Raw genomic sequence first — 57,671 nt, forward strand, 5'->3', positions numbered from 1 at the left:
GTGTGAACGGACGGCGAATGCAAAAACGCTCCGTAAGGATCGCACTGCGTCGGAAAGGAAGGATGTCGCTTTCGCGACCCGACGGTGCGTATTGTTTTCTGCACAGGGCCGTACCTTTTTCTTTACAGTGTGCATTCAGAATGATAAAATATAAGGAAAGAGATTATAGCAGAGAGGTATTTTATATGAACAAGAGATATTTGTCTATGACTGCAGTTTTTACTGCTGCAGCACTGTTGCTTGCCCCGATTTCTGGGATCGAGGCACAGGCAGCTCCGGCCGCTGCAGCGCAGGCAGCCTATGTATCTGAACTGACGGGTCTTCCGACGAGCATAGCGCTGCAGACACAGCGTCCGGTTGCGGTTATGATCGATAATGATACGAAAGCACTGCCGCATTACGGGCTTTCGGAAGCGGATGTCGTTTATGAGATGATGAACTCGACTGCAAATAAGCGAGTTACCAGACTGATGGCGATTTATAAGGATTGGCAGAATGTTGGTCAGATCGGCAATGTCCGTTCCACAAGACCGACGAATATTTTGCTTGCTTCGGAATGGAATGCAATTCTGATTCATGATGGCGGACCGTTTTATAATAATCCGTATTTCAAGTCCACAGGGATTAGCCATTTATCCGGTGGCTTTAGCAGAGTGAAAAATGGCAAGGCGCAGGAGTTTACCGAATATGTCCTTAAAAATGACATCGCAAAGCAGGTGACAACAGCTGCCATTCCTTCTACTTACACAAATCCGGCAGCGATGAACCACTGGAAGATTGGAGCGACGAATCTTTCTGCAAAGGCTGGCAACATTCCGGCAAACCTGGTGCAGTTAAACTGTTTCAGACTGACAAAACCGTATCTGTCCTACAATGCAAAAACAGGTACCTATGATTATTACGAAAATAAAAAGCTTGCCAAAGATGGAGAGGATAAAAAAGCGCCTTCTTTTGCAAATGTTATTTTACAGAACTGCACCTTTACCCAATATGATAAAAATGGCTATTTGATTTATAACGTGATCGGGCAGGGCGCAGGCTGGTATATTACCGGTGGAAAAGCGATCCCGATTATGTGGGCAAAAGCAAGTGAGACCGGAATTACGCATTATTATGATTTATCCGGAGCAGAGATAACCTTAAATCCTGGTAAAACCTATATTGGCATCTGTCCTTCGGATGACTGGACAAGCGTAACAGTTTCCTGAGTACAAACAACAGAACACGCGTTCCGCTGAGGGATAAAAAAGAGCGCGGATTTTACGGATGCAGAAATGTTCGTAAAATTTGCGCTTTTTTGTGCTAAACAATAGAATGCACGCTCTGCGAGCATTCTATTGTCATGAACTAAAAAAAGCGCGAGATGCGGTTTGTGAAAAAGACGAGGAGGATCACTGGTTCGTAGATTATGTACGGATACGGTTTCGGGCAGTGCGGGTGAAATAGCGAAAACTTAACGTAACGCATATGGCGCAGATGGAACTGACAGGAAAAAAGAGAGGCAAAAGCAGGGAAATGGCGATCAAATATATTTTTGCGGATGTCGATGGGACCCTTGGAATCGGCGGCATTGGAATACCGGAGAAAAACCGACTGGCGATTCGGAAATATGTTGAAGAGGGCGGAAGTTTCGGTGTATGCACAGGACGTTCACCGGACAGTGTGAAGGGCTTTATTGGTGACCTTCCGATCAATACATTGAGTGTGGTAAATGGCGGCTGTGCACTTTACGATTTTCAGAAGGGCGAATACTTAGATGAGCTTTGCGTGGAAGAAGATGCGCTGCAGTTTGCATTTTCTATGAAAAAAGAGTTGGAGCAGTTCACAGAGTGCAGAATCGTCATTGTGAATCGTACGAACTATTGGCAGGTGAAGACAAAAGAGGATCAGACTGCCTGCCAGCAGCAATATAGCTACCCGATCGCTTTGCTGGAGCAGATCGAGAAGCCCTGGTATCGGATCATTTTATGCGTATCGGCGCAGGATGGAATAAAATGCGCAGAATTTGTCAGAAGTCATAAGCCGGATGGCGTCAGAATCGAGCATACGGAGGATACTCTGGTAGAGATTATGAACGAGGCATCCGGAAAGGGGGATGCGCTCAGACGTGCCTGCAGGTATCTTGGAGGAACTGCAGAGGAAGCCGCGTTTATCGGAGATTTTTTTAACGATATAGGAGCACTGAAGGCAGCAGGGCTTTCTGCCTGCGTAAAAAATGCACCCCAGGAGGTAAAGGATTGTTGTGATATGGTCTTGTCGGACTGCATGGATGGAGCAGTGGCGGAATTTATCGAACGGGTGCAGAAAATAATATAGAAAACGAACATATTCAACGAATCAGACCCGAGTGCATAACAGATTTGCACCCGGGTCTTTTTTGTATGCACCGAATAGAAGTTGACATTTTGTCTTTTTTTGTAAATTGTATTCCAATTCCGTTTTGGGTAAGATAGGGGACGAAACGAAAACAGAAAGGACATTCCGTCATTGCTGTTGCAGCTTGGACGGGATAAAAGAGACAATGGCAGTCGAGATCAGAGGAACCGGTTCATACATACCGGAGAAAATTATGGAAAACCGGGAGCTGGAGCAGATGGTTGAGACGACAGATGTATGGATTCGGGAGCGAACCGGAATTTGCAGAAGGCATATTGCGGAGAAAGAAACTGTGGTCGATATGGGCGTCCAGGCAGCTATGCAGGCTCTGGAGCATTCCGGGATTTCAGCAAAGGAAATCGATCTGCTGATTGTTTCGACGCTTTCTGCGGAAACAGTAATGCCATCGGTATCCTGTCGGATTCAGGAACGTATCGGAGCGGTACGGGCAGTCTGCTTTGATTTAAATGCAGCATGCAGTGGATTTTTACTAGCATATCAGAGTGCAGAAGCATATCTGGAAAGTGGAGCTTACAAAACAGCCTTGATCATTGGCAGTGAGCGTCTGTCCAATATCATTGACTGGAAAGATCGAAACAGCTGTATTTTATTTGGAGACGGAGCCGGAGCGGTTGTTCTGACCTGCACAGAAAAAAAAGGGTATCGGTTTATATCCCATTCGGATGGAAGCATGGGAAATGCATTGATGCTGGAGCATCACTATGACAGAAATCTGGAGACAGAGCAGCATAGACTCAGCATAGAGCAGAGTGCTTCATCAAAGGTCAGTATGGATGGGCAGGCAGTATTTCGGTTTGCAGTGCGCAGGGTACCGCAGGTGATTGAGGAGGTGCTTTGTATCAATGGACTTTCCAGAGAAGAAATTGACTGCTATGTTTTGCATCAGGCAAATCAAAGGATTGTGGAGGCCGTGGCAAAGCGTCTGAAGGAGCCTCTGGGAAAATTCCCCATGAATCTGCAGAATTACGGAAATACGTCATCTGCAAGTATTCCGATTCTTTTAAACGAACTGGATCAGTCGAAAAGACTGAAAACAGGAGACAGAATTGTAATGGCAGGCTTTGGCGGTGGACTGACCTGGGGTGCATCTATCGCAGAATGGATTTAAAAAAGTAAAAAGGAGATTTTTCATTATGTTTGAAGAAATTAAAGCAATTGTAGCAGAAAACCTTGGAGCAGATAAAGCTTCCATTACACCGGAAACCTCTTTTTCAGAGGATCTGAAGGCAGATTCCCTGGATCTGTTTGAAATGGTAATGGCATTTGAAGAGCATTTTGGAGTTGATATTCCGGCAGAGGATCTGGAACAGCTGAAAACAGTCGGTGATGTCATGAGCTATGTAGAAAGCCATAAAGCATAAGCGGAGGACAAAAACAGGATGCAGACAAGAGTCACCGGATTGCTGAAAACAGAATATCCCATTATTCAGGGTGGAATGGCCTGGGTGGCGGATTATCATCTTGCAGCAGCGGTATCAAATGGCGGAGGACTGGGAATGATCGGTGCAGCGAATGCACCGGCAGAATGGGTTGCAGAGCAGATCAGAGAGGTCAGAAAACGGACGGACAGACCCTTTGGTGTCAATATCATGCTGATGAGCCCTCACGCAGATGAAGTAGCGCGGACAGTGGCGCGGGAACGTGTGCCGGTTGTCACAACAGGTGCGGGAAATCCGGAACAATATATGACGCTTTGGAAAGAAAAGGATATTCGGGTCATTCCGGTTATTGCATCTGTTGCAATGGCAAAAAGGATGGAAAAGTGCGGAGCAGATGCAGTTGTGGCAGAGGGCTATGAGTCTGGCGGGCATGTCGGAGAAAGTACGACAATGACCCTTGTCCCGCAGGTTTGTGATGCGGTGAATATTCCTGTGATCGCGGCAGGAGGCATTGCAGACGGAAGAGGAATTGCAGCAGCCCTTATGCTTGGTGCGGAAGGCGTTCAGATGGGAACGCGTTTTGTAGTGACAAAGGAATGTCATATTCATCCGGCCTACAAAGAACGGATTTTAAAAGCAAAAGATATTGATACAAAGGTAACAGGAAGAAGCACGGGACATCCGGTCCGGGCTCTGCGCAATGATATGACGAAACGGTATCTGGAGCTGGAACAGGCGGGAGCTTCCATGGAAGAACTGGAATATCTTACACTCGGTGCATTAAGAAGAGCGGTAACGGAAGGCGATGTGTTAAACGGAAGCGTAATGGCTGGACAGATTGCAGGCATGATCCATGAAGAAACAGATTGCAGGACCTTGATCAGACAGCTGATAGAGGATGCAGAAAAAAGGATGAAGGTATGGCGATAAAAAAGAAAAAGGTAGCTTTTTTATATCCGGGGCAGGGAGCACAAATGCCTGGAATGGGACTGGATTTTTATGAACAGAACAGTGCAGCTGCAGCAGTAGTGGATACAGCCCAAAGCGTACTGGATTTCGATGTGAAGTCCCTTTGTTTTGCAAAAAATGACCTGTTGAACAGAACGGAATATACACAGCCGTGTCTGGTCACATGTTGCCTGGCAATGACAGCGGCGATTCTGGAAACTGGGATTGCTCCGAATATGACAGCCGGATTGAGTCTTGGAGAATATGCAGCAATTGCAACAGCTGGTGCTATGGATATAAAAACGGCACTTCTCTTAGTCAGAAGGCGGGGGCTGTTGATGCAAAATGCAACAAAGGACGGATTTGGAGGGATGGCTGCGGTGCTCGGTCTGGAACCGGATGTATTGGAGGCACTCTTAAAAAATACCGATGCCGTTACGGTTGCAAATTATAACTGCCCGGGTCAGCAGGTGATAACCGGGGAGACACAGGCACTTTTGGAAGTGATACCAAGACTGAAAAAAAACGGTGCCAAAGTCATCCCTTTGAAGGTCAGCGGACCCTTCCATTCTCCGTTTATGAAGCCGGCAGGAGAAAAACTGGAACGGGAGCTGGAACAGGTGAGACTGTCAGAGCTTCAGATTCCGTACGTATCGAATGTATCGGCTCAGCCAATCACAAAAACAGAGCAGATTCGGTCCCTGCTTTCCCAGGGGGTTTATTCTCCTGTAAAGTGGGAACAGAGCATGAGGACGATGCTTGCAGAAGGTGTAGAGTATTTTGTAGAGATCGGTCCGGGGCATACCCTGAGCACCTTGTTGAAAAAAATAAATGCAGAGGCAAAGATCTGTACGGTTTCTACCATGGAGGATCTTGTAAGAATGCAGGATTTTCTGAACGAAACGGTATAAAAGGAGAAAAGATTGAAAAATAAAATTTTTCAATCGCGAGATTTGTGTCTGCGCGCACTCGACACAAACTCGGAACGTGCAAAAAACGTGCGCGGAAATGAGGGGAAACATGCTGACAGGAAAAGTTGCAGTAATAACCGGAGCATCCAGAGGAATCGGAAGAGCAACGGCGATTGAACTTGCCAAAAGAGGTACCTTTGTGATCGTCAATTACAGGGGATCGGAGGCGGCAGCACTTGAAACGGTTGCAGAAATAAAGTCTGCAGGCGGGGATGCAGTGTGCATGGCATGGGATGTTTCTGATTATGCAGAATGTGAAAAAAATATCAAACAGATCATAGATACATTTGGAAGAATCGATATCCTGGTCAATAATGCAGGCATAACAAGGGATGATCTCTTGATGAAACTGTCGGAGGAGGATTTTGATGCTGTGATTGCTGCAAATTTGAAAGGAACTTTTTGCATGCTGCATTTTGTTTCCCGTCAGATGCTTCGCCAAAGAAGCGGAAAGATCATCAATCTTGCATCTGTAGTCGGAATTTGCGGGAATGCAGGACAGGTAAATTATGCGGCGTCCAAGGCTGGTGTGATCGGTATGACAAAGAGTGCGGCAAAAGAGCTGGCTTCACGTAATATTACAGTGAATGCAGTTGCACCGGGATGGATTGAGACCGATATGACAAAAAATTTAAGCAATGCAGCCAGAGAACGAATGCTTTCTGCAATCCCATTGAAAAAACCTGGAACAGCAAAACAGGTGGCGGGGGTGATCGCGTTTCTGGCATCCGAAGACGCAGATTATATTACCGGTCAGGTATTACAGGTAGATGGCGGCATGCTGATGTAGCAAAAAAAGCAGAAGCAAATCTGGCGCAAGACAGCTTTGAGATAGCAGCACAGGGAATTTTCAGGACATGAGGAGCCTTATGAAAAAAAATACAGAGGAAAAAATGGTGCAGAAAAGAAGAGTTGTGATTACCGGATTAGGCGCGGTTACGCCAATCGGGAATACGGTTCCGGAATTTTGGACAAACGTCAGAAAAGGAACCGTAGGAATTGGAGAAATTACCGGATTTGATACGAAGGACTTTAAAGTAAAGCTTGCAGCTCAGGTAAAAGATTTCCATGGGGAAGAGAAAATGGATGCAAAAGCGGCAAGGCGGATGGAATTGTTTTCTCAGTATGCAGTCGCAGCTGCAAAGGAGGCTCTGGAGGATGCCGGACTCGATCTGACAAAAGAAGATCTGTTTCGTGCCGGTGTGATCGTGGGATCCGGAATTGGCAGCCTTTCGACCATTGAAAAGGAATACACAAAAATTCTGGAAGGAAGGGCAAATCGGGTAGATCCTTTGATGGTTCCGAGAATGATTTCCAATATGGCAGCAGGAAATATTTCCATTCAACTGGGTATACGTGGAAAATGCACCAATGTTGTAACGGCATGTGCTTCCGGAACAAACTGCATCGGAGACGCATTCCGCGCCATTCAGTATGGGGATGCGGAGATCATGTTTGCCGGCGGAGCAGAAAGCTGTATTTGTCCGACAGGTATTGCAGGATTTCAGGCTCTTACGGCGCTTTCTCAGGAAACAGATCCGCTGCGGGCATCCATTCCCTTTGATGTAGACAGAAAAGGCTTTGTTCTTGGGGAAGGTGCCGGAATCCTTGTTCTGGAAGAGCTGGAGCATGCCCGGAAAAGAAGCGCAAGGATTTACGCAGAGCTGGTTGGATATGGTGCGACCGGAGATGCATTTCATATTACATCGCCATGTGAGGATGGAAGCGGTGCAGCAAGGGCGATGGAGCTTGCTATGCAGGAGGCAGAAACAGAGCCGGATCAGATCGGATATATCAATGCACATGGAACAGGGACGCATCATAATGATCTGTTTGAAACACGGGCGATCAAACGGGCATTTGGAGAAGCAGCAAAACAGGTGACTGTTAATTCCACCAAATCCATGATCGGGCATTTACTTGGTGCGGCTGGTGCAGTAGAGGCAATTGTATGTGTGAAAACCTTGCAGGAGGGCTTTATTCATCAGACTGTCGGTACGAAGGAGACGGATGCAGAATGTGACCTCGATTATACCATTGGTGCACCGAAGCAGAAAAAACTGGATTATGCAATGAGCAATTCCCTTGGCTTTGGCGGACACAATGCCACTATTTTAATGAAACGCTATGAGGAAGGAAACAGGGAGTAACAGATATGGAATTGGAACAGATCGTAGAGCTGATCGACCGGGTATCGGCATCAGAGCTTGACAGTTTTTGCCTGGAACAAAACGGTATGCGTTTAAGCCTAAAAAAGAAGCAGCCTCGTAAGCAAACAGATCCAGAAACACAAAGCACTTTGGTGCAGCTGCAAAAACAGTCGGAAAGTCCACAAGAACAGTCAAAACAGATGTCACCGGTGGAGCTTACAGGAACAGAGCTCACAAAAACAGAGCATACAAAAACGGTAGTCTCCCCGCTGGTTGGTATTTTTTATGCAGCGCCAGCAGAGGATGCCGAACCCTTTGTACAGGAAGGCGACGGGATAGAAAAGGGTCAGACCCTTGGAATTGTGGAAGCCATGAAGCTGATGAATGAGCTGGAAAGTGATTACTGCGGGACCGTGAAGCAGATTCTTGTGTCAAACGGGGAGATGGTGGAATACGGGCAGCCGCTTTTTATTGTGGAAGAACAGAACTAAAACGGATATGGAGAACCCTATGAAGCAGTTGAATATTATGCAGATCCAGGAACTGATTCCGCACAGACATCCCTTTTTGCTGATTGACGGAATTGAGGATTATGAGCCGGGAGAATATGCAGTTGGCTATAAATGTGTTACATACCGGGAAGATTTTTTTGCCGGACATTTTCCGGAGGAGCCTGTAATGCCGGGAGTGCTGATCCTGGAGGCATTGGCGCAGACAGGAGCAGTAGCGATTTTATCGCTTCCGGAAAACAAAGGGAAAATTGCATATTTTGGTGCAGTGGATAAATGCCGCTTTAAAGGAAAAGTGATTCCGGGTGACAGACTTTGTCTGGAAACACGCATTATCCGAAAAAAAGGACCGATGGGAATCGGAGAGGCAACTGCCAGTGTAGGCGGAAAGATTGTTGCAAGGGCAGAGCTGACATTTATGATAGGAGCTTGATAACAGACATGATCAGAAAGGTACTTGTTGCAAACAGAGGTGAAATTGCGGTTCGGATCATCCGGGCGTGTCGGGAGATGGAAATTGAGACGGTTGCTGTGTACTCCGAAGCAGACCGGGATGCATTGCATGCAAAGCTGGCGGATGAGGCTGTTTGCATTGGACCTGCGCGTCCGACAGATAGCTATCTGGCAATGGAACAGATTCTGAGCGCCGCTGTTGTAACAGGGGCGGATGCGATTCATCCGGGATTTGGATTTCTGTCAGAGAACAGCCGGTTTGCAGAGCTGTGTGAAAAATGTGGGATTATTTTTATCGGTCCTCCTGCAGAGGTGATCGCACGAATGGGGAATAAGCAGGAAGCCAGAAATACGATGCAGAAAGCAGGAATCCCGATTATTCCGGGCAGCAGGGATGCTGTTTATGAGGAAGAAGATGGACTGGAGCAGGCAAAAGCGATCGGATATCCTGTCATGATCAAGGCTGCCCTTGGAGGCGGCGGAAAGGGTATGCGTGTGGCACAAAGCCCGGAGGAGTTCAGAAAAAATTTCCGGATAGCGCAGACAGAAGCAAAACAATCCTTTGGAGATGGAGCAATGTATTTGGAGCATTTTCTGACCGGACCAAAGCATGTGGAGGTACAGATTCTGGCAGATTGTGCAGGAAATACGATCTATCTGGGAGAACGGGACTGTTCTATGCAGCGACGGCATCAGAAGGTGCTGGAGGAAGCACCCTGTGCAAGCCTTTCCCAAAGTCAGCGTCAAAAAATGGGGGAATGTGCTGTGGACGCGGCAAAGGCAGCTGGATATGTGAACGCAGGTACGATAGAGTTTTTACTGGAGCCGGATGGAAATTTTTATTTTATGGAAATGAATACCAGAATTCAGGTAGAGCATCCGGTTACGGAATGGGTTACGGGTGTGGACCTGATCAAGGAGCAGATTCGAATTGCGGATGGACAGCTGCTTTTACTGCGGCAGCAAGATGTGTCTGTAAATGGTCATTCCATAGAAGTCAGGATAAACGCTCAAAATCCGGACGCGGGATTTGCACCATGCCCGGGAACGGTTACAGGGCTGCATTTGCCGGGAGGAAAGGGTGTCCGTGTTGACTCTGCCATTTACAGTGGCTATACGATTCCGCCGTTTTATGATGCGATGATCGCAAAGATCAGTGTATGGGCGAAAAGCCGCCGGGAGGCAATTGAAAAGCTTCACAGTGCCCTGGGAGAAGTGATCATAGAGGGCGTAGATACAAATGTAGATTTTTTGTATGAGCTTCTGGAGAATGAAGAGTTCCGGCAGGGAAAAACGGACATTGAATTTCTGGAACGCAGGAATGGAGAAAGCAAGTGAATCTGGATCATGTTTTTAAAAAAACAAAAAAGCCTCTGAAAAAAAGAGAAAGCACCACAACTGTTCCGGATGGCTTATTATGCCGCTGCAGCAGATGCAAAAAACCGATTCTCGTACAGGAAGTGCGGGATGCATATTATATTTGTCCAAAGTGCGGAGGTTATTTTAAGGTACGTGCTTATGAGAGAATCCGCAGAGTGGCAGATGAGGGAACCTTTCAGGAATCAGACAGAGAGCTGGTCGGAGAAAATCCGCTGGGGTTTGAGGGATATGAAGAAAAACTGGCAGCGGAAAGGCTGAAGACCAGAATGAAGGAAGCCATCGTTACGGGAACAGGTTCCATAGATGGTATACCGGCAGCCCTTGGTGTAATGGACAGCCGTTTCATGATGGCGAGCATGGGATGGGCTGTCGGGGAAAAGCTGACTCGTCTGATCGAGAAAGCAACGACGGAAAACTTACCGTTAATTCTGTTTACCTGCTCCGGTGGTGCGCGTATGCAGGAAGGGATTCATTCTTTAATGCAGATGGCAAAGGTATCTGCTGCAATGGCAAAGCACCACGCGGCAGGGCTTTTGTCTGTTTGTGTATTGACAGATCCGACTACTGGCGGTGTGACCGCGAGCTTTGCGATGGAAGGAGATGTGATACTGGCAGAGCCCAATGCGCTGATCGGGTTTGCCGGACCTCGGGTAATTGAACAGACGATCGGACAACGTTTGCCCAAGGGCTTTCAACGCTCAGAATTTTTAATGGAGCACGGATTCGTAGATCGGATCACAGAACGTTCTGAGTTAAAAAAGGTACTGGCGGATCTCTGCAGAATGCACGACCGGGAAGGCTGTAAAAAGGCGCTTTGTCAGCTGGTGGATACAGAAATGCCGGAAGGAGCAAAAAAGAACCCGGCAGCCCGTCTGGTCCTGGAGCAAAAAGAATCGGAATCGGCATGGGAGCATGTGCTTGCTGCACGACGGGCGGACAGACCTGTGGGCAGTGATTATATCCGGGCACTTTTTTCTGAATTTTATGAATTTCATGGGGACAGGAGGTTTGGAGATGATCCGGCGCTGATTGGAGGAATTGGGCTGTTTGAAGGAGTTCCGGTTACTGTGATCGCCCAGGAAAAGGGAACCTCCGCCAAAGATCGGGTAAAGCATAATTTTGGAATGTGTCAGCCGGAAGGATATCGGAAAGCTCTTCGTTTGATGAAGGAAGCGGAGAAATTTCATCGGCCGGTGATTTGTTTCGTAGATACCCCCGGAGCTTTTTGCGGGATTGGAGCTGAGGAGCGCGGTCAGGGATCCGCAATTGCGGAAAATCTGTTGGAGATAAGCAGGCTGAAAACACCGGTGGTATCCATCTTTATCGGGGAAGGGGGAAGCGGCGGAGCGCTGGCCCTCGCCTGTGGAGATGAAGTGTGGATGATGGAGAATGCGGTGTATTCTGTTTTATCACCGGAAGGTTTTGCAAGTATACTCTGGAAAGATAAAAAGTGTGCGCCTGAGGCTGCAGATAAAATGAAGCTGACTGCAGAGGATGTTGTGGCCGCACAGGCAGCAGAGCGGATGATCAAAGAACCGGAAAAGCTGACCACACAGAATATGGGATCAGTGTTGGAACAGCTTCGGGAAGAATTAAGAAGGTTTTTAAAACAATATGCTGTGCTGGAGCCTGAAAAACTTTGTGACAGACGGTATGAAAGATTCCGGAAGCTTTGAACCCGGCATCCTCTTTAGAAGAAATTAGTACGAAGGAGAACTACCATGAAAAGCCAGGTATGGATTGGGAAAAAAAGATTGAAAAAACCGCTGATTCAGGGAGGAATGGGGATTGGAGTCAGCCTGTCCGGACTGGCGGGGGCAGTGGCGAAGGAAGGGGGAGCCGGAACCATTTCGGCCGCGCAGATCGGCTTTTTACAGCCTGAATTTGAACAAAACCCGGTTTTGGCAAATCTGAAGGCAATGGAGGAAGAACTGCAAAAGGCGAGAAAGATTGCACCGGATGGCATCCTCGGGTTTAATATCATGGTGGCAATGAATCATTATGAGACCTATGTAAGAAAGGCCGTTGAGACCGGCGCAGATTTTATTGTGTCCGGCGCCGGGCTGCCGCTGGAGCTTCCGGCAATGGTTTCGGATACCGACATTGCAATTGCACCGATCGTCTCCAGTGCCCGTGCGACGGCACTGATCTTGAAATACTGGGAGAAAAAATATCATCGATATCCGGATTTTATAGTGATCGAAGGTCCGGAGGCTGGCGGACATCTTGGATTTTCCAGAAAACAGCTGGAAGAGAAAATGGATTATGATATGGAAATCTCTGAAATACTGAAACTGGTACGAGTCTATGAAAAGAAGGCGGAAAGGAAAATACCCGTTGCAGTCGGCGGCGGGATCTGTGATAAGGCGCGGGCAGAGCATGAGTTTATGCTTGGAGCGGATCTGATTCAGGTTGCAAGCAGGTTTATTACAACCAAAGAATGCGACGCAGACAGTGCATATAAAGATGCGTATTTGAAGGCACAAAAAGAGGATATTGTACTGGTGTCAAGTCCGGTTGGAATGCCGGGGCGCGCAATCAGAAATCCTTTTCTGGAACATGTAGAGAAGGGGGAGGTCCAAAGACCGCAAAAATGCTTTGGCTGTCTAAAGCACTGTAATCCGGCGGAAATACCCTATTGTATTACAGAAGCGTTGATCCATGCCGTAAAGGGAGATACAGAAAATGGCTTGCTTTTTTGCGGAGCGCAGGGTTTTTTGGCAAATCAGATAGAGACAGTACAGGATGTTATGGAAGATTTACTGGGAGGATTGTAAATAAACCGAAAGCTGTGCTATGATGCTACAATGCAGGGCAAAGGAGAAGGATATGGCGGAATTATTTGGGAAAAAATATACAAACAGAACCCGTTTTACGCGGATGTGCATCGGAGAAGCCGTTTTTTCCCTGATGGATAAAAAATCATATGAAGAGATCCGGGTATCCGATATTGTAAAACGTGCCGGTGTTTCCCGAATGACGTTTTATCATTATTATGAACAAAAAGAAGATGCGCTTGCAGATTACTTTCATGAGATTGTAAACGGGTATGTCCGGGAACGCAGCGAGATCCTAAAAAAAGGCGGAAAATTTCATGATCCAGGGAGTATAGAACATGCACTGAAGTATTTTGATCAGTATGCAGCCTTTATCCTGAAGCTTGTAGATGCGCATTTGTATCATATCATATTGGAAGCTATGAACTCTTTTATGATGGAACGGATTCAACCGGTTTATAAGATCCAGCCCTACGAGCTGTATTTTTATGGCGGTGCGTTGATGAATGTGTTTGTTATGTGGGAAAAAAACGGAAAACAGGAAACTCCGGAGGCCATTGCAAAAACGCTGGCGTCCGGAGCTGTTTTTACCGCAGATACGTTTCCAGCTTCGTGTGACGGTAATAGGTAAACAGACAGATACTGCACAACACCCAGCCCAGCGGATAGCCGAGTGCGACGGCGATGACAGAGTCTGTAAATTGTGTGATCGTGTAAAGATAAATCTGTCGAAACACGATAAAGCAGCTCATCATGATGACCATGGGGGCTTTCGTATTGCCGATACCGCGCAGCGTGCCCGCGTGTACCTGATTGACACAAAGGGCGAGGTAAAACGGCATTTCCAGACGGATGAAAAGTGTGCCGTAGTCTAAAACCTCCGGCGTGCGGTTGAACATGGAGACGAGAGGACGGGCAAAAATCAAGACAGGAATCGTAATGAGGATCGCGACGGCAAAGCAGAGCAGTGTGCCGACCTTAGTGCTTTGCCGGACACGGTCTATTTTGCGTGCACCAAGGTTCTGACCGACAAAGGTGGTCACGCCAAGGGAAAGACTCTGGATCGGAAGTACGCAGAATTTGTCAATTTTTCCATAGGAAGACCAGCCTGCCATAGCAGCAGAACCAAAACGATTGATGTATGCCTGTACAAAAACATTGGAAAAGGAAGTGACTGCCATCTGAATTGCGGCGGGAAGTCCGAGAAAGAAAATCTTTTTCGTCATGTTCGGATCCAGACGGACCTTACTCCAAATGATGCGGTAACAGGCTTTTTCGCGGGTCAGGACAAAGAGTGTCAGGAGGGCAGAAATTCCCTGGGAAAGGATCGTTGCCCAGGCAGCACCCGCGATACCGAACCGCAAAACTGCGACGAATAAAAGATCCAGCAGCGTGTTCAAAACCGCACAGAAAATCAGAAAATAGAGCGGACGTCTGGAATCTCCGACCGCGCGAAGAATGCCGGCACCCATGTTATAGAACAAAAGTCCGGTGACACCGATAAAGTAAATGCGAAGATAGGTTGCAGCCTCAGGAAAGACATCATCCGGAGTGCCCATGAGGCGCAGCAGGGATGGAACAAGCAAAAGGGCGAGCACCGTGCAGAGAATGCTCATGCAAAGTGTCAGCGCGATGGTTGTCTGGACGGCGATGGAAACCTTTTCTTCTTTTTTGCCGCCGTAATATTGGGAAATGATGACGCCTGCACCGGTTGACATGCCGGAAAAAAAACCAATAAAGGTATTGATAACGCTATCCGTGGAGCCGACTGCGGCGAGTGCTTCTTTTCCAACGAAATTACCGACGACGATGCTGTCTACCGTATTGTAAAGCTGCTGAAACAGGTTGCCGGCCATCAGCGGAAGTGCAAATAATAAAAGGCACCGCCAGATCGGTCCCTCTGTCATCAGAACTGCTTTTTGCTTGTGTTGTCTCTTTTCCATAACTTCTGTCTCTCCCCTAAAATAATGTCAGTACCTTAATCTTAATCGAAAAAGTTCAAGTACACAATTGGCAGAGTGGATATAATTTTTTGGACAGATTGGGGAAATTGACGGGAAAATTTACTTGTAAAGAATAAGGAGTGATTTTATAATATAGAATGAAATTTCTTGTTGAAAAGCAGAGGTCAAGGAGTGAATCGAATGGAAGAAAAAAAGGAAAAAGGGAATTTTTGGCTGACAGTAGCAACCTTTATTGTCAACAAAAGAAAAGCTTTTCTGGTATTGTTTGCCATTGCGTGTATTTACTGTGCAGCATGCATGAATAAAGTATCGGTAAATCAGGATATTACCAAATATCTGCCGGCAGACAGTGAGACGAGAATTGGTCTGACCCTGATGGATGAACAGTTTATGACATATGGCAGCGCCAGGATCATGGTGTCGAATATTACCTGGCAGGACGCAGATGCGCTGGTGGAAAAGCTGGAGGCGGTAGAGGGTGTGAAGGAAGTTGCCTTTGATGATTCTGCGGATCATTACAACAAAACGAACGCCCTGTTTGATGTGACCTTTGACGGCGCAGAAGACGATGAGATCAGCAAGGATGCCAAGCAGGCGATAAAGGAACTGCTTTCGGATTATGATACCTATATATCTACCTCAGTCGGCTCTGAAGAAGAACAGACAGAATCCCTGAATAATGACATGAATCTGATTCTGGTTCTTGCAGTTGTGATTATTGTAGTAGTACTGCTGATTTCCACGAAGGCATATATGGAAATCCCGGTACTGTTGATTACGTTTGGTGTGGCTGCACTCCTGAATAAGGGAACAAACTACCTGATGGGAACGATTTCCAGCGTAACGGATTCGATTTCTGTCGTTCTGCAGCTGGCGCTGGCAATTGACTATGCGATTATTTTTTGTGATCGTTTTATGGAAGAGCATGAGACGATGGATGCGGAATCTGCGATTAAGGTTGCGCTGTCAAAGGCAATACCGGAGATCAGTTCTTCTTCCCTGACGACCATCTCCGGCATGGTGGCGATGATGTTCATGCATTTTCGTCTGGGCTATGACATGGGTATCGTACTGGTAAAGGCAATTATTTTCAGTTTGATCTCCGTATTCTTCCTGATGCCTGCGATTCTGATGATCTTTGCAAAGGGAATTGACAACACGCATCACAAGAGCTTTGTTCCGAATATTTCGTTTGCAGGTAAATGGGCGAACCTGACAAGATTTATCGTTCCGCCTGTATTTGTGATACTGCTTTGCTTTGCAGCATGGATGGCAAATAACTGCAGTTATCTGTATGATGTCAATTCCGTTCCGGCCGCAAGGGAAAGTGAGACGAGAATTGCCAGGCATAAAATTGAAGACGAGTTTGGCGTTTCGAATCAGATTGCAATTCTGGTGCCGAAGGGCGATTATGAATCCGAGAAAAAGGTTCTGAAGGAATTTGAAACGCTCGATTATGTCAACACCGTGACAGGGCTTGCAAACGTTTCGATCAACGATGATTATGTCCTGACGGATAAAATCGCGCCTCGTGCATTTTCTGAATTGACAGATCTGGATATTGAGATCGTACGGGTTTTGTATATGGCATATGCCTATGAACAGGGACAGAACGGTCCGATTTTTACAGGCATCGACGAGTACAAAGTGCCGATTATAGATATGTTTTTATTCCTGTATGATCAGTATGAGGAAGGCTACGTCACATTGGATGCGGATATGGATGAAAAGCTGACGGACCTTTATAATACGCTGCATGATGCACAGCTGCAGCTGCAGGGAGAGGATTATTCCAGACTGGTTCTGACTGTCAGTGTGCCGACGGAAGGGGACGAAGCGTATACGGCAATGGATGACATCCGCAATATTTGCGCGAAGTATTATAATAAATCAGACATGATACTGGTTGGTGACTGCACAAGCAATCATGACCTGATGTCTTCGTTTGCAACAGATAATATTATTATCAGTGTACTGACAGCGTTGTTTGTTATGATTATTCTGCTGTTTACATTCCAGTCCGCCGGACTCCCGATTTTGCTGGTATTGACCATTCAGGGAAGTATCTGGATCAATTTCTCTGTGCCTACGCTGACAGGAGGAAGTGTATTTTTCATTGCGTACCTGATTGTATCCGCAATCCAGATGGGTGCGACGATCGACTATGCGATCGTTATATCCAGTCGTTATATGGTATTGAAAAAACAGATGCCGATTCATGAGGCAATTATTGAAACAATCAATCAGGCATTTCCGACAATCTTTACCTCTGGTACGATTCTGACCGGAGCAGGTTTTCTGATCGGACAGATCGCATCGGATGCGACAGTTGCTTCAATCGGTATTGCACTGGGAAGAGGAACCTTGATTTCCATTATACTGGTACTGTTTGTCCTGCCGCAGATTCTGCTGCTGGGCGATATCATTATCGAAAAGACTGCTTTGACAATTAATCTGCCCCAGGCGACCAGAAGAGATGTTTCCGGACGGATGATTGTAAATGGCCGTGTCAAGGGTTATATACAGGGTGAAATCGACGCGGAGATCAAGGGAAGCTTTAGCGGTTCCATGCAGGCTTCTTTTGAATCCAGACTGCCGATTGGCGGAAAAGAGACAGAGCTTGTAATGGAACAGGAAGGATTGACACAGCCGGATGATGCAGCAAAACCGGACACAGCAGCACAGCCGGACGACGTGTCACAACCGAACACAGCAGCACAGCCGGGCGAACAGGATGCGAAAAAGGAGGACAGCGATGAAGAACAGAACGAACAGCTGTAAAAAATGGCTGGCGGTGTTATTGAGCGTTTCCATGCTGCCAACAGCGATTTTACAGAACGGTTCTATGGCGTATGCGGAGGAAAAGAAGCAGGAAGAGGCAGTTACCGCAGAAGAAGCGCTGGAAGACCGGGAAGCCGATATCGTCGTAGAAGAGATTTCGATTTCCAATAAAGAAGAGTTTTTAAAATATGTTCAGAAGTGCCAGGACGATTATTACAGCTATGGCAGGATTTTCAACTTACAGAACGATATCGACCTGTCCGGCAGCTCGTTTGATGGCATTCCGTATTTTGCGGGAACCTTCAACGGAAACGGGCATACGGTAAGCGGACTGAAGATTTCCAGGGAGGGCTCTGATTACGGATTCTTCCGTTATGTCGGCAAAACCGGCAGGGTAAAGGATTTGAACGTTTCCGGCAGTGTGAAGGTGACTGGCAGCGCAGAAAATGTCGGTGGAGTCGTCGGAACGAACTACGGCATTTTGGAAAACTGCAGTTTTGAAGGAATTGTGACCGGCAACACAAACGTCGGCGGCATTGTCGGGGAAAACAGGGCGGACGGCATCGTGCTGACCTGTTATAATAAAGGCACGATTGTCGGCACGAATGAGGTCGGCGGTATCTGCGGCATGAACCGCGGTATCCTTCAGAACTGCGAAAATGAAGGAAAAATCAACGACGAGGACTTAAAGACAACGCTGGATTTAAACGGAATCGATATCGGAACGCTGAATCTGACGCAGAACGTCGTGACGAGAAATGACGCAGGCGGCATCGCCGGAAGATCGTCCGGTACGGTGGCAGGCTGCACCAACAAAGGTGAAATCGGCTATGCACATATCGGCTACAATGTCGGCGGTGTGATCGGGCGCCAGAGCGGTACGGTTATCAACTGTAAAAATATGGGTCATGTCATGGGGCGCAAGGACGTTGGCGGTATTATCGGTCAGGCGGAGCCTTACCGGGAGTCGGAATATCTTTCCGATCATCTGGAAAAGGTGAGGGACGATTTTTCAGAGATCAATCACCTGATGGGACAGATGTCCGATGCGATGCGCAGCGTATCCTCTGACACCAGAGGCTATGTCCAGACGCTGCAGCAGCAGTATGAGGATACGATGGGCAATCTGGACAGTGAGATCAATTCCATGAAGAGCACCGTTACCGGCAATAATGCAGCGATGACGGCCTATATGGATAGCTTGAGCAGCGCACTGAATAATCTGGGCGAGATCGGAAACGATACAATTTCGAGAATGATGGAGAGCATCCGACAAAATACGGAGAATGCTGCCAATAATATCAATGGAAAGTTAAACGACATGAAGGATATATTGACAGAAAGTTCCTCCGAGAGCAGCAGCGCGTCGGAAAGTGATGGGGAAAGCGCGTCGGAAAGCAGCAGCCCGGAAGAAAGCTCTTCTCAGGAGAGCAGTTCTTTGCAGGAAAGCCCTGCAGAGAGCGAACAGCCTTCTTCCAGTGAAAACGGCGACACCCAAAACCAGCCGTCCAACAATGAAGAAGCTGCGGCAATCCCTGCAGACGACGCGGCAGAATATCTGGCAGCAGGGGACGATGAGGCAGGCGATTATGCGTGGTTTGCCAGGGACAGTGTATCCAGGGAATCTTCGGAAGAAAGCAGCTCCGGATGGGAATTGCCTTCGGAATGGCCGAGTGAACTGCCCTCCACACTTCCTTCTGAACTGCCATCGGAATCTATTTCCATTCCGAGTCAGAGTGAAGTAGAGAGCAAGGCGGACGCAATTACGGATATCCTCAAAAAAGATCCGATTAAAGTAAACCACGACGAAAAGATCGACGATAACCTAAATCAGATGAAGGGAGAGATTTCGTCCGCATCTGACAATATCAAAAACCTGCAGAGTACGCTTACAGGTACGGGAGATTCCCTGACGAACACGATGAGCAATATTTCCGGGGAGCTGACCGATCAGAGCAAAGCATCTGGCGATACGATCGACAGCATGACTGACAGTGTCGATGGCGGAATCCAGTCGATTACCAGCGATCTGGACAGGATTTTAAATACGTCCTCCAGAATTACAGATATTATCAGCGACGATGTCAACGTCCTGCTCGGAAACGGCAGTGCGATTGACGATGTTTCGGGGAAAGCACTTACAGAGCGGACGCTCGGTGTCGTTTCGGGCTGTAGCAATCACGGAAAAATTGAGGGCGACATCAATGCAGGCGGTATCGCCGGAATTATGAATACGGAGTATGATGTGGATCCTGAGGTTGATATGGATCTGACAGAGCTGACCGATGTGGAGGTGCGTTCCACTACAAACGACGTGCTGATTCACTGTATCAACTACGGAACGGTAGCGGGCAAAAAGAGAAACAGCGGAGGTATTGCCGGAAGCGAAGAGCTGGGGTTGATCCATACATGCGAAAACTATGGAACGGTTCAGCTGGAATCCGGCAACGGTCTCGGTGGTATCGCAGGATATTCTGCCAGCCGGGTCAATCAGAGCTACGCTCTGTGTAATTTAAAGGGCGATAACAAAATCGGCGGCATTACCGGGGAAGGCTATGACATCAGCAACTGCCTCGCGATGGTGACAATTTCCGGCAATCGTACCGAAAAGATCGGCAGCATTGCGGGCTGTATCAACGAAGACGGTACATTAGAGAACAATTATTTCGTCTCTGATCTGTGGGGTGGTGTCGATCAGATCAATTATATTGGAAAGGCGCAGCGCTGTACCTACGAAGAACTGATGCAAATGGAAACAGTGCCGGCTGGCTTTACGCAGGTGACAGTGACCTTTGAACAGGATGACGAGGTGCTTGCGACGCTGCAGATTCCCTACGACGGTACGGTGACGGAAGAAGAAGTGCCGGATATTGAGCCGGATGAGGACTGCTACATCAGCTGGGACAGAAAATTCCCCCTGACCCATGTGACTGCTAACGTAACAGTGACGGCAGAGAGCAAACGTTTTACCAAGAGCCTTGCGTGGTTTTCAGCAACAAACCAGTTAAAACCGGATTTCCTGGTTGAAGGCGATTTTTATGACACGAGTGTGTTGTCTGCGGAAAGCGTGCAGGCGGATAGGATTTCGGATGGTGATCCTGCCTATGCCTATATCTGGAATATCGACAACATGCCGGAGCAAAAGGAAGAATATGTCCTGCATCTTCGGATCCCGGACGGTGCAGACAGCGCTGCGGTAAGGATTCAGACGGAAAATAAATGGGAAAAAGCGGATACAGAAGAGGACGGCAGCTATGTGACTGTATCGGTTCCTTATGGAACAGCGTTTGCGGTCTACAGCGTGCAGGATAACAGCGTGCCGATCTGGCTGATCCTTGCGCTCGCCATCGCAGCCGTTTTAGCGGCAGTCCTTATCATAAAGGCGATAAGGCGCGGCAAAAAGCGGGTGGAAAAACGACGGGAAAAACGTAAGAAAAAGAAACAGCAACAGACGGATTCCCAGTAATACCTTGCGGATATTTTATTTTTGGACTTGTAAGAGACGAAAAGATTTACTATAATAAGACAGGTTTGCAAAAATAAGATACCCAAAGGAGCGGGAAAAATGAGAGAGTATGTAGTTACCTGCTGTTCGACAGCAGATATGAGCCGAACCTTCATGGAAACAAATGAAGTTCCCTTTGCCATGTTCCATTATCAGCTGGATGGAAAAGAATATGCAGATGACCTGTACTCGTCCATCTCGCCGGAAGTATTTTATAAAATGATCGGAGACGGCGCGCAGCCTGTGACCTCTCAGGTGAATGTAGAGGCATACTGCGCGTTGTTTGAGCCTGTTTTAAAGAGCGGAAAAGATGTGCTTCATCTGACGCTTTCCAGTGGAATTTCTGGATCCATCAACTCGGCGAATGTTGCAAAGACCCAGATGGAAGAAAAATATCCGGACCGCAGGGTGATGGTTGTGGATTCCCTTGCGGCTTCTTCTGGTTACGGTATGCTGGTGGAACAGACACTGGAAAATCAGCGTGCCGGAATGTCTCTGGAGGAAAATGCAGCATGGATCGTGGCACATCGCAATACCCTGCATCACTGGTTTTTCTCAACAGATTTAACCAGCTATATCCGTGGCGGAAGAGTTTCCAAAACCGCAGGATTTTTCGGAAAGATGCTCAATATCTGTCCGCTGCTGAATGTGAATTCCGAGGGCAGGTTGATTCCGCGCAGCAAATACCGTGGGAAAAAACAGGTGATTCGCGAGATCGTTAAGCGGATGGAAGAGCATGCGCAGAACGGACGGGAATATTCCGGAAAGTGTTATATCAGTCAGTCAGCCTGCATGGAAGATGCAAAAGCGGTTGCACAACTGGTTGAGGAAACGTTTCCTAAACTGGACGGAAAAGTACAGATCAACAATATCGGAACTGTAATTGGCTCCCATACCGGTCCGGGTACAGTGGCTCTGTATTTCTGGGGCGATGAAAGAACGTTGTAAGAAACAACGAAGGAGGAAGAAACGTGAAAGCATATGGTGTGAACGAATTGAGAAGGATGTTCCTTGAGTTTTTCGAAAGTAAGGGACATCTGGCGATGAAGAGCTTTTCTCTGGTGCCGCATAACGACAACAGTCTGCTTTTGATCAACTCCGGCATGGCGCCGTTAAAGCCTTATTTTACAGGACAGGAGATTCCGCCCAGAAGACGTGTGACTACCTGTCAGAAATGTATCCGTACCGGTGATATCGAAAATATCGGTAAAACCGCACGTCACGGTACCTTTTTTGAAATGCTCGGAAACTTTTCTTTCGGCGACTATTTCAAGCATGAAGCGATTGCATGGAGCTGGGAGTTTTTAACACAGGTCGTTGGACTGGATCCCGACAGACTTTATCCGTCTGTTTATGAAAATGACGACGAAGCTTTTGCAATCTGGCAGAACGAGATCGGCATTGCACCGGAACGGATTTTCCGCTTTGGTAAGGAAGACAACTTCTGGGAGCATGGCTCAGGTCCCTGCGGTCCCTGCTCTGAGATTTATTATGACCGCGGCGAAAAATACGGCTGCGGCAAGCCTGGATGTACCGTTGGCTGCGACTGCGACAGATATATGGAAGTATGGAATAACGTATTCTCCCAGTTTGATAATGACGGCCACGGCAACTACAGCGAATTAAAACAGAAAAACATTGATACCGGTATGGGTCTGGAACGTCTGGCAGTGGTTGTTCAGGACGTGGATTCCATTTTTGACGTAGATACCATCCGTGCGCTGCGCGACCGTGTCTGTGAGCTGTCAGGCAAGGAGTATCACAAAGAGCACGCATGGGATGTTTCCATCCGTATCATCACTGACCATATCCGTTCCGCAACGTTTATGATTTCCGACGGTATTCTGCCTTCCAATGAAGGACGCGGTTACGTTCTGCGCAGAATTATCCGTCGTGCGGCACGTCATGGAAGACTTCTCGGCATCGACGGTAAATTCCTTGCAAATCTGAGCACAACAGTAATCGAAGGCAGTAAGGACGGATATCCGGAGCTGGAAGAAAAGAAAGATTTTATTTTAAATGTCCTGACGCAGGAAGAAGATAAATTCAATAAGACAATCGATCAGGGACTTGCAATTCTGACAGATCTGGAAGAAAAGATGACGGCAGAAGGAAAGACTGTAATGGATGGCGAGGATGCGTTCCGCCTGTACGATACCTACGGCTTCCCCATCGACCTGACAAAAGAAATCCTTGAGGAAAAAGGGTTCTCCATTGACGAGGACGGCTTTAATGCAGCGATGCAGAAGCAGCGTGAGATGGCGAGAAAAGCACGGAAGGCAACCAACTATATGGGCGCAGATGCGACTGTTTATGAGTCTCTTGATCCTGCAATCACCTCTTCCTTTGTTGGTTACGACAAACTGGAGGCGGTTTCCAGAATCAGCGCGCTGACCACAGAGGATGAAGTGGTGGAAGCACTGACAGATGGCGACAAGGGTACAATTATTGTAGATGCAACTCCTTTCTATGGCACAATGGGCGGTCAGGAAGGCGACAAGGGTGTGATCACCTCTGCTGACGGAAAATTTGCAGTAGAAGACACGATCCACTTAAAAGGCGGCAAAATCGGTCATGTGGGCTATGTGGTAAGCGGCATGTTCAAGCTGGATGACGAAGTAACGCTGTCTGTTGATAAGGAAAACCGCAGCGCAACCTGCAAAAACCATACAGCAACGCATCTGCTTCAGAAAGCACTGCGGGATGTACTCGGCACTCATGTAGAGCAGCAGGGTTCCCTGAATAATGCAGGACATCTGCGTTTTGACTTCAGCCATTTTTCAGCAATGACAGCAGAGGAGCTGGCACAGGTGGAAAAGGCAGTGAATGAAAAAATTGCAGAAAATATCCCGGTTGTCACCAAACTGATGACTCTGGATGAGGCAAAGAAATCCGGCGCCATGGCTTTATTTGGCGAAAAATACGGTGATACGGTTCGTGTTGTATGCGTGGACGATTACTCCAAGGAGTTCTGTGGCGGTACCCATGTTTCCAACACCGGAGAAATTCAGGCATTCAAGATCCTTTCCGAGAGCGGTGTTGCTGCAGGTGTGCGCAGAATTGAAGCGCTGACCGGACAGGGCGTATTCGATTACTACAACGATCTTGAGAAGAAGCTGGAAGAGGCTGCGAAGACCGTAAAGGCAACCCCTGCAAACCTGCAGGAGAAGCTGGAGCACCTGATGGCAGACCTTAAGAGCCTGCAGGCTGAGAATGAATCCTTAAAGAGCAAGGCTGCAAAAGAGGCGCTGGGTGACGTTATGGATCAGGTTCAGGATGTAAACGGCGTGAAGCTTCTGGCAGTCAGTGTAGCAGATGTGGATATGAACGGCCTGCGCGATCTTGGTGACCAGTTAAAGGAAAAGCTTGGAGAAGGTGTTGTTGTTCTGGCTTCTGCAAAGGATGGAAAAGTCAATCTGATCGCAATGGTAACAGATGCTGCAATGAAGCAGGGCGCCCATGCAGGTAACCTGATCAAAGGAATTGCGGCACTGGTTGGCGGTGGCGGCGGCGGCCGTCCGAACATGGCTCAGGCAGGCGGTAAGAATCCGGCAGGAATCGATGCAGCAATAGCAGAAGCAGCGAAGGTTCTGGCAGGACAGATCGACAAATAAATATTTTGAAAAAACTGTTGACGAATCAGAATTTTTTGTTATAATAGTTCATGTGCATGTGAGTTAATCAATTTTGTACATTATTAACCCGGTCAGTCGTGGATACGAGAGGGACTGAAGGGAGGTCAGGTGAGAGTATATGTCTAATATCATCGTTAAAGAGAATGAGACTTTAGATAGCGCTCTGCGTCGTTTCAAGAGAAGTTGCGCAAAGGCAGGTATCCAGCAGGAGATCCGCAAAAGAGAACACTACGAGAAACCCAGCGTAAAGCGTAAGAAAAAGTCTGAAGCAGCAAGAAAACGCAAATATAACTAAAGGAATGAGTCCCTGAGGGTTTCCCCCAGGGACTTTTTTTCACAATACATTCGTATTGTGAAAAAAAGTCCTTCGGATGGGATCACACTGCGGCGGAATGGAAAGATGCCGCGGATGCGACCCGCCGCAGGTGAGGAATCCTGCAAGGCAGGATTCCGTTTCGCAAATTTTCACAGTACATAGGAGGACAAATGAAATTCGGATTCGGAAAGAGAATTGCCGGTTTTGTGCTGGCGGCTGCGGTAGCGGCAGGAACGTTTCTTTCAACACCGGCGACTGCCAAGGCGGCGGCACCGCTCGCGAAGGGAATTGATGTATCCAAATATCAGGGCGCGGTAAACTGGTCCGCAGTCAAAAATGCAGGCTATAGCTTTGCGTTCATAAAGGCGGGAAGCGCAAAGAGCGGTTTAGACCCGTATTATGCGGTGAATATGGCGGGAGCGACTGCAGCTGGTATGAAGGTCGGCGTCTACATTTATTCGTATGCGACAACCGTAGAGGGCGCGATGACGGAGGCTCAGTTTGCCATTGCAGCGATGGAGCCTTATTCGGTCAGCTATCCGGTCGTATATGACCTGGAGGATTCCATCCATAAAAACATGTCTCCCGATCAGCTGGCAGCGTTGACGGTGGCATTTTGCAGCACCGTACAGCAGGCAGGCTATTATCCGATGGTTTATTCCAGCAAAAACTGGATGGTCGGCAAGATCGCGGCAACCCCTTATGACAAATGGATTGCACAGTACAACACGGTATGCGAATATCCCAATCCGGCGTTCTGGCAGTATTCCAGCAGCGGTGTCGTTGCGGGCATAAACGGCAGTGTGGATGTAAACTATCAGTTCAAGGATTACTCCAGCCTGATCGTTGCAAACGGCTTCGTAGACCGTGCGGGCGGCAGATATTATTATAAGAACTACAGAATGCAGTACGGCTTCATAGAGGATGGAGGTAAGCGCTACTTCATGAATGCGGACGGCACACTGTACAAAAAGGGGTGGCTTGGTGACAGCCTTAACATGATGTACATGGATACCAAGGACGGCCATATGCTGACTGATCTGGTGGAAATCGGTGGAAAGAAATATTATTTTGATTCCAATGGCCTGATGCAGAGAGGCATGATCCCGTTAAATGGCAAGATTTATCTATTCGGAGCAGATGGTGCAATGCAGTACGGCTTTTACAGCGACCCGACCGCAGGAACCAGATATTTTAAGACGGATGGTTCTATGGCAGCCAACGAACTTCTGACAGTCGGCACAAACAAATATTATTTCAATACAAATGGCGTGATGGCGACCGGGCTGACCAATATCGGCGGCGTGACCTATCTGTTCGGAGCAGACGGCGCAATGCAGTACGGCTGGTATACGGATGCTTCCGGCATGCGTTACTTCCAGACAAACGGCGCGATGGCAGTCAATACGACACTGGCAGTAGGCGGCGTGACCTATGTGTTTGATGCAAACGGTCTGGCAACTGCAGTGCCGGTGATCAATCCTGCAACATGGGTAACGGATCCTGCGACAGGTGTGACGATTGATACAGCTACCGGAGCAGTCGTTCCGGCAGAGACCGTTGCAGCGGCAGCTGCAGCAGCGATTGCGCAGAAATAAGCGAAAAAGGAATAATCCGGGAGCAGGGACATAAAAATAGTGGTAAAACGGATGGACGGAGTGTAGGAAATGAGACAATCCTTCTGGAAAAAAGTCTTGGCAGCATGGCTGTCATTTCTGCTGATTTTTATGGCATCCCTGGTTCCGGGACTGGATGGAACAGCAGCAGAGGGGGCGGTAACGGTGTCGGCCCCTTCTGCCATTTTACTGGAAGCGCAGACCGGGACAGTGATCTTTGAAAAGGATGCAGATCGGATCTGCTCGCCTGCCAGTATTACCAAGATTATGACGCTGCTGCTGATTTTTGAAGCGCTCGGACAGGGGCAGATCCATCTGACGGATGAAGTGGTGACGAGTGAACACGCGCAGTCGATGGGCGGTTCGCAGGTGTTTCTGGAAGCAGGAGAAGTGCAGACAGTGGAAACGCTGATCAAATGTATTGCGGTTGCAAGCGGCAACGACGCGGCGGTTGCGATGGCGGAATACATCTGCGGAAGCGAAGAAGCCTTTGTTACAAAGATGAATGAAAAGGCACAATCATTGGGTATGACAAATACGCATTTTACGGACTGCTGCGGACTGACGGACGACGACAGCCACCATACAACGGCGCGGGATGTGGCGATTATGAGCCGCGAGCTGGTACAGAAATATCCAGACATCTATCAGTATACCGGAATCTGGATGGAGGATATTACCCATACGACGGCGCGGGGCAGCACGCCGTTTACACTTTCGTCCACCAACAAGCTGCTAAAGCAGTACCAGTGGGCGACAGGGCTGAAAACCGGTTCAACGGCGAAGGCGAAATATTGTCTGTCTGCAACTGCCAGAAAAGATGGGATAGACCTGATTGCGGTCGTGATGACTGCACCGGATTCCAGGGCACGTTTTTTGGATGCGGCAACGCTGTTTTCTTACGGTTACAGCGTCAGCGCCCTGTACCGGGACGATAATAAAGACCAGCTCCTTCCGATTCCTGTAAAAGGCGGACAGGAAGAAACGGTTCCGGTCGTCTATGCGTCGGAGTTTGTCTGGCTGGATACCGATGGCAACGATATTTCTATGGTTCAGAAAAGGATTTCTGTCCCAAAAGAGGCAGAGGCACCGGTCGTTGTAGGCACAAAGGCGGGTGAAGCGATTTATCGCCTGAACGGAGAGCAGATCGGTACGGTTCCCATTTTGTATGCAAGCAACGTGGAAAAAGCGTTTTACAGAGATTATGTGAAAAAAGCGGTGACAGCGTTTTTGCTGTGAGTTTTGTGGAAAGAGGCAGTAAAAGGATGCTGCAGGAGCAGCTGCGGATAAAAGCCGGAAATGGCTTTACAGATTCAAAAAGAGAGGATGCCTATGTGGAAGATTCTGGCCATTTTGTTATGTCTGACAGCACTTATACTGCTGGTTGTGATGATATGTGACAGCAATCGATTTGTGAAAGTTTCCTATCGAATTTCAGATCGGAGGCTGAAAAAAAACTGCAGAGTGGTTCTGCTTGCAGATCTGCACAACAAATCCTACGGCAAACACAATGAAAAGCTGCTCGCTGCGATAAAGTCCAGTAATCCGGATCTGATTCTGTGCGCAGGAGATCTGATTACCTCCCGGTCAGGGAAGTCAATGGAACATGCAAAGGAGCTTGTCAGGGCGATTTCTGCAGAGTATCCGTTTTATTATGCAAACGGCAATCACGAATACCGGATTTATCGGGAACCGCAAACCTATGGGAAAATGGGGGCATCCTATCGTGCGTTTTTAAAAGGAAACCATGTGCGGATTCTTGAAAACGGCAGCGTTTTGCTGCCGGAGTATGGAATCCGCATTACCGGTCTTGACTTGCCGCGAGAATATTATCAGAAGCTGGATCGCACAAAACTGGAATCGAAAACAATTTCCCGGATGGTCGGACATGCTGACCGAAATGATTTTCAGGTGTTGCTTGCCCACAATCCGGTTTTTTTTGACGCCTATGCCGGCTGGGGCGCGGATCTGACGCTTTCCGGACATATTCACGGCGGAATTGTACGGATTCCGGGTATCGGCGGGGTGATTTCCACGTCCTATCGGCTGTTCCCGAAATATGACGGCGGTTATTATGAACAGAATCAGAAAAAGATGATTGTCAGCAGAGGGCTGGGCAGCCATACAATTCCGGTACGGCTGTTCAATCCGGCGGAGCTTGTGGTCATTGATCTGGTCACAGAAGAGTAAAAAGATTCCGATTGTCTGCCTGTCGGCAGATGGAATTTTTAAAGGCACTTACTGGAGAAAAATATGGCGCTTGAGGTCAAACTGGAAGTATTTGAGGGTCCGCTGGATCTGCTTTTACATTTGATTGAAAAAAATAAAGTCGATATTTACGATATTCCGATCGTGGAAATCACGGAACAGTATCTGGATTATATCCGTCAGATGCAGACGGAAGACATGAACGTCATGAGCGAATTTTTGCTGATGGCGGCAACACTTCTGGACATCAAGTGTCGGATGTTGCTTCCCCGTGAGGTCAATGAAGAGGGCGAGGAAGAAGATCCGAGAGCAGAGCTGGTGGAAAAGCTGCTGGAATACAAGATGTATAAGTATATGTCCTTCGAGCTGCGGGACATGGAGCTGGATGCGGCGAAGAGCTTTTACAGGGAAAAGGATGTTCCAAGAGAGGTGGAGGCGTATCGTCCGCCGCTGGATTACAACGAACTGCTCAAAGATATGACGCTGGCGAAGTTACAGGAGATTTTTGAGGGAATCCTGAAACGCCAGGAGGACAAAAAAGACCCGGTGCGCAGCAATTTCGGCAGAATCGAAAAAGATGAGGTCAGCGTAGACCAAAAAGCGGTCTATGTGGAGGATTTTATCCGGACGCATAAACGGTTTTCCTTCCGGGCACTTTTGGAAAAGCAGCACAGCAAGGTCGAAGTGATCGTGACCTTTCTGGTGGTGTTGGAGCTGATGAAAACCGGAAAAATTACGGTAGAGCAGGCTTCGATCAATGATGATATGACGGTGATATCGAGGGAGGAACAAATGGCATGAAGCTGACAGAAAAGGAAGCAGCGCTGGAAGCAATTCTCTTTACGATGGGGGAAGCAGTGGAAACGAAACGACTGGCAGAAGCAATTGGCGAGACGCCTGAAAAAACGCGGGAACTGTTAGAAAAACTGCGCGCAGGCTGGGAAAAGGAGCACCGGGGGGTGAACCTGATTTCGCTCGAAGATTCCTGGCAGATGTGTACCCGGTCGGAATTTTACGATTATCTGATCCGCATCGCCAAAGCTCCGAAGAAATATACGCTGACCGACACACTGCTGGAAACTCTTTCAATCATTGCCTACAAGCAGCCGGTGACGCGCCTTGACGTCGAGAAGATCAGAGGCGTCAATTGCGACCATGCGATCAACCGTCTGGTAGAATACGATCTGGTAGAAGAGCTGGGACGGCTGGATGCGCCAGGACGCCCGCTTTTATTCGGCACGACAGAACAGTTTTTGCGGTCGTTTGGCGTAGGCTCTCTGGAAGAGCTGCCGGAGCTGTCCGCCGTACAGGTTGAAGAATTCAAAGAGCAGGCAGAGCAGGAGGCAGTGCTGCAGCTGCAGACGTGATTCGCATATCACAGCTGTCCTGCGGCATATAATAGGAAGAAATCCCGGAAAGGGGAATAAATATGCCGATCGGGAATCGAAACTGGAAGTCTGCAGGAGCACTGACGGCACTCGTGCTGATGTTGTTTACGACTGTATCTGTACCAGAGATGACTGTGAACGCCGGAAATAGCTATGCAGCGTCCGGATCTGCCGCAGCGACCGCAGACGAACGAAAAAATGAGACAAGTTTAACCAATGAGCTGTACGCCCGTGCCGCCGTCCTGATGGACGCGGAGAACGGGCGTATTTTGTTTTCCAAAAACGGGGACGAAGTCCTGCCGATGGCGAGCACGACGAAGATCATGACCTGTGTTTTGGCACTGGAAACTGGAAATCCGGAGGACGTCCTGCCGGTTTCTTCTTATGCGGCGAGGCAGCCGAAGGTACATATGGGCGTGCAGAAGGGCGAGTATTACCGAATGGAGGATCTCCTTTACGGGCTGATGCTGGAATCCTATAACGATGCAGCAGTGGTGATCGCAGAGTATTACGGGAGTAAGGCGGCTGGGCTTTCCATGGACTGCAGCCTGCACACAGAGGAAGAAAGCAGGAAGGCAGTGCTTACCTTTGCCCGGAAAATGAATGAAAAAGCAAAGGAAATCGGCTGTGAGAACACGTTTTTTATCACGCCGAACGGACTGGACGCAGAGCTTGAAACAGACGGAACACAAAAACAGCATTCCTGTACGGCGACAGACCTCGCTGCAATCATGCGCTACTGTGCGTTTATGTCTCCCCAAAAGGAGACTTTTCTTACAATTACCAGAACGGCTTCCAGGCAGTTTTGCAGCCTGAAAAAAGCGCAGGACGGGACGTTTGAAACCGGAACCAGGACAGTCAGCGCTGCAAACCACAACGCATTTTTACAGATGATGGACGGAATGCTGTCCGGGAAAACCGGATTTACCGGAAAAGCGGGATACTGCTATGTGGGCGCGCTTACAAAAGGGGAAAAAAGTTTTACCATTGCGCTGCTGGCGTGCGGCTGGCCGAACAATCGCACATGGAAATGGCACGATGCGAGGCTGCTTTTGGAATATGGATTGGAAGCATTTGACCAAAGAAGCCTGCAGCAGCCTGACCTGCCAAAGACGCTTTTGGTGGAAAACGGACAGCTTGCGGAGGTTTCGTTAAATTGCCCCAAAAAGGAAATTCGTATGCTGCTTTCCAGAGGTGATCAGACGGATGTGCGCGTGAGCCTGCCCGGACAGTTGACTGCCCCGGTCGAAGCGGGTGAACAGGTCGGGACGGTGAGCTATCTGGTAAATGGCGCGCTTTATGAGCAATTACCTGTTACAGCGGCATTTGGGGTACCGAAAATCACCTATTGTTACTGCTTGAAAAGACTCCTTGCCCTGGTGTTGTTGTAAAAACCGCTGTAAAAGAGAAGCAATTTAAAAATAAATAAGTAGAATATTTCTAAAATATATCTGGCAGACTGCACTTTTTCGTGTTATACTTCTAAAGTACGGATCTTAACTGGTCTATTATATTACCCAATATAACATGGAGGGCTGAAAAAATGAGCAATACTTCACAAGCGAGTCAAAGAATTACAGCTTTACTCGACGAAAACAGTTTCGTTGAAATCGGCGCGAAGGTAACTGCCAGAGCTACAGATTTCAATCTGAAACAGACAAAAACCCCTTCCGACGGTGTGATCACCGGCTACGGGGTGATCGATGGCAACCTTGTGTATGTGTACAGCCAGGATGCTTCTGTTTTGGGGGGAAGCGTTGGCGAGATGCACGCCAGAAAAATTGCAGGCCTTTATGACCTGGCAAGTAAGACAGGTGCGCCGGTGATCGGACTGATTGATTCCACAGGCTTACGTTTGCAGGAAGCAACGGATGCGTTAAACGGTTTCGGTGAAATCTACCGCAAACAGGCTCTGGCATCCGGCGTGATTCCGCAGATCACAGCAGTATTTGGCAGCTGCGGCGGCGGCCTGGCACTGATTCCGGGACTGACAGACTTTACCTTTATGGAAAGCAAAAAAGCAAAGCTGTTCGTAAATTCCCCGAACGCTATGGAAGGCAGCTGGACAGAGAAGGACGATACCTCTTCTGCAAAATTCCAGAGTGAGGAAGCCGGACTGGTTGATTTCGTGGGAACAGAGGAGGAAATCCTTTCCCAGATCCGCGAGCTGGTATGCATGATCCCCGGCAATAACGAAGAAAACGACGCTTACGGCGAATGCGAGGACGATTTAAACCGTGACATCGCAGATGCTGCAGGCTATAACGGAGATACCACGATTGTCCTGTCCATGCTGGCAGATGATCAGAACTTTGTAGAAGTAAAGAGCGCTTACGGTAAGGATATGGTAACTGGCTTCCTGCGCTTAAACGGCGAGACAGTTGGCGCAGTTGCAAACCGCAGCCGCATCTATGATGAAGAAGGCAAGGAAACAGCAAACTTCGGTGAAGTCCTTTCTGCGGCGGGCTGTGAAAAGGCTGCTGATTTCGTAAACTTCTGTGACGCATTCAGCATCCCGGTTCTGTCCCTGACAGATGTTGCAGGCTATGCTGCAAGCAAATGTGAAGAGAAGAAGATCGCAAAGGCTGCTGCAAAGCTGACCTATGCATTTGCAGGCGCGACCGTTCCGAAAGTAAACGTTGTAATCGGCAAGGCTTTCGGAAGCGCTTATACTGTTATGAACTCCAAGGCAATCGGCGCAGACATTACATATGCATGGCCGGATGCGAAGATCGGCACAATGGATGCGAAGCTGGCAGCTAAGATTATCTGTGACGGTCAGGATGCTGCAGCGATCGACGCATGCGCAGCAGAGTATGAAGCACTGCAGACCAGCGCAGAGAGCGCAGCACAGAGAGGCTATGTAGATCAGATCATCGAAGCAGCAGACACCAGAAAATATGTGATCGGTGCATTCGAGATGCTGTTCACCAAACGGGAGGACGGTCCTGTCAGAAAGCACGGCACAGTCTAAGAAAGGAAGCTGTTTCATATGAAAAAATTTTTGCTGCTGTTAGGTATGGTGACCTGCCTGATCGGTACAGCCGCGTGCGGCAAAGCAGACCAGGTGCAGGAAAGCCAGCTGCAGATCGATGAAGCAAGCCTGATCAATTATTCTGATCAGGTGGTAAACGCACTGAACGAGATTGTAACCGGTGGCATGCAGGATCAGTATGCAAGCGACGCGGTTATCAGCGCCGGTATTTCCAGCTGGGAATCGGCGATGTCCGATCTGGGTGCATATAATGGAGTGACAGATCATAAAGTAGAGATTGGTTCCGACGAGGCGATTGTGGAAGCGAGCGTTTCCGGTGCGGATCATAATGCGGTTGTTACCTTGATTATCAATGACCAGGGCAGCCTGTCTTCCATCACAGTAAATGTAGAGCGTTCCATGGGTGAGCTGATGTTAAATGCAGCCCTTAACACCCTGATGGGTATGGGAACGGTATTTATTATCCTGATTCTGATCAGCTTGTTAATCGGCTGCTTCAAGTTTATCCCGCAGATTCAGGAAAAGTTTTCCAAGAAGAACAAACAGCCTGCAGCTGTTCCTGCAGCGGCACCGGTTGTTGCAGCGCCTGTTGAAGAAGAGGAAGAAACCTCAGATGAAGAGCTGATCGCAGTAATCGCAGCGGCGATTGCGGCAAGCGAAGGCAGCACATCGACAGACGGATTTGTTGTAAGAAGTATCAGACGGCGCAGCGGAAGCTGGAAAAATGCCTAAGCAAAAAGCATATTACTCACAGGAGGATTGAATCATGAAGAATTATACCATTACCGTAAACGGAAACGTATATGATGTTACAGTAGAAGAAAGCGGCGCAGCGCCGGTTGCAGCACCCAAGACCGCACCTAAGGCAGCTCCGAAAGCAGCGCCCAAGGCTGCTCCCAAAGCAGCAGCTCCGGCAGGTGCAGCAGGCAGCATCCGCGTAGAAGCAGGCGCAGCCGGCAAGGTATTCAAGATTGACGCTGCGGTTGGCCAGGCTGTAAAATCCGGCGATCCGGTTGTTACCATCGAAGCAATGAAGATGGAAATCCCCGTTGTAGCTCCTAAGGACGGTACTGTGGCAAGCATCAATGTAGCAGTCGGCGACGCGATCGAAGCAGGTGCATTACTGGCAACCTTAAACTGATCCGGATTGTCCGGCCCTGATTACTGACACAGGAGGTCAACGAAATGTCTTATATTACGACTACGATGGACAACCTGATTCATCAGACTGCATTTTTCAATATGACATGGGGAAATGTAGTGATGATTCTGGTGGCATGCGTGTTCCTTTACCTGGCAATCGCCAAGGAATTCGAGCCGCTGCTGCTTGTCCCGATTGCATTTGGCATGCTGCTTGTAAATATCTACCCGGATATCATGCTGAGCTTTGAGGATTCCTCAAACGGCGTAGGCGGCCTGCTGTATTATTTCTACAAACTGGATGAATGGGCAATTCTGCCGTCCCTGATCTTCATGGGTGTCGGTGCGATGACAGACTTCGGTCCGCTGATTGCAAACCCGAAGAGCTTCCTGCTGGGAGCTGCAGCACAGTTTGGTATCTTCGCTGCATACTTCGGTGCGATTGCGATGGGCTTCAATGACAAAGCTGCAGCTGCAATCTCCATCATCGGCGGTGCAGACGGCCCTACCTCTATTTTCCTTTGCGGTAAGCTGGGACAGACCCAGCTGCTTGGACCGATCGCAGTAGCGGCATATTCTTATATGTCCCTGGTGCCGATCATTCAGCCCCCGATTATGAAGCTTCTGACCACAGAAAAAGAGCGGAAAATCAAAATGGAACAGCTCCGTCCGGTTACAAAGCTGGAGCGTATCCTGTTCCCGATCATCGTTACAATCGTTGTCTGCCTGATCCTGCCTACCACAGCTCCGCTGGTTGGTATGCTGATGTTAGGAAACCTGTTCAGAGAAAGCGGTGTGGTTCGTCAGCTGGCGGATACCGCATCCAACGCCCTGATGTACATCGTTGTAATTCTGCTCGGTACTTCCGTTGGCGCAACGACAAGTGCAGAAGCATTCTTAAACTGGGATACCATCAAGATCGTTGTGCTGGGTCTGATTGCATTTGCATTCGGTACTGCTGCAGGCGTTCTGTTCGGTAAACTGATGTGCAAGGTTACACATGGAAAGGTAAATCCGCTGATCGGTTCCGCAGGCGTATCTGCTGTGCCGATGGCAGCACGCGTATCGCAGAAAGTCGGCGCTCAGGCAGATCCCACCAACTTCCTGTTGATGCATGCGATGGGTCCGAACGTAGCCGGCGTTATCGGTACTGCAGTAGCAGCCGGTACGTTTATGGCGATCTTCGGTGTGTTCTAAAGAATATCTGATCTGAATTTCGGAACCGACCGCGCATGCTGCAGGACAGGATGGCGGTCAGGCTCCGCCTGTTGCCGGATACAGATGCTGTCCGGTAAAATAGAACAGTATGGAGGAAATGACAATGCCTGTACAAAAACCGATTAAAATTACGGAAACTGTACTTCGTGATGCACATCAGTCGCTGATTGCGACCAGAATGCCTACCGAGTTAATGCTTCCTATCGTAGATAAAATGGATAAAGTCGGATATCATTCCGTAGAGTGCTGGGGTGGCGCAACCTTTGATGCATGCCTGCGTTTCTTAAAGGAAGATCCGTGGGATCGTCTGCGCAAGCTGCGTGACGGCTTCAAAAATACCAAACTGCAGATGCTGTTCCGTGGGCAGAATATCCTCGGATATCGTCATTATGCAGATGATGTGGTAGAGTATTTCGTACAGAAATCTATCGCAAACGGTATTGATATCATCCGTATTTTCGACTGCTTAAACGACCTGCGCAACCTGGAATGCGCAGTAAAAGCCTGCAACAAGGAAAAAGGACACGCTCAGGTAGCTCTTTCCTATACGCTTGGCGATGCATACACTCTGGATTACTGGACCAATATCGCAAAAGAAATCGAAGATATGGGTGCAGATTCCATCTGTATCAAGGATATGGCAGGTCTGCTGCTTCCGTATAAAGCAACCGAACTGATCAGCGCCATGAAGGGTGCGACCAAGCTGCCGATCCAGCTGCATACCCACTATACCTCCGGCGTTGCGAGCATGACCTACTTAAAGGCTGTTGAAGCTGGCGTAGACGTTATCGACTGTGCAATGTCTCCGTTTGCACTGGGTACCTCCCAGCCTGCAACAGAGGTTATGGTTGAGACCTTCCGCGGCACACCTTATGACACCGGTTACGACCAGAACCTTCTGGCTGAAATCGCTGACTACTTCCGTCCTTACAGAGAAGAGTGCTTAAAGTCCGGTCTGATGGATCCCAAGGTTCTTGGCGTAAACATCAAGACACTGATGTATCAGGTTCCTGGCGGTATGCTTTCCAACATGGTAAGCCAGCTGAAAGAGCAGAACGCAAGCGACAAGTACGACGATGTGCTGAAGGAAATCCCGAAGGTTCGGAAAGATTTTGGTGAGCCTCCGCTGGTTACTCCTTCTTCTCAGATTGTCGGCACACAGGCAGTCTTCAATGTCCTGATGGGCGAGCGCTACAAGATGGCAACCGACCAGACCAAGGATCTGCTTTCCGGCAAATATGGCCGCACAGTAAAGCCCTTCAATCCGGAAGTTCAGAAGAAGGTTATCGGCGACAGAGAAGTGATCACATGCCGTCCTGCAGACCTGATTCCGAACGAACTGGAGAAGATCGAATCCGAGATGAAACAGTGGAAGCAGCAGGATGAAGATATCCTGACCTATGCACTGTTCCCTCAGGTTGCAACCGATTTCTTCAAATATCGTCTTGCACAGCAGGAAAAAGTGGATTTAAAGCAGGCTGACACAAAGAACGCCGCTTATCCGGTATAAGGATTCCATAAAAAGTACAAAGGGAAGCCATCTCTGGCTTCCCTTTTTGCCGTCTATTGACAGTCCGGCGTCCAGCCGCTAAAATGTTAAAAGAAGGTTTTTGCGTGTGAGAAACAAAAACCAGAGGGGCGAGAAGGAAACGAAAAGATGGAGAACAGACACGATATTATTTCCCGGATTAACGAGAAATATGCGGCGATGAGTAAAGGTCATAAGGCGATTGCGACTTATATTATGGAGCACTACGATCAGGCGGCTTTTATGACGGCGGCGAAACTCGGCGCAGAGCTTGGAATCAGCGAATCGACCGTAGTCCGGTTTGCAGCCGGACTGGGATATGAAGGCTATCCGCAGATGCAGCAGGCGATCGCGGCATGGGTCAAGGGAAAGTTAAATACCGTGGATGGCGTTGGCGCAAAATATGCGGGCAGTACCCAGTCTGAAATTCTGACCTCTGTTTTAAACAGCGATATCGAAAAGCTGCGGCATACGATCGATCATCTCGATCCGGCAGCATTTGAAACGGCGGTGGATCTGATCCTTTCCGCAAAACGGGTTTATATTCTCGGAATCCGCAGCTGTGAGCCGTTAGCCGGTTTTTTAAGCTTTTATCTGGGGATGATCCGGGATAACGTCATTCAGATCAAATCCACGAGCACAAGCGAAATTTTCGAACAGATGCTGCGGATCGACGAAGAGGACTGTATCATCGGAATCAGCTTTCCGCGCTACTCCATGCGGACGTTAAAGGCGATGGAATTTGCAAATGACAGGAGCGCCAAGGTCATTACGATCACGGACAGCGTCCATTCTCCGATGAATTTATATTCTTCCTGCAACCTGCTTGCCAGAAGTGACATGGTTTCGATTGTGGATTCGCTCGTTGCGCCGCTTTCTGTCATCAATGCGCTCGTTGTGGCGCTCTGTATGAAAAGTCCGGAGCAGGTTCGTAAAAATCTGGAGCAGCTGGAAAATGCCTGGAATAATTATCAGGTTTATATGAATGATGAGATCAATTTTATCAATGAGGATTCGGTTCTGACAGAATCCTTTTTAAATCCGAAGGAGACGGAAGATTGAAAAAAAATATCGCGGTAATCGGCGGCGGGGCAGCCGGAATGATGGCGGCTTATGCGGCGGCAAAATCCGGCGCTCAGGTGACGCTTTATGAAAAAAATGAAAAACTGGGCAAGAAAATCTATATTACCGGAAAAGGGCGCTGCAATGTGACAAATGACTGCAGCAGGGACGTCTTTTTCGATCAGGTTGTAACGAATCCGAAGTTTTTATACAGCGCGTTTGAAACGTTTGATAATCAGGCGGTGATGCAGCTTTTGGAGCAGGCGGGGTGTCCGTTGAAAACGGAACGCGGCAACCGCGTGTTCCCGGTATCCGACCATTCTTCGGACGTGATCCGCGCGTTGGAGCGCCTGCTGCAGAAAGAGGGCGTGAAGGTTCATCTGCACAGCAGCGTGAAGCGGGTTCTGGAAGAGGACGGGCAAGCAGTCGGTCTGGAGCTTTCCGATGGGAAAAGGATACAGGCAGACAGCGTGATTGTAGCGACGGGCGGTCTGTCCTATCCGTCTACCGGTTCGACCGGAGATGGCTATCGGTGGGCGGAAGCAACCGGACATAAGGTTGTGGCATGCACGCCGTCATTGGTGCCGTTTGTGACGGAAGATACCTGGTGCGCAAAGCTGCAGGGACTTGCATTAAAAAACGTCAACCTGGCGCTTTACTTCGATGGAAAGGAAATCTATCAGGGCTTCGGGGAAATGCTGTTTACGCACTTTGGCGTGAGCGGACCGTTGGTGTTGTCCGCGAGCAGCTACTACAGCGCGCAGCTTGCAAAATGGACGAAAAAGAACGAAAAGAAAAAACTTTCGCGTCCGGAATGTCGGATAGAACTGAATTTAAAGCCTGCACTGACTGCAGAGCAGCTGGATAAACGGCTTTTGCGGGAATTTGACAGTCAGAAAAATAAAAATTTCGGGAATGCGATAGACGGGCTGTTCCCGGCGCGACTGATTCCGGTCATGCTGGAATTATCCGGAATCGAACCGGAAAAAAAAGTGCATGAAATCACGAAACAGGAACGGCAGAAATTTGCGGCGCTGATCCGGAAGCTGCCGATGACAGTGGAGAAAACCGGGGAGTTTGCTGAAGCGATTATCACGCGCGGCGGTGTCTATGTAAAGGATGTCAACCCGTCCACGATGGAATCCAAACGCCTGCCGGGACTGTATTTTGCAGGCGAGGTGCTGGATGTGGATGCACTGACCGGCGGATTTAATTTACAGGTCGCGTGGTCGACCGGCTACCTTGCCGGGACGAGCGCGGCAGGCAGCAATAAAGGAGAATAAAATGGGATACAGCATTGCAATTGACGGACCTGCAGGAGCAGGGAAAAGTACAATCGCCAAAAAGGTGGCGGCAAAGAAAGGCTGCTGCTATGTGGACACGGGCGCAATTTACCGCGCGATGGCATATTTTTTGCTGGAAAACGGCGTAAAAGGGGAAGAAACCGACCGGATCGCAAAAAAATGTCAGGAGGCGAACATCCGGGTCGCATACGAGGCGGGCGAACAGCAGGTATTTTTAAACGGAGAAAATGTAAACAGTAAAATCCGTACCGAAGAAGTCGGACAGATGGCATCCAAGAGCGCGGCTGTGCCGCAGGTGAGAAGCTGGCTGATCGATCTGCAGCGCGATCTGGCGGTGACGCAGAATGTGATTATGGACGGCAGAGATATTGGAACCTGCGTTCTTCCGCAGGCGACAGTCAAAATTTATCTGACCGCATCGGCGGATGTGCGCGCAAAGCGCCGTTATGACGAATACCGTGCAAAGGGCATGGACTGCGATTATGAAGAGATTTTAAATACCGTCAAAAAACGGGATATGCAGGATATGACGCGGGCGATCGCGCCGTTAAAGCAGGCGGACGACGCAGTGCTTCTGGATACCTCCGATCTTTCAATTGAAGAGGTTGTTGACCGGATTCTGGAAATCTGCGCGGAAAAAGGCTGCTGAGAATCAGGAGCGAGGAAGAGATTGAAAAATAAAATTTTTGAATCGCGGGATTTGTGTCTGCGTACACTTGACACAAACTCGACATGCGCAAAAAAGCGTGCGCAGAAATGAGGAAAAGATGGAAGTTTTGCTTGCAAAAAGCGCAGGATTTTGCTTTGGCGTAAAGCGTGCGGTAGACCGGGTGTACGAGCTGGCGCAGACCAGCGCAAAAATATATACTTATGGCCCGATCATCCACAATGAAGAGGTGGTCGGCGATCTTGAAAAAAAAGGCGTTTCTGTAATTGAGACAAAAGAAGAGCTCAGACAGATCAAAGAGGGCGTGATCGTGATCCGCTCCCACGGCGTAGCAAAGGAAATTTACGACCAGATCGAGCAGCAGGGGCTGGAATGCGTGGATGCGACCTGCCCGTTTGTCAAGCGAATTCATAATATCGTCGAAAAAGAGAGCGCAAACGGAAAACAGATTTTGATTATCGGCAACGCAGGACACCCGGAAGTAGAGGGGATTATGGGGTGGTCAAGTACCCCTGCGATGGTGGCGGAGTGCGCCGAAGAAATCGAACAGATCCACTGTAATCCCGATCAGCCGGTTTGTATTGTGTCGCAGACGACATTTAACTACAATAAATTTCAAGAACTTGTTGAAATTTTCGAAAAAAAAGGTTATGATATTAGTGTTGTGAATACGATCTGTAACGCAACCGAGGAAAGACAGACCGAGGCAAAAGAAATCGCTGCCAAAGTTGATGCAATGATAATAATAGGTGGCAGGCACAGTTCCAATACCAGGAAACTGTACGAGATATGCAGTCGGGAGTGTGCAGATACCTATTTTATACAGACACTGGATGACTTGCATTTAGATCTACCTAAATCTGTCCGACTAGTGGGTATTACAGCCGGGGCATCTACCCCGAACAAAATTATCGAGGAGGTTCAAAATTATGTCCGAATTAACTTTTGAACAGATGCTTGATGCATCACTGAAAACAATACATGCAGGAGAGGTAGTTGAAGGTACAGTCATTGATGTGAAGCCTGAAGAAGCCGTACTGAACATCGGATGCAAATCTGACGGCATTCTGACCAGAAACGAATATTCTAATGACTCCAATCTGGATTTGACAACTGTCGTAAAACCTGGTGACACGATGGAAGTTAAGGTACTGAAAGTCAATGACGGTGAGGGACAGGTTCTGCTGACCTACAAGAGACTTGCTGCTGACAGAGGCAACAAGAGAATCGAAGAAGCCTTCAACAACCATGAAGTTCTGAAAGCAAAAGTAACACAGGTACTGGATGGCGGTCTGATTGTTGTTGTAGATGAAGTTCGTATCTTCATCCCCGCAAGTCTTGTTTCCGATACCTATGAGAAAGACCTGACGAAGTATGCAGATCAGGAGATCGAATTCGTTATCAGCGAGTACAATCCTAAGAGAAGAAGATATATCGGCGATCGCAAGCAGCTGATTGTTGCCAAGAAGGCAGAACAGCAGGCTGCATTGTTCGCAAGAATCCATGAAGGTGATGTTGTAGAAGGCGTTGTAAAGAACGTTACCGATTTCGGTGCATTCGTAGATCTGGGCGGCGCAGATGGTCTGCTTCATATCTCCGAGATGTCCTGGGGACGTATTGAGCATCCTAAGAAAGTCTTCAAGGTTGGCGAAAAACTGAAGGTCCTGATCAAAGAGATCAACGGCAGCAAGATTGCTCTGAGCCTGAAATTCGAAGATCAGAACCCTTGGAAAGATGCAGCAACCAAGTACGCAATCGGCAATGTTGTAACCGGTAAGGTTGCAAGAATGACTGATTTCGGCGCATTCGTTGAGCTGGAATCCGGCATTGATGCTCTGCTTCATGTTTCCCAGATCGCAAAAGAGCATATTGAGAAGCCCTCTGATGTTCTGCAGGTAGGCGAAGAGATTACCGCAAAGGTAGTTGACTTCAACGAAGCGGACAAGAAGATCAGCCTGAGCATCAAAGCGCTGCATGCTCCTGAGAAGAAGGAAGAGCAGGAAGACGGCGATGTAGTATCTGTTGATATCGACAAGGTAATCGCAGATCAGGACGCTGAATAATTGAAACGGTAAGAAATAGAACGGGATGTGCGTAAGTTGCGTACATCCCGTTTTTTATCGTATAGGAAACTTCGTTTCCATACGATAAAAACGCTCCGCGAGGATGCGCACTCGGCGCAAGAATGTGCCAAGGCACATTCTTTTTTCTGATTCATAACAATAGAATGCACGCAGAGCGTGCATTCTATTGTTGATTGGATTTCTTACCAACCTATTTCTTTGTTTTCACCAGTGCGCGCAGCAGCCCGGACAGATACTCTTTCTGGACAGATGCGTCAGAATTTAACAAGTCGTCGGCGAGCAGGAAACACTGGCGGTCTTTATGGTTTTCCCGAAATAACGGCAGCTCGTCCGGCACAGAGAAGCAGGGAAGAAATTGTCCTTCTTTTTTTGTATAACAGGTTGCGGCTGTCGCGGGCATGCGCTGCGATTTATCGACGTAAACGGCGACGGATTTGTGAATTGCGGTATCTTCTGCAGGTAGGTAGGAATAGTTTTTATAGTCTGGATAAAAATGCTTTAAAACGCCATCATAGACCGGCAGGCGCAGCAGCACAGTCCGTTCCCTGCCTGCGAGGAAGCAGTTTTTTAAAACAGTGCCGGAGCCGTGCAGGGACAAAGAAACCGGAAGAGGGATATCTGTCTGCAGGGTAAAGACTGCATTGGTCCGCGCTTTTCCAAAAGCGTCCTCGGTATGCTCGAGAGAAAGGGTGACCGGAGAAAAGCCCTGTTCTTCGAAAAATAGCGGGATTGCCATCACGCGGTAAAGAGTGATCATTCCCTCGAGGTCTTCACGGTTGTGTAAAAGCAGGATGTCGAGAAGCTCTTTTGTAGGCTGTATGGCGTAGGAATGATACAGCTCGATCAGCTCGCCGCCGTTAAAATGGTCTTCCCGATGGATGTCGATAAACTCCTCCAGCTGCTTCTGGCGACATCCCGGCAGATGCAGGAGGTTTTTATAAGGGCTTATTTTTTTGTAGATGTCGTGCTGGACGGACGCCGGGACAAAAGAAAGCCCGAATTTTTTCGCGCGGGTCTGCAGAAACGGAACATCGAAGGTTGTTCCGTTAAAATGTACCATGACCGGAAAGGAGGCGGCAAAGGAGAAAAACTGCTGCAAAACATCCGCTTCATCATCGGGCGTCTCCGCAAAAAACTGCCGGGTTTCCCAGCCGTTTGTGGTCAGATAAGCGCAGCCGATCAGATAGACGCAGGCGCTGCGCGCGGAAAATCCGGTGGTTTCGATATCGAAAAATAAAATGTCCTGAGGGGCTTCAAAAAAAGAAGCCAGCTCTTTCGTTGTATCGGATAAAATAGGGGTTTTTAAAGTTTTCATAACCGTATGATAGCATATTTTTGAAATTTCCTGTAGTATTTTGGCTAAAAAAATAGTATGATACAAGATGGAATGTATGTATACAATGTACATGTTCAGAAACAAAAAAGAAAAGGAAGGATGATTGGCGAATGGCTAAGTTGACATTTATGGGCGGCATTCATCCCTATGATGGGAAGGATCTGTCGAAGGATAAGCCCATGAAGGCAGTTCTGCCAAAGGGCGACCTGGTATATCCGCTGTCCCAGCATATCGGTGCGCCTGCAGTGCCTGTCGTGGCAAAGGGAGACCATGTACTGACAGGACAGAAGATTGCGGAAGCCCAGGGTTTTGTATCGGCACCGATTTATGCGACGGTTTCCGGTACAGTTAAGGCGATCGAGCCACACCGCGTCGTAACCGGTGACAATGTAATGAGCATTGTGATTGAGGACGACCATTTATATGAAGAAGCAGAGTTTGTTCCTGCAGACCTGGAGACGTTAAGCCGGGAGGAAATTATCGGAAGAGTCAAAGAAGCCGGCATCGTCGGCATGGGCGGCGCAGGTTTCCCGACACATGTAAAACTGAGTCCGAAAAATCCGGACAGCATTACAGATGTCATCGTAAACTGTGCGGAATGCGAACCGTACCTGACCTCTGACTACAGAAGAATGATGGAGGAGCCGGAAAAGCTGATTGCCGGTCTGAAGGTAATGTTAAAGCTGTTCCCGAACGCAAAGGGAACGCTGGCAGTGGAAGATAATAAACCGGATGCAATCGCACTGTTAAAGAAGCTGACAAAGGATGAAACGGATATTTCCGTGGCTGCCTTACATACAAAATACCCGCAGGGCTCGGAGCGCCATCTGATTTATGCGGTGACAGGACGTGCGATCAATTCCTCCATGCTTCCTGCAGATGCGGGGTGTATCGTAGACAATGTTGATACGGTTGTTGCGATCAATCAGGCTGTGCGCGAAGGGAAACCGCTGATGCACCGTATCGTAACGGTAACGGGAGATGCAGTTGCAAATCCTCAGAACTTTATTGTCCGGATTGGTACCAATTACAACGAGCTGATCGAGGAAGCGGGTGGTTTTGTACAGGAACCTGCTAAGATTATTTCCGGTGGTCCGATGATGGGCTTTGGCATTTTTGATTTAAACGTGCCGACAACCAAGACATCCTCCGCACTGCTGTGCCTGACTCATGATGATGTTGCAAAGTCACAGCCGTCGGCGTGTATCAACTGCGGACGCTGTGTAGAAGTCTGTCCCGGCAGAGTTGTGCCCAAGCTCCTTGCAGACTATGCAGAACGTCATGATCTCGAAAGATTTGAAGCCTGTAACGGTCTGGAATGCTGCGAATGCGGATGCTGCAGCTATGTCTGCCCGGCAAAGCGTCCTCTGACACAGGCGATCAAGTCCGCGAGAAAGATGGTTCTGGCTGAAAAAAAGAAAAAACAGCAGGAGGCGAAGAAATGAGCGATTTACGCAATGTATCCTCCAACCCCCATATCCGGGCGAAGGATACCACTTCCCGGATTATGCTGACAGTAGTTATTGCACTGCTTCTGCCCGCATTTTTTGGCATTTACAATTTTGGCTTCCGGGCACTGGTTCTGATCCTGATCAGTATCGCAACCTGTGTTCTGACCGAATATATCTATGAAAAACTGATGAAAAAACCCATCACGATCGGCGATTTCTCAGCAGTCGTAACCGGATTGTTACTGGCATTAAACCTGCCTGTATCCGTTCCTTTCTGGATTCCGGTTGTCGGCGGCGTGTTTGCAATCCTGGTGGTAAAGATGCTGTTCGGTGGACTGGGACAGAACTTCATGAACCCGGCACTGGCAGGCAGATGCTTTCTGCTGATTTCCTTTACCTCCCTGATGACGAATTTTAACTGCGACGCCTATACCGGTGCGACGCCTCTGGCAAGTCTGAAAGCAGGAGAAAGCGTTAACGTTCTAAACATGATTCTGGGACGCACGGCTGGTACGATCGGTGAGACTTCCGTGATTGCGATCGTTTTGGGCGCCTGTGTTCTGATCGTTGCAGGTGTAATCGACCTGCGCGTACCGGGTAGCTATATCGCTTCCTTTGCCATTTTTGTCCTGCTGTTTGCAGCCCTTAGCGGAATTGCAATTAGTCCGGCATATCTGTCCGCACAGCTGGCAGGCGGTGGTCTGATGCTCGGTGCATTCTTTATGGCGACGGACTATGTAACCCGTCCTGTCACCAAAAAAGGACAATACATTTACGGTGTGATTCTCGGTTTTCTGACCGCGATCTTCCGTATTTTCGGCGCGAGCGCAGAGGGCGTATCCTATGCGATTATTCTGGGCAACCTTCTGGTTCCGTTGATTGAGCGTTATACGATGCCGAAAGCATTCGGAAAAGGAGGAGAGCGGTCATGAAGAGCATGCTGAAAGATGCGGGCATTCTGTTCGCAATCACCCTGGTAGCCGGATTGCTGCTGGGTTGTGTTTATCAGATAACAAAAGAGCCAATCGCACGTCAGGAGGCGCTGGCACAGGAAAATGCGTGCCGTGAGGTCTTTTCTGATGCGGAAAGCTTTGAAGCTGTGACAGATTTTACAGAAGAAGCTGCACAGACTGTGCTCAATGAGGGCGGCTACAGCGCAGCCAGTGTCAATGCCTGTCAGGAGGCAAAGGATGCGTCCGGAACAGTACTTGGTTATGTGCTGACGGTGACAACCCATGAGGGCTACGGCGGAGATATCCAGTTTACCGTTGGCGTGCGCAATGACGGCACATTAAACGGGATTTCTCTGCTGTCTATTTCCGAAACAGCAGGTCTTGGCATGCAGGCGGGAGACGTTCTGGTTCCCCAGTTTGCAGATAAAAATGCCTATCCGTATGTATACACTAAAACCGGTTCGACAGCAGACAATGAAATTGATGCCATTTCCGGCGCTACGATCACAACCAATGCTGTGACCAATGGAGTCAACGCTGGTGTGTACTATTTCCAGACCATGCTGCAGCAAGGTGCAGGGGAAGGAGCAGCAAATGAGTAAGAAAAATACGCCTGCAGAGCGGCTTTATAACGGTATTGTTAAAGAAAACCCGACGTTTGTTTTGACGCTGGGTATGTGTCCGACCCTGGCGGTTACGACCAGTGCAGTCAACGGTCTGGGCATGGGTCTGACTACGATGGTAGTCCTTGCACTGTGTAACCTGATCATTTCCGCACTGCGCAAGATTATTCCCGATAAGGTGAGAATTCCTGCGTTCATCGTCATTGCTGCGTCTCTGGTTACGATGATGCAGCTTCTGCTGCAGGGCTTTATTCCGTCCCTGTATGATTCGTTGGGTATTTATATTCCGCTGATTGTCGTAAACTGTATCATTCTGGGCAGAGCGGAATCCTATGCGTCCAGAAATCCGGTACTCCCTTCTTTGTTCGATGGTATCGGTATGGGACTTGGATTTTCCGTTGCGCTGACCTGTATTGGTGCAGTTCGTGAAATCCTTGGCGCAGGAGAGTTGTTCGGCTTTCGCGTGATGCCCCAATCCTATGTTCCGTTTTCGATCTTCGTTATGGCGCCCGGCGCATTCTTTGTGCTGGCATTTCTGACTGCTGCCCAGAACAAGATCAAGATAAACGGTGAGAAAAAAGGAAAAGATATGAGCAAAATCCAGTCCGGCTGCTCGGATGACTGTTTGAACTGTGGCGTTTCCGGCTGCTGCGGTCACAGCTTTTACGGCGCTTCGGATCCGGCTGCTCAGACAAAGAAGGAGGAAGGCTGAACATGATGGAACAGATCCAGCAGTTATTGTTGATCCTGATCAGCTCTGCGCTGGTCAGCAACGTAGTATTGAGCCAGTTTCTGGGACTGTGTCCGTTTCTGGGCGTATCCAAAAAAGTAGAAACTGCAGCGGGAATGGGAACCGCCGTTATTTTTGTCATTACGCTTTCTTCCGGTGTGGCGGGAGCAATTTACAAATTTATTCTGACGCCTTTGAACATCCAGTATCTGCAGACGATCGTATTTATCCTCGTCATTGCGGCGCTGGTGCAGTTCGTAGAAATGTTCCTCAAAAAATATATGAAATCGCTGTATGAGGCGCTCGGCGTTTATCTGCCGCTGATTACGACCAACTGCGCGGTGCTCGGTGTTGCGCTGACCAACGTGCAGAAGGAGTACGGCATCTTTACCGGCATGGTGAATGGCTTTGCGACGGCGCTTGGTTTCACGATTTCCATTGTCATTCTTGCGGGCATCCGTGAGAAACTGGAATACAACGATTATCCGGAATCCTTTAAGGGAATGCCGATGGTTCTTGTCACAGCAGGACTGATGGCAATCGCTTTCTGCGGATTTTCCGGACTGTTATAGGAGGCGGAGAATGGTAAGCGGTATCCTGATTGCAATGGCAGTGGTAGGAGCGGTTGGTCTGTTTATCGGCCTGTTTCTGGGCATTGCCGGAATCAAATTTAAAGTAGAAGTAGATGAACGGGAAGAGGCTGTTTTGTCAGCCCTTCCGGGAAATAACTGCGGCGGCTGCGGTTATGCGGGCTGTGCAAATCTGGCGGCAGCAATTGCCAAAGGGGAAGCGCCGGTCAATGCCTGTCCGGTGGGCGGTGAGCCGGTTGGAAAAGAGATCGCAAAGATCATGGGCGTAGAAGCGGGAAAAGAGACGAAAAAGGTTGCATTTGTAGCCTGTCAGGGAACCTGCGATAAGGCGAAGACAGATTATGAGTATCATGGAATCGCTGACTGTGCGATGCTTTCCTTTGTCCCGAACGGCGGTCCGAAATCCTGTGATTATGGTTGTACCGGTTTCGGTAACTGCGTAAAGGCATGTCCCTTCGACGCAATCCATGTCGTAGACGGCGTAGCAGTTGTCGATAAGGAAGCCTGCAAGGCATGTGGAAAATGTGTCGCAGCATGTCCGAAGCACCTGATTTCGCTGGTTCCTTACGATGCAAAGTATCTGGTGGCATGCAGCTCCAAGGCAAAAGGTCCTGTGACGATGAAGGAGTGCAGCGCAGGTTGTATCGGCTGTACACTCTGTCAAAGAAACTGCCCGGTTGGCGCAGCGAAAGTGACGGACTTCCTCGCAAAGATTGATCCTGAAACCTGTAAGGGCTGCGGAATCTGCGCAGAGAAATGTCCAAAGAAAGTGATTGTGAAGCACTGATTGTTTGCGCCTGCGGAGAAGGTTTCGCCGCAGAGCGTTTGGAACAAAAACGCTCTGCGAGGATGCGCACTCGGCGCAGGGGTAGATGGTTGCCGAAGCAACCGCGCCTCGGCGCGAGAATGTGCCAAGGCACATTCTTTTTTAGCGGTTACGATTGCGGGAATCCTTCCGTGCGGTAAATTGTGCCGTCGCTTAAAAGGAATAGTGCTTCAATATCTGGCAGGGAGTCAATCAGCTCCCTGCCTTTTTCGTATCCAAGTAAGAAGCAGGACGTGCTGAGGGCGTCTCCGTCCGTGGAGGAATCGGAGAGGATCGTGACGCTGCTCAAACCTGTGTCGGCTGGATAACCGGTGCGAGGGTCTAGAATATGATGATACAGGACTCCGTTTTCCCGAAAGCAACGCTCATAATTTCCGGAAGAGACGAGGGACTGGTCTTTTAACGCGACGATATCGACCAGCTCGTTTGTTTCAGAAAACGGCTTTTTGATGCCGGTACGAAATGCTGTGCCATCCGGTTTTTGCCCGACGGCCAGGACGTTTCCGCCAAGATTGATCAGGGCACTTGTGATATTTTTTTGGAGGAAAAATGCTTTCAGGCGGTCTGCGATCGCACCCTTTGCCAGAAATCCGAGGTCAAGCTGTGCATCCGGATCGGCGAGGGTAACCGTATTGCCGTCGATCCGGATATTGTGGTAATCGACGTGAGGGAGCAGGGCATTGATCTGGGACTGCTTTGGGACAGGACCTGCAGGGTCGCCGGAAAAGTTCCAGAGCTGGGAAATCGGCGTGATTGTCGGATCGATCAGACCGTCTGTTTTTTCAGACCAGTATAACGCTGTCTGCAGCAGAGAGGCAGTTTCAGAATCGACAGTGACAGGCTGTCCATTCGCATGGTTAATATTCCAGATATCACTGCCTTCTTTGGTGTAGCTCAACAGATTTTCATAGTGCCCGCAGAGTTCAAATGCCTCGTTCAGGACGGTTTGGGCATCGTTTCCATAGCATGTCAGGGAAATCACGGTGTCAAAATAGAAGCCGGTTTTGGAAAACGGCTGCGCAGAAGATGCGCTGCAGCCGGTCAGGGATAATGACAGGGTGAAGCACAGCAGGAGAGTGATCGGTGCGAATAGTTTTTTAAATATAATCATAGATAGAAATCCTTTCAGGTCAAGATAAAAGTTACAGTTCACCCGCGCCATTCGCAAAAGCGCATCTTTGATGCTTTCCGCTGCTTCGCAGCTCTTTTTGATCATAAAATGGGCTCCCTTCGTGCCCTTCTGAGTTCAGATTTTCGTGCAAGCACGGAATCCGAACTCAGAAGGGCATGAGTGAACTGTAATAGATAAAATACTGGATTGCTTTTAGCACGGATGCAATTCTAAAAATATGCGTAATTCGTTCCTATTTTGCCCCAGTATTCCTCCATCCTACCATAAAATGAAGTTTCTGTCGCAGTTTGTCTGTGAAAAAAATGATTTTTTTCAGACTGGCTGTATAGACTTTTAGAAGGCGTACAGCCGGGAACGGGGATGGAAATGGAAAAAAACAGTACATTAAAATATGGTATATGGCTGACCGGGGCGTCCATGATGTTTGTATCTGCATGGTTTTGCGTCCGGCTGACCGGAACGGTAGGAGAAATGGGACGGTATCTGGACAGCATGGACAGCGTCGTCTGCATGGAGGAACTTTTGGATTATGAAAAAAAGGAAAATGGGCAGGCCCTGGAGGAAAACGATCTGGCAGAGCCGACGCTGCAGGTGAGGATGCTGGAACGGGAGGATAGTGCAGCAGCTGTTTCAGACAGCACGCAGCTTTCTATCAGCAGCTCGGATTATCAGGTGCTTTTGAAAATCGTGGAGGCGGAAGCCGGATCGGAGGATTTAAACGGCAGGATTTTGGTTGCAAACGTCGTTTTAAACCGGGTAAAGAGCGAGCTGTTCCCGGATTGTGTGACAGATGTGGTGTATCAGCACAGCAACGGTGTTTATCAGTTTTCCCCGGTAAAAAACGGAACGATCGACACTGTTTCAATCAGTGAGGAAACGAAACAGGCGGTAGAGTTAGCGCTGGATGGAACGGATTTGTCAAAAGGGGCGCTGTACTTTGCTGCGCGAAATGCGGCGAATGAAAAAAATATGCGCTGGTTCGATACACATCTGGTCAGATTGTTTGCGCATGGCGGACATGAGTTCTTTGGATAAAGACAAAAAATCGGAAAAGGTATTGTCCTGTCAGAAAACCTGTGATAAAATTGAGCGAAACGGACAGAAAAAAGAAACGAAGCTGTGCAACTGCAGCAGAAACAGGAGGAAGCATGGAAGTTTTGTATAGAAGTACGAGAGGAAATGAAGAGAGCGTGTCGGCATCTAAAGCAATTCTGGAAGGTCTTGCATCGGACGGTGGTCTGTTTGTGCCCCAGGCGTTGCCTTCTTTTGATAAAACGCTGGACGAGTTTGCACAGATGGATTATCGCCAGACCGCATATGAAGTGATGAAGCTTTTGCTGACGGATTTTACAGAGGAAGAGCTTCGTTATTGCATCGACAAGGCGTACGACGGTAAGTTCGATACGGAGGCGATCGCCCCGTTGGCAGAAGTGAAAAATGCGTGGTATCTGGAACTGTTCCACGGTCCGACGATCGCGTTTAAGGATATGGCACTTTCGATTCTGCCGTACCTGATGACGACTGCGGCGAAGAAAAATCAGATCAAAAATGAAATCGTAATTCTGACGGCGACCTCCGGAGATACCGGAAAGGCGGCTCTGGCAGGTTTTGCGGATGTGCCCGGCACGAGAATTATGGTCTTTTATCCCAAGGACGGTGTTAGCCCGATTCAGGAACAACAGATGGTCACCCAGACCGGCGCAAACACCCGCGTGATCGGTATCCACGGAAATTTCGACGATGCCCAGTCCGGCGTCAAGAAGCTGTTTGCAGATAAAGAGCTTGCAGCATGGATGGAAGAAAGAGGCTATCAGTTCTCTTCTGCAAACTCCATTAACATCGGACGTCTGGTTCCCCAGATCGTTTATTATGTTTATGCATATGCACAGCTTGTAAAAGAAGGACGTATCAAAGCAGGCGAGGAGATCAATGTTACTGTTCCGACCGGAAACTTCGGCAATATTTTGGCTGCCTATTATGCAAAAAATATGGGACTGCCGATCAAAAAGCTGATCTGTGCGTCCAATGACAATAAAGTATTATATGATTTCTTCCGTACAGGTGCTTATGACAGAAATCGTGATTTTATCCTTACAACGTCCCCGTCAATGGATATTCTGATTTCGAGCAATCTGGAACGGCTGATTTATCGGATTGCCGGAGAGGATGCTGCATGCAACGCATCCCTGATGGCGGCGCTTGCAGGTGATGGCAAATATGAAATCACTGCAGAGATGAAAGAAAAGCTCGGTGATTTTTACGGAAATTATGCGACGCAGGAGGAATGCGCGGCGCAGATCCGCAGCCTGTACGAAGATACCGGCTATGTACTCGATCCGCATACCGCGGTTGCAGCAGCGGTTTACAACAAATATAAAGAAGAAACCGGCGACACGACAAAAACTGTGATCGCATCTACTGCAAGTCCGTATAAATTCACCAGAACCGTTTTGAGTGCTATGGATGAAAAATATGCAGATATGGATGATTTTGCCCTGACGGAAGAATTGGAAAAGATCAGTGGAGTGAAGATTCCGGATGCGATCACAAAAATCCGCAACGCACCGGTGCTCCATAACATCCAGTGCGAAAAAGATGGCATGAAACAGGCAGTGATGGAGTTTTTGGAAAAACAATAGAATGCGCGCTCTGCGAGCTTTCCAATGTCATAAATCACAAAGAGATGGATGATAGAAATGACGGAGAACCTGATGGTTCTCCGTTTTTTGTGTGCCCGGCAAAGGGGGCGGCAGCATTCTTTGCTGTCGCCCCTTGATTACACAATTGTAAAAACGTGCGGGCTGTCAACAGTGGGGAAAGCCCGTTTATCTTGATGGTTGAAACTGCATTGACGTTATGGGATCCACTGCGCGCAGTTATTTCCTTTCCGACAGCTCCACATAAGGCTGATCGGTGCAGAGCGTCTTATACGCAGGGCGGATGATCTTGCTGTTGGTGGCAAGCTCTTCCATGCGGTGCGCGCTCCAGCCGACCATACGGGCGATGGCGAAGATTGGGGTGTAGAGCTCCATCGGCAGTCCAAGCATCTTGTATACAAAGCCGGAATAGAAGTCGACGTTGACGCTGACGCCCTTGTACATCTGACGTTCTTTGGCGATGACGGCTGGGGCGAGACGCTCTACACTGTTATAAAGCTCGAATTCATCATGCAGTCCCTTTTCTTCGGAAAGGCGTTCTACGAAGCCCTTGAAGATGACAGCACGCGGGTCAGATTTGGAGTAAACCGCATGGCCGACGCCGTAGATCAGACCGGCGTGGTCGAATGCGTCCTTGTTGAGCAGGCGTGCGAGGTAACGGCTGATTTCTTCATCGTCTTTCCAGTCGTGTACCTCTTCTTTCATTTCCTCGAACATCTTGACAACCTTGATATTTGCGCCGCCGTGGCGGGGACCCTTTAAGGAGCCAATTGCTGCTGCGATAACAGAATAGGTATCGGACAGGGAGGAGGTGACAACTCTGGTGGTAAAGGATGAGTTATTACCACCGCCATGCTCCATATGCAGGATCAGCGCGATATCGAGGATTTTTGCTTCCAAAGGGGTGTAACTGCTGTCAGGGCGCAGGATATGTAAAATATTTTCCGCCATGGAGAGCGTCTGGGAAGGCTGGTGGATATACAGGCTGTTGCCGTCATGATAGTGGCTGTAGGCCTGGTAGCCGTAGATGGACAGCATCGGGCAGAGGCTGATGAGCTGCAGGCACTGACGCAGGACGTTTGGCAGGGAAACATCGTCTGCACGGTCGTCGTAGGAATACAGGGTCAGAACGCTGCGGGCGAGGGTATTCATCATATCCTTACTGGGGGCTTTCATGATAATATCGCGGACAAAGCTGGTGGGCAGGCTTCGATAGGAATTGAGCAGTCGGGAAAAGGATTCCAGCTCCTCCTTGTTAGGAAGCTTGTTAAACAACAGCAGATAAGTTACCTCATCGAAGCCGAAACGGTTGTCTTTGCTAAAGCCGCGCACGAGATCTTCCACGTTGTAGCCGCGGTAAAACAGCTGCCCATGTGCGGGAACAGCTTCGCCGTTTACGATTTTGGTGGCGCGCACGTCAGAAATATTGGTGAGCCCTGCGAGGACGCCTTTGCCGTTTAAATCCCGCAGACCGCGTTTGACGTCGTACTGTGTGTAGAGCTCAGGCGCAATGGAGCCTGCCTGCTCACTCATTTTTGCAAGCGCAAGGATTTCGGATGTAATATCGGAAAAATTATTCGTAACCTGAAGTTCCATGGAAATACCGCCTTTCTAAAAATAATATATGGCTGTACCGATGCAAAAGAAAAAAAGGATGCTTGCTGTGCAAAGGACGACCGGAACATACATAGAAATGAGGATATGTCTGAAAATAGACATGACAGCTGAAATTCGTCGAATACCATTGTGCTTTTGTACCGGAATTTGCTGATTTTATGGTAAATTATAGCACGAGTGCAGGAGCAGAAACAAGAAAAAAACAAAAAGTTTAGAATAAGTTTACAATTATGATTACAGTTCACTCGTACCTTTTTATAAGCAGATTTCATGCTCGCATGAAAATCTGCTTATAAAAAGGCACGGAGGGAGCGCCGCTTTATGAGCAAAAATGAGCTGCGAAGCAGCGGAGAGCGTCGAAGATGCGTTTTGCGAATGGCGCGGGTGAACTGTAATCGAGTTTAAAATCAATGAAAAGAGCCTTAAAAAATCTTATGACAAGTTCTTGCGCGGTATGTGCTGTTGTGATAGATTTTTGGTAGTGCCAAAATCTCCGGCACATGGAGGAAATACAAATGGTCAATCAGAAGATACAGGATCGTCTGGCAGCGCTGCGGGCGGTCATGAAGAAAAACGGCGTAGACTGGTACATGGTTCCCACAGCGGATTTTCACAATTCGGAATATGTGGACGCTTATTTTAAGGTAAGAGAATATTTATGCAACTTTTCCGGATCAAACGGAACGCTGATCGTCGGAATGGACGAAGCTGGTCTGTGGACGGATGGCAGATATTTTATCCAGGCGGAGCGGGAGCTTACAGGAACCGGAGTTACTTTATACCGGATGCTGGAGGACAACGTTCCGACGAAGGAAGAATTTTTACAGCAGAAGATGGAAAACGGTCAAACACTTGGCTTTGATGGTCGTGTCGTCGATACGAGATTTGGTCTGAAGCTGGAAAAAGACCTGGCGGACAAGCAGATTAAAATCGTGTATGGCAAAGATCTCGCAGATGAAGTCTGGACGGACAGACCGGCACTTCCGTGCCATCCGGTTCTGGTTCCGGACGAGGCGCTGTTTGGACAGAATGTTTCCGAAAAGCTGGCTGCAGTTCGTAAAGATATGGCAGCTCACGGCGCGTCCGGTCTGTTTTTGAGCAAGCTGGACGATCTGATGTGGCTGTTGAATATCCGCGGCGCGGATGTGGAATGCAATCCGGTTGCATTGTCCTATGCGTATCTGACACAGGATGAGTGCCATTTCTTTCTCCAGGATGGGGAAGTGACGGATGTGTTAAAAGCGCATGCGGCGAAGTATCACATTACCCTGCATCCGTATGAAGAGGCTGCAGAGTGGATGGAGTCCTGTGCGATCACAGGCAGCGTGATGTGCGATGAAGGCAACGTCAGCTACGCTTTTTATAAGATTTTGGAAAACCGTGCAGAAGTGGTCGATGCAGCGAATCCGACAGAGCTGTTAAAGGCGGTCAAAAATGAAACCGAGCTGGCAAATATGCAAGAGGTCTATTTAAAAGACAGCGTGGCGGTCTGCAAGTTTATTTACTGGGTCAAGAAAAATGTTGGTAAAATTCCGATGACGGAGTATTCCGCTGCGATGTATCTGGATCATCTGCGCAGTGAGATCGACGGTTATCTGGATCTTTCCTTTCCAACGATCAGCGCTTATGGGACAAATGCAGCGATGATGCATTATGAGGCGACCGAGGACAACTGCGCAGCGCTTGCGCCGGAAGGTATGCTTTTGGTGGATTCCGGTGGTCAGTATCTTGGCGGTACGACGGATGTGACGAGAACGATCGTGTTGGGGCCGGTTTCCCAGACGATCAAGGAGCATTACACAGCGGTCGCAAAGGGCATGCTGCAGCTGACAGACGCGAAATTTTTGTACGGCTGCACCGGCAGAAACCTGGATATTCTGGCACGTCAGCCCATGTGGGATCAGAACATCGACTATAAATGCGGAACCGGTCACGGCGTCGGTTATATTTTGAATGTCCATGAGGGACCCCAGGGCATCCGCTGGCGTTTCACCGGCAATCAGAAGGAAGTGCCGATCGAAGCAGGGATGGATGTGACAAACGAGCCTGGTGTTTATATCGAAGGAAGCCACGGCATCCGGATTGAAAATGTGATGGTTGCCAGAAACGGCGTGAAAAACGGAGATGGGCAGTTCATGTATTTCGATACGCTGACCTGGGCACCGATCGATCTGGATGCCATCGATGTTTCTGTGATGGAGAGAAAAGATATCGAGCGGTTAAACCGTTATCACGCACAGGTGCGCGAAAAGATGACGCCTTACTTGAACGAAGAAGAGGCGGCATGGCTCAAAGAAGCGACACGGGCGATTTAAGGCGGGCAGGAAACACTCAGAAGAAACAGCAGGCAGGACATTTTGAAAAAGAGGTCCTGCCTGTTTTTTTATCGTATAGGAAACTTTGTTCCTATACGATAAAACGCTCCGCGCGGATCGCACTGCAGCGGAATGGAAGAATGTCGCTTGCGCGACCCGCCGCAGGCGGAGAATCCTGCTTCGCAGGATTCTTTTTTACCATTGCCTGCGGTATTCTCCGGGTGAAATCCCTTCGACCTTTTTAAACATGCGGGAAAAATAGTTGGCATCCTTCATGCCGCACTGGATGCCGATTTTTTCGATCGAAAAATCTGTAAAGCGCAGCAGCTGTTTGGCGTGAGTAATGCGCAGGGACAGAAGGTAAGCGTTGATGGAGACGCCGAACTGTTCCCGGAAAATCCGGGTCAGGTAAAATTTGTTGATATAAAAAGTTTCCGCAAGATCGTCGAGCCGAATTGTTTCAGGATAATGGAAATCCAGGTAATCTTTGATTTGCTGCAGATTATATTTGCGGGAGGTCGGTTTGGCGGTGCTCCCGGGATGCCAGCTGTCCTGCATCAACAAAGAAAGCAGGGCAGTGAGCTGCTCAAAAATCTTCATATCGCGGACATAATCAGAGGAAGACGCCGTTTCACAGAGGCTGTCAAGAATTTTCTGATACGGGGCAAGGCTTTGGGGGCGAAAGCAGGCAAGACCGCCGCGCTCGGTATATTTTTCATAGATTCCGGTCATGTTCGGACCATAAAAGTGCGCCCATTCAAGTGTCCAGAGCTGATTGGAGCAGCGGTGGAGGTAACTTTTTTTACAGTCCAGAAACACACAGTCTCCGGCAGAGAGTGTGTAGTGCTTCTGGTCGTATTCGAGGGTACCGGAGCCTTCCAGGACAATAAAACACAGGTAGGAGGCGAGATTTTCCCGGTGGCTGGTGTGGGGGGACAGTGCTTTTAAACGGCCGCATTCCTGCAGATGGATGAGGTTTGTCCGGGCAAAGGTGGACGGTGTATACAAAATCCGTTCGGATTCCACGAGAGTTCCTTCAAAAAGAGCGGTATCCATAAAAAAATTC

At 48.7% G+C, this 57,671-nt stretch carries 49 protein-coding genes; 44 read left to right on the forward strand and 5 right to left on the reverse strand.

The features are described from left to right. Window positions 1-185 precede the first annotated feature (185 nt). The 14 genes from ACLTOQ_RS12895 (at window position 186) to ACLTOQ_RS12960 (ending at window position 13,595) form a co-directional block, all read left to right on the forward strand. Entirely contained in the window at window positions 186-1,208 is a 1,023-nt protein-coding gene (locus ACLTOQ_RS12895; protein WP_337560809.1) for a DUF3048 domain-containing protein, read from the forward strand. Between the two features lie 268 nt (window positions 1,209-1,476). Next, window positions 1,477-2,316 carry an HAD family hydrolase gene (locus ACLTOQ_RS12900; protein ID WP_412319601.1) on the forward strand — a complete coding sequence of 280 codons (840 nt, stop codon included), beginning with the start codon at window positions 1,477-1,479 and terminating at the stop codon, window positions 2,314-2,316. Window positions 2,317-2,521: 205 nt separating this feature from the next. Next, window positions 2,522-3,505 carry a beta-ketoacyl-ACP synthase III gene (locus tag ACLTOQ_RS12905; RefSeq protein WP_412319602.1) on the forward strand — a complete coding sequence of 328 codons (984 nt, stop codon included), beginning with the start codon at window positions 2,522-2,524 and terminating at the stop codon, window positions 3,503-3,505. Between the two features lie 25 nt (window positions 3,506-3,530). After that, window positions 3,531-3,758 (forward strand): acyl carrier protein, encoded by a 228-nt coding sequence (gene acpP / locus ACLTOQ_RS12910; RefSeq protein ID WP_118763499.1) that lies wholly within the window; start codon window positions 3,531-3,533, stop codon window positions 3,756-3,758. An 18-nt stretch (window positions 3,759-3,776) separates the two neighbouring features. Then, window positions 3,777-4,706, forward strand: coding sequence for an enoyl-[acyl-carrier-protein] reductase FabK (fabK, locus tag ACLTOQ_RS12915; protein ID WP_021914866.1), 930 nt, complete (start codon window positions 3,777-3,779; stop codon window positions 4,704-4,706). Continuing rightward, window positions 4,697-5,635, forward strand: coding sequence for an ACP S-malonyltransferase (gene fabD / locus ACLTOQ_RS12920; RefSeq protein ID WP_412319603.1), 939 nt, complete (start codon window positions 4,697-4,699; stop codon window positions 5,633-5,635). The genes fabK and fabD overlap by 10 nt, the downstream gene beginning before the upstream one ends. 109 nt (window positions 5,636-5,744) lie before the next feature. Further along, window positions 5,745-6,485, forward strand: a complete 741-nt coding sequence (gene fabG, locus ACLTOQ_RS12925; RefSeq protein WP_337427462.1) for a 3-oxoacyl-[acyl-carrier-protein] reductase — start codon at window positions 5,745-5,747, stop codon at window positions 6,483-6,485. A gap of 79 nt (window positions 6,486-6,564) precedes the next feature. Further along, complete coding sequence (gene fabF, locus ACLTOQ_RS12930) at window positions 6,565-7,845, forward strand: beta-ketoacyl-ACP synthase II (RefSeq protein WP_021914869.1); 1,281 nt, start codon at window positions 6,565-6,567, stop codon at window positions 7,843-7,845. Between the two features lie 5 nt (window positions 7,846-7,850). Continuing rightward, window positions 7,851-8,336 (forward strand): acetyl-CoA carboxylase biotin carboxyl carrier protein, encoded by a 486-nt coding sequence (gene accB / locus ACLTOQ_RS12935; RefSeq protein ID WP_337427460.1) that lies wholly within the window; start codon window positions 7,851-7,853, stop codon window positions 8,334-8,336. 19 nt (window positions 8,337-8,355) lie between these two features. After that, window positions 8,356-8,787, forward strand: coding sequence for a 3-hydroxyacyl-ACP dehydratase FabZ (fabZ, locus tag ACLTOQ_RS12940; protein WP_021914871.1), 432 nt, complete (start codon window positions 8,356-8,358; stop codon window positions 8,785-8,787). Window positions 8,788-8,795: 8 nt separating this feature from the next. Then, complete coding sequence (accC, locus tag ACLTOQ_RS12945; protein WP_337427458.1) at window positions 8,796-10,145, forward strand: acetyl-CoA carboxylase biotin carboxylase subunit; 1,350 nt, start codon at window positions 8,796-8,798, stop codon at window positions 10,143-10,145. Further along, window positions 10,142-11,863 carry an acetyl-CoA carboxylase, carboxyltransferase subunit beta gene (accD, locus tag ACLTOQ_RS12950; protein ID WP_337427456.1) on the forward strand — a complete coding sequence of 574 codons (1,722 nt, stop codon included), beginning with the start codon at window positions 10,142-10,144 and terminating at the stop codon, window positions 11,861-11,863. The genes accC and accD overlap by 4 nt, the downstream gene beginning before the upstream one ends. A 45-nt stretch (window positions 11,864-11,908) precedes the next feature. Continuing rightward, window positions 11,909-12,964: an NAD(P)H-dependent flavin oxidoreductase gene (locus ACLTOQ_RS12955; protein WP_337427454.1), complete on the forward strand. Its 1,056-nt coding sequence runs from the start codon at window positions 11,909-11,911 to the stop codon at window positions 12,962-12,964. A 52-nt stretch (window positions 12,965-13,016) separates the two neighbouring features. Next, window positions 13,017-13,595: a TetR/AcrR family transcriptional regulator gene (locus tag ACLTOQ_RS12960; RefSeq protein ID WP_021914875.1), complete on the forward strand. Its 579-nt coding sequence runs from the start codon at window positions 13,017-13,019 to the stop codon at window positions 13,593-13,595. Here ACLTOQ_RS12960 and ACLTOQ_RS12965 read toward each other — a convergent pair. Then, entirely contained in the window at window positions 13,552-14,907 is a 1,356-nt protein-coding gene (locus tag ACLTOQ_RS12965) for an MATE family efflux transporter (RefSeq protein WP_337427450.1), read from the reverse strand. The genes ACLTOQ_RS12960 and ACLTOQ_RS12965 overlap by 44 nt on opposite strands. Window positions 14,908-15,108: 201 nt before the next feature. Between ACLTOQ_RS12965 and ACLTOQ_RS12970 the strand changes: the two genes are divergently transcribed. From ACLTOQ_RS12970 to rpsA, 21 genes are all read left to right on the forward strand, one after another. Continuing rightward, window positions 15,109-17,709 (forward strand): efflux RND transporter permease subunit, encoded by a 2,601-nt coding sequence (locus tag ACLTOQ_RS12970; RefSeq protein WP_412319604.1) that lies wholly within the window; start codon window positions 15,109-15,111, stop codon window positions 17,707-17,709. After that, window positions 17,684-21,175, forward strand: a complete 3,492-nt coding sequence (locus tag ACLTOQ_RS12975) for a GLUG motif-containing protein (RefSeq protein WP_412319605.1) — start codon at window positions 17,684-17,686, stop codon at window positions 21,173-21,175. Before ACLTOQ_RS12970 ends, ACLTOQ_RS12975 begins: the two co-directional genes overlap by 26 nt. 99 nt (window positions 21,176-21,274) lie before the next feature. After that, window positions 21,275-22,162 (forward strand): DegV family protein, encoded by an 888-nt coding sequence (locus tag ACLTOQ_RS12980; RefSeq protein ID WP_412287590.1) that lies wholly within the window; start codon window positions 21,275-21,277, stop codon window positions 22,160-22,162. Window positions 22,163-22,218: 56 nt separating this feature from the next. Beyond that, window positions 22,219-24,828 (forward strand): alanine--tRNA ligase, encoded by a 2,610-nt coding sequence (gene alaS, locus ACLTOQ_RS12985; RefSeq protein ID WP_412319637.1) that lies wholly within the window; start codon window positions 22,219-22,221, stop codon window positions 24,826-24,828. 139 nt (window positions 24,829-24,967) lie between these two features. Further along, window positions 24,968-25,144: a 30S ribosomal protein S21 gene (rpsU, locus tag ACLTOQ_RS12990; protein ID WP_021914881.1), complete on the forward strand. Its 177-nt coding sequence runs from the start codon at window positions 24,968-24,970 to the stop codon at window positions 25,142-25,144. 191 nt (window positions 25,145-25,335) lie between these two features. Beyond that, on the forward strand, window positions 25,336-26,763 hold the full coding sequence (locus ACLTOQ_RS12995) for a GH25 family lysozyme (RefSeq protein WP_412319606.1): 1,428 nt from the start codon (window positions 25,336-25,338) through the stop codon (window positions 26,761-26,763). Window positions 26,764-26,832: 69 nt separating this feature from the next. Then, the gene (locus tag ACLTOQ_RS13000; protein WP_337560820.1) at window positions 26,833-28,020 is read left to right on the forward strand and encodes a D-alanyl-D-alanine carboxypeptidase family protein; all 1,188 of its coding nucleotides are present in this window, start codon (window positions 26,833-26,835) and stop codon (window positions 28,018-28,020) included. Between the two features lie 93 nt (window positions 28,021-28,113). Further along, the gene (locus ACLTOQ_RS13005; protein ID WP_337672726.1) at window positions 28,114-28,971 is read left to right on the forward strand and encodes a metallophosphoesterase; all 858 of its coding nucleotides are present in this window, start codon (window positions 28,114-28,116) and stop codon (window positions 28,969-28,971) included. 63 nt (window positions 28,972-29,034) lie between these two features. Beyond that, window positions 29,035-29,790 (forward strand): segregation and condensation protein A, encoded by a 756-nt coding sequence (locus ACLTOQ_RS13010; protein ID WP_021914885.1) that lies wholly within the window; start codon window positions 29,035-29,037, stop codon window positions 29,788-29,790. After that, complete coding sequence (gene scpB, locus ACLTOQ_RS13015; RefSeq protein WP_262584578.1) at window positions 29,787-30,356, forward strand: SMC-Scp complex subunit ScpB; 570 nt, start codon at window positions 29,787-29,789, stop codon at window positions 30,354-30,356. The genes ACLTOQ_RS13010 and scpB overlap by 4 nt, the downstream gene beginning before the upstream one ends. Window positions 30,357-30,418: 62 nt before the next feature. After that, window positions 30,419-31,768 (forward strand): D-alanyl-D-alanine carboxypeptidase family protein, encoded by a 1,350-nt coding sequence (locus tag ACLTOQ_RS13020; RefSeq protein ID WP_337597647.1) that lies wholly within the window; start codon window positions 30,419-30,421, stop codon window positions 31,766-31,768. A 152-nt stretch (window positions 31,769-31,920) separates the two neighbouring features. Further along, complete coding sequence (locus ACLTOQ_RS13025; protein WP_021914544.1) at window positions 31,921-33,351, forward strand: acyl-CoA carboxylase subunit beta; 1,431 nt, start codon at window positions 31,921-31,923, stop codon at window positions 33,349-33,351. Window positions 33,352-33,783: 432 nt separating this feature from the next. Further along, the gene (locus ACLTOQ_RS13030; RefSeq protein ID WP_412287604.1) at window positions 33,784-34,104 is read left to right on the forward strand and encodes an OadG family protein; all 321 of its coding nucleotides are present in this window, start codon (window positions 33,784-33,786) and stop codon (window positions 34,102-34,104) included. A gap of 34 nt (window positions 34,105-34,138) precedes the next feature. Next, window positions 34,139-34,513, forward strand: a complete 375-nt coding sequence (locus ACLTOQ_RS13035; RefSeq protein ID WP_021914542.1) for a biotin/lipoyl-containing protein — start codon at window positions 34,139-34,141, stop codon at window positions 34,511-34,513. 44 nt (window positions 34,514-34,557) lie between these two features. Beyond that, a complete protein-coding gene (locus ACLTOQ_RS13040) occupies window positions 34,558-35,709 on the forward strand; it encodes a sodium ion-translocating decarboxylase subunit beta (RefSeq protein ID WP_021914541.1) in 1,152 nt (383 codons plus the stop codon). Between the two features lie 118 nt (window positions 35,710-35,827). Next, window positions 35,828-37,240, forward strand: coding sequence for an oxaloacetate decarboxylase subunit alpha (locus tag ACLTOQ_RS13045; protein WP_117959849.1), 1,413 nt, complete (start codon window positions 35,828-35,830; stop codon window positions 37,238-37,240). Between the two features lie 147 nt (window positions 37,241-37,387). Further along, complete coding sequence (locus ACLTOQ_RS13050; protein WP_117959848.1) at window positions 37,388-38,320, forward strand: MurR/RpiR family transcriptional regulator; 933 nt, start codon at window positions 37,388-37,390, stop codon at window positions 38,318-38,320. Then, complete coding sequence (locus ACLTOQ_RS13055; RefSeq protein WP_337427431.1) at window positions 38,317-39,603, forward strand: NAD(P)/FAD-dependent oxidoreductase; 1,287 nt, start codon at window positions 38,317-38,319, stop codon at window positions 39,601-39,603. The genes ACLTOQ_RS13050 and ACLTOQ_RS13055 overlap by 4 nt, the downstream gene beginning before the upstream one ends. 1 nt (window position 39,604) lies before the next feature. Further along, window positions 39,605-40,273 carry a (d)CMP kinase gene (gene cmk / locus ACLTOQ_RS13060; RefSeq protein ID WP_412287595.1) on the forward strand — a complete coding sequence of 223 codons (669 nt, stop codon included), beginning with the start codon at window positions 39,605-39,607 and terminating at the stop codon, window positions 40,271-40,273. Between the two features lie 118 nt (window positions 40,274-40,391). Then, window positions 40,392-41,240: a 4-hydroxy-3-methylbut-2-enyl diphosphate reductase gene (gene ispH / locus ACLTOQ_RS13065; protein ID WP_117959845.1), complete on the forward strand. Its 849-nt coding sequence runs from the start codon at window positions 40,392-40,394 to the stop codon at window positions 41,238-41,240. Then, window positions 41,221-42,354: a 30S ribosomal protein S1 gene (gene rpsA, locus ACLTOQ_RS13070; protein ID WP_021914535.1), complete on the forward strand. Its 1,134-nt coding sequence runs from the start codon at window positions 41,221-41,223 to the stop codon at window positions 42,352-42,354. Before ispH ends, rpsA begins: the two co-directional genes overlap by 20 nt. Window positions 42,355-42,565: 211 nt before the next feature. Here the strand turns inward: rpsA and ACLTOQ_RS13075 are convergent, their stop codons facing one another. Then, window positions 42,566-43,690 (reverse strand): ribonuclease H-like domain-containing protein, encoded by a 1,125-nt coding sequence (locus tag ACLTOQ_RS13075; RefSeq protein WP_412319607.1) that lies wholly within the window; start codon window positions 43,688-43,690, stop codon window positions 42,566-42,568. A gap of 131 nt (window positions 43,691-43,821) precedes the next feature. On the opposite strand from ACLTOQ_RS13075, the gene rsxC reads away from it, so the two are divergent. Genes rsxC through ACLTOQ_RS13105 form a run of 6 tightly spaced genes read left to right on the forward strand, consistent with a single transcriptional unit; the run spans window position 43,822 to window position 48,845 of the window. Next, window positions 43,822-45,156: an electron transport complex subunit RsxC gene (gene rsxC / locus ACLTOQ_RS13080; protein ID WP_412319608.1), complete on the forward strand. Its 1,335-nt coding sequence runs from the start codon at window positions 43,822-43,824 to the stop codon at window positions 45,154-45,156. Then, on the forward strand, window positions 45,153-46,094 hold the full coding sequence (locus tag ACLTOQ_RS13085; protein WP_412319609.1) for an RnfABCDGE type electron transport complex subunit D: 942 nt from the start codon (window positions 45,153-45,155) through the stop codon (window positions 46,092-46,094). The genes rsxC and ACLTOQ_RS13085 overlap by 4 nt, the downstream gene beginning before the upstream one ends. After that, window positions 46,091-46,717, forward strand: a complete 627-nt coding sequence (locus tag ACLTOQ_RS13090) for an RnfABCDGE type electron transport complex subunit G (protein ID WP_021914531.1) — start codon at window positions 46,091-46,093, stop codon at window positions 46,715-46,717. Before ACLTOQ_RS13085 ends, ACLTOQ_RS13090 begins: the two co-directional genes overlap by 4 nt. Beyond that, the gene (locus ACLTOQ_RS13095; protein WP_337560827.1) at window positions 46,710-47,450 is read left to right on the forward strand and encodes an electron transport complex subunit E; all 741 of its coding nucleotides are present in this window, start codon (window positions 46,710-46,712) and stop codon (window positions 47,448-47,450) included. Before ACLTOQ_RS13090 ends, ACLTOQ_RS13095 begins: the two co-directional genes overlap by 8 nt. A 14-nt stretch (window positions 47,451-47,464) precedes the next feature. Further along, window positions 47,465-48,040 (forward strand): electron transport complex protein RnfA, encoded by a 576-nt coding sequence (locus tag ACLTOQ_RS13100; protein WP_117959888.1) that lies wholly within the window; start codon window positions 47,465-47,467, stop codon window positions 48,038-48,040. 10 nt (window positions 48,041-48,050) lie between these two features. Further along, window positions 48,051-48,845 (forward strand): RnfABCDGE type electron transport complex subunit B, encoded by a 795-nt coding sequence (locus ACLTOQ_RS13105; protein ID WP_021914528.1) that lies wholly within the window; start codon window positions 48,051-48,053, stop codon window positions 48,843-48,845. 148 nt (window positions 48,846-48,993) lie between these two features. On the opposite strand, the gene ACLTOQ_RS13110 is transcribed toward ACLTOQ_RS13105, so the two are convergent. Further along, complete coding sequence (locus ACLTOQ_RS13110; RefSeq protein ID WP_412319610.1) at window positions 48,994-50,100, reverse strand: FAD:protein FMN transferase; 1,107 nt, start codon at window positions 50,098-50,100, stop codon at window positions 48,994-48,996. Window positions 50,101-50,382: 282 nt separating this feature from the next. Between ACLTOQ_RS13110 and ACLTOQ_RS13115 the strand changes: the two genes are divergently transcribed. Next, window positions 50,383-51,051: a cell wall hydrolase gene (locus ACLTOQ_RS13115; protein ID WP_412319612.1), complete on the forward strand. Its 669-nt coding sequence runs from the start codon at window positions 50,383-50,385 to the stop codon at window positions 51,049-51,051. Between the two features lie 113 nt (window positions 51,052-51,164). Then, the gene (gene thrC / locus ACLTOQ_RS13120; protein WP_412319613.1) at window positions 51,165-52,655 is read left to right on the forward strand and encodes a threonine synthase; all 1,491 of its coding nucleotides are present in this window, start codon (window positions 51,165-51,167) and stop codon (window positions 52,653-52,655) included. A 237-nt stretch (window positions 52,656-52,892) separates the two neighbouring features. Here the strand turns inward: thrC and ACLTOQ_RS13125 are convergent, their stop codons facing one another. Then, entirely contained in the window at window positions 52,893-54,269 is a 1,377-nt protein-coding gene (locus tag ACLTOQ_RS13125) for a citrate/2-methylcitrate synthase (protein WP_021915948.1), read from the reverse strand. Between the two features lie 536 nt (window positions 54,270-54,805). Between ACLTOQ_RS13125 and ACLTOQ_RS13130 the strand changes: the two genes are divergently transcribed. Next, on the forward strand, window positions 54,806-56,605 hold the full coding sequence (locus ACLTOQ_RS13130) for an aminopeptidase P family protein (protein ID WP_021915949.1): 1,800 nt from the start codon (window positions 54,806-54,808) through the stop codon (window positions 56,603-56,605). Between the two features lie 195 nt (window positions 56,606-56,800). Here ACLTOQ_RS13130 and ACLTOQ_RS13135 read toward each other — a convergent pair whose 3' ends face one another. Beyond that, entirely contained in the window at window positions 56,801-57,661 is an 861-nt protein-coding gene (locus tag ACLTOQ_RS13135) for an AraC family transcriptional regulator (protein ID WP_412319614.1), read from the reverse strand. Between the last annotated feature and the right edge of the window lie 10 nt (window positions 57,662-57,671).

It is taken from the genome of Gallintestinimicrobium sp. (genome assembly GCF_046968865.1).
GTDB classification, from domain to species: domain Bacteria; phylum Bacillota; class Clostridia; order Lachnospirales; family Lachnospiraceae; genus Gallintestinimicrobium; species Gallintestinimicrobium propionicum.

Bases quoted from the DNA above. Each gene is read 5' to 3' on its own strand.
- ACLTOQ_RS12895 (WP_337560809.1), top strand. From the start codon at position 186: ATGAACAAGAGATATTTGTCTATGACTGCAGTTTTTACTGCTGCAGCA.
- ACLTOQ_RS12900 (WP_412319601.1), top strand. From the start codon at position 1,477: ATGGAACTGACAGGAAAAAAGAGAGGCAAAAGCAGGGAAATGGCGATC.
- ACLTOQ_RS12905 (WP_412319602.1), top strand. From the start codon at position 2,522: ATGGCAGTCGAGATCAGAGGAACCGGTTCATACATACCGGAGAAAATT.
- acpP (WP_118763499.1), top strand. From the start codon at position 3,531: ATGTTTGAAGAAATTAAAGCAATTGTAGCAGAAAACCTTGGAGCAGAT.
- fabK (WP_021914866.1), top strand. From the start codon at position 3,777: ATGCAGACAAGAGTCACCGGATTGCTGAAAACAGAATATCCCATTATT.
- fabD (WP_412319603.1), top strand. From the start codon at position 4,697: ATGGCGATAAAAAAGAAAAAGGTAGCTTTTTTATATCCGGGGCAGGGA.
- fabG (WP_337427462.1), top strand. From the start codon at position 5,745: ATGCTGACAGGAAAAGTTGCAGTAATAACCGGAGCATCCAGAGGAATC.
- fabF (WP_021914869.1), top strand. From the start codon at position 6,565: ATGAAAAAAAATACAGAGGAAAAAATGGTGCAGAAAAGAAGAGTTGTG.
- accB (WP_337427460.1), top strand. From the start codon at position 7,851: ATGGAATTGGAACAGATCGTAGAGCTGATCGACCGGGTATCGGCATCA.
- fabZ (WP_021914871.1), top strand. From the start codon at position 8,356: ATGAAGCAGTTGAATATTATGCAGATCCAGGAACTGATTCCGCACAGA.
- accC (WP_337427458.1), top strand. From the start codon at position 8,796: ATGATCAGAAAGGTACTTGTTGCAAACAGAGGTGAAATTGCGGTTCGG.
- ACLTOQ_RS12955 (WP_337427454.1), top strand. From the start codon at position 11,909: ATGAAAAGCCAGGTATGGATTGGGAAAAAAAGATTGAAAAAACCGCTG.
- ACLTOQ_RS12960 (WP_021914875.1), top strand. From the start codon at position 13,017: ATGGCGGAATTATTTGGGAAAAAATATACAAACAGAACCCGTTTTACG.
- ACLTOQ_RS12965 (WP_337427450.1), bottom strand. From the start codon at position 14,907: ATGGAAAAGAGACAACACAAGCAAAAAGCAGTTCTGATGACAGAGGGA.
- ACLTOQ_RS12970 (WP_412319604.1), top strand. From the start codon at position 15,109: ATGGAAGAAAAAAAGGAAAAAGGGAATTTTTGGCTGACAGTAGCAACC.
- ACLTOQ_RS12975 (WP_412319605.1), top strand. From the start codon at position 17,684: ATGAAGAACAGAACGAACAGCTGTAAAAAATGGCTGGCGGTGTTATTG.
- ACLTOQ_RS12980 (WP_412287590.1), top strand. From the start codon at position 21,275: ATGAGAGAGTATGTAGTTACCTGCTGTTCGACAGCAGATATGAGCCGA.
- alaS (WP_412319637.1), top strand. From the start codon at position 22,219: ATGTTCCTTGAGTTTTTCGAAAGTAAGGGACATCTGGCGATGAAGAGC.
- rpsU (WP_021914881.1), top strand. From the start codon at position 24,968: ATGTCTAATATCATCGTTAAAGAGAATGAGACTTTAGATAGCGCTCTG.
- ACLTOQ_RS12995 (WP_412319606.1), top strand. From the start codon at position 25,336: ATGAAATTCGGATTCGGAAAGAGAATTGCCGGTTTTGTGCTGGCGGCT.
- ACLTOQ_RS13000 (WP_337560820.1), top strand. From the start codon at position 26,833: ATGAGACAATCCTTCTGGAAAAAAGTCTTGGCAGCATGGCTGTCATTT.
- ACLTOQ_RS13005 (WP_337672726.1), top strand. From the start codon at position 28,114: ATGTGGAAGATTCTGGCCATTTTGTTATGTCTGACAGCACTTATACTG.
- ACLTOQ_RS13010 (WP_021914885.1), top strand. From the start codon at position 29,035: ATGGCGCTTGAGGTCAAACTGGAAGTATTTGAGGGTCCGCTGGATCTG.
- scpB (WP_262584578.1), top strand. From the start codon at position 29,787: ATGAAGCTGACAGAAAAGGAAGCAGCGCTGGAAGCAATTCTCTTTACG.
- ACLTOQ_RS13020 (WP_337597647.1), top strand. From the start codon at position 30,419: ATGCCGATCGGGAATCGAAACTGGAAGTCTGCAGGAGCACTGACGGCA.
- ACLTOQ_RS13025 (WP_021914544.1), top strand. From the start codon at position 31,921: ATGAGCAATACTTCACAAGCGAGTCAAAGAATTACAGCTTTACTCGAC.
- ACLTOQ_RS13030 (WP_412287604.1), top strand. From the start codon at position 33,784: ATGTTAAATGCAGCCCTTAACACCCTGATGGGTATGGGAACGGTATTT.
- ACLTOQ_RS13035 (WP_021914542.1), top strand. From the start codon at position 34,139: ATGAAGAATTATACCATTACCGTAAACGGAAACGTATATGATGTTACA.
- ACLTOQ_RS13040 (WP_021914541.1), top strand. From the start codon at position 34,558: ATGTCTTATATTACGACTACGATGGACAACCTGATTCATCAGACTGCA.
- ACLTOQ_RS13045 (WP_117959849.1), top strand. From the start codon at position 35,828: ATGACAATGCCTGTACAAAAACCGATTAAAATTACGGAAACTGTACTT.
- ACLTOQ_RS13050 (WP_117959848.1), top strand. From the start codon at position 37,388: ATGGAGAACAGACACGATATTATTTCCCGGATTAACGAGAAATATGCG.
- cmk (WP_412287595.1), top strand. From the start codon at position 39,605: ATGGGATACAGCATTGCAATTGACGGACCTGCAGGAGCAGGGAAAAGT.
- ispH (WP_117959845.1), top strand. From the start codon at position 40,392: ATGGAAGTTTTGCTTGCAAAAAGCGCAGGATTTTGCTTTGGCGTAAAG.
- rpsA (WP_021914535.1), top strand. From the start codon at position 41,221: ATGTCCGAATTAACTTTTGAACAGATGCTTGATGCATCACTGAAAACA.
- ACLTOQ_RS13075 (WP_412319607.1), bottom strand. From the start codon at position 43,690: ATGAAAACTTTAAAAACCCCTATTTTATCCGATACAACGAAAGAGCTG.
- rsxC (WP_412319608.1), top strand. From the start codon at position 43,822: ATGGCTAAGTTGACATTTATGGGCGGCATTCATCCCTATGATGGGAAG.
- ACLTOQ_RS13085 (WP_412319609.1), top strand. From the start codon at position 45,153: ATGAGCGATTTACGCAATGTATCCTCCAACCCCCATATCCGGGCGAAG.
- ACLTOQ_RS13090 (WP_021914531.1), top strand. From the start codon at position 46,091: ATGAAGAGCATGCTGAAAGATGCGGGCATTCTGTTCGCAATCACCCTG.
- ACLTOQ_RS13095 (WP_337560827.1), top strand. From the start codon at position 46,710: ATGAGTAAGAAAAATACGCCTGCAGAGCGGCTTTATAACGGTATTGTT.
- ACLTOQ_RS13105 (WP_021914528.1), top strand. From the start codon at position 48,051: ATGGTAAGCGGTATCCTGATTGCAATGGCAGTGGTAGGAGCGGTTGGT.
- ACLTOQ_RS13110 (WP_412319610.1), bottom strand. From the start codon at position 50,100: ATGATCAAAAAGAGCTGCGAAGCAGCGGAAAGCATCAAAGATGCGCTT.
- ACLTOQ_RS13115 (WP_412319612.1), top strand. From the start codon at position 50,383: ATGGAAAAAAACAGTACATTAAAATATGGTATATGGCTGACCGGGGCG.
- thrC (WP_412319613.1), top strand. From the start codon at position 51,165: ATGGAAGTTTTGTATAGAAGTACGAGAGGAAATGAAGAGAGCGTGTCG.
- ACLTOQ_RS13125 (WP_021915948.1), bottom strand. From the start codon at position 54,269: ATGGAACTTCAGGTTACGAATAATTTTTCCGATATTACATCCGAAATC.
- ACLTOQ_RS13130 (WP_021915949.1), top strand. From the start codon at position 54,806: ATGGTCAATCAGAAGATACAGGATCGTCTGGCAGCGCTGCGGGCGGTC.
- ACLTOQ_RS13135 (WP_412319614.1), bottom strand. From the start codon at position 57,661: ATGGATACCGCTCTTTTTGAAGGAACTCTCGTGGAATCCGAACGGATT.